Origin of the sequence: Amycolatopsis sp. NPDC051106, from assembly GCF_040682775.1 — a bacterium.
In the GTDB taxonomy this organism is placed as follows: domain Bacteria; phylum Actinomycetota; class Actinomycetes; order Mycobacteriales; family Pseudonocardiaceae; genus Amycolatopsis.
Genome location: NZ_JBFBBQ010000071.1, coordinates 1 through 44,388, shown reverse-complemented (window position 1 = coordinate 44,388; position 44,388 = coordinate 1). Strand labels below are relative to the sequence as shown.

The 44,388-nt window shown below is 72.1% G+C and carries 53 protein-coding genes; 19 read left to right on the top strand and 34 right to left on the bottom strand.

From position 1 onward, the window contains the following. Window positions 1–275: 275 nt before the first annotated feature. From AB0M83_RS36635 to AB0M83_RS36625, 3 genes are all read right to left on the bottom strand, one after another. Window positions 276–623: an RNA polymerase-binding protein RbpA gene (locus AB0M83_RS36635; RefSeq protein WP_003081521.1), complete on the bottom strand. Its 348-nt coding sequence runs from the start codon at window positions 621–623 to the stop codon at window positions 276–278. Window positions 624–847: 224 nt separating this feature from the next. Next, the gene (locus AB0M83_RS36630; protein WP_364524338.1) at window positions 848–1,612 is read right to left on the bottom strand and encodes a thymidine kinase; all 765 of its coding nucleotides are present in this window, start codon (window positions 1,610–1,612) and stop codon (window positions 848–850) included. A gap of 68 nt (window positions 1,613–1,680) precedes the next feature. Continuing rightward, on the bottom strand, window positions 1,681–3,081 hold the full coding sequence (locus AB0M83_RS36625; RefSeq protein ID WP_364524336.1) for an MFS transporter: 1,401 nt from the start codon (window positions 3,079–3,081) through the stop codon (window positions 1,681–1,683). Window positions 3,082–3,327: 246 nt separating this feature from the next. On the opposite strand from AB0M83_RS36625, the gene AB0M83_RS36620 reads away from it, so the two are divergent. Beyond that, window positions 3,328–3,999 (top strand): transglycosylase family protein, encoded by a 672-nt coding sequence (locus AB0M83_RS36620; protein WP_364524334.1) that lies wholly within the window; start codon window positions 3,328–3,330, stop codon window positions 3,997–3,999. A gap of 3 nt (window positions 4,000–4,002) precedes the next feature. Here AB0M83_RS36620 and AB0M83_RS36615 read toward each other — a convergent pair whose 3' ends face one another. Continuing rightward, on the bottom strand, window positions 4,003–4,794 hold the full coding sequence (locus AB0M83_RS36615; protein ID WP_364524332.1) for a glycerophosphodiester phosphodiesterase: 792 nt from the start codon (window positions 4,792–4,794) through the stop codon (window positions 4,003–4,005). A 66-nt stretch (window positions 4,795–4,860) separates the two neighbouring features. Between AB0M83_RS36615 and AB0M83_RS36610 the strand changes: the two genes are divergently transcribed. Further along, window positions 4,861–5,241, top strand: a complete 381-nt coding sequence (locus AB0M83_RS36610) for a hypothetical protein (protein WP_364524330.1) — start codon at window positions 4,861–4,863, stop codon at window positions 5,239–5,241. 59 nt (window positions 5,242–5,300) lie between these two features. On the opposite strand, the gene AB0M83_RS36605 is transcribed toward AB0M83_RS36610, so the two are convergent. The 5 genes from AB0M83_RS36605 to AB0M83_RS36585 all read right to left on the bottom strand — a co-directional run bounded on the left by AB0M83_RS36605 (window position 5,301) and on the right by AB0M83_RS36585 (window position 8,603). Next, window positions 5,301–6,284 carry a tyrosine-type recombinase/integrase gene (locus tag AB0M83_RS36605; protein ID WP_364524341.1) on the bottom strand — a complete coding sequence of 328 codons (984 nt, stop codon included), beginning with the start codon at window positions 6,282–6,284 and terminating at the stop codon, window positions 5,301–5,303. Between the two features lie 540 nt (window positions 6,285–6,824). Next, the gene (locus tag AB0M83_RS36600) at window positions 6,825–7,265 is read right to left on the bottom strand and encodes an SRPBCC domain-containing protein (RefSeq protein WP_364524328.1); all 441 of its coding nucleotides are present in this window, start codon (window positions 7,263–7,265) and stop codon (window positions 6,825–6,827) included. 12 nt (window positions 7,266–7,277) lie between these two features. Continuing rightward, a complete protein-coding gene (locus AB0M83_RS36595; RefSeq protein WP_364524326.1) occupies window positions 7,278–7,610 on the bottom strand; it encodes a helix-turn-helix domain-containing protein in 333 nt (110 codons plus the stop codon). Then, window positions 7,607–8,056, bottom strand: coding sequence for an SRPBCC domain-containing protein (locus tag AB0M83_RS36590; protein WP_364524324.1), 450 nt, complete (start codon window positions 8,054–8,056; stop codon window positions 7,607–7,609). Before AB0M83_RS36590 ends, AB0M83_RS36595 begins: the two co-directional genes overlap by 4 nt. 31 nt (window positions 8,057–8,087) lie before the next feature. Then, window positions 8,088–8,603 carry an N-acetyltransferase family protein gene (locus AB0M83_RS36585; RefSeq protein ID WP_364524339.1) on the bottom strand — a complete coding sequence of 172 codons (516 nt, stop codon included), beginning with the start codon at window positions 8,601–8,603 and terminating at the stop codon, window positions 8,088–8,090. Window positions 8,604–8,647: 44 nt separating this feature from the next. Here AB0M83_RS36585 and AB0M83_RS36580 point away from each other — a divergent pair, with 44 nt between their 5' ends. Beyond that, a complete protein-coding gene (locus tag AB0M83_RS36580; RefSeq protein WP_364524322.1) occupies window positions 8,648–9,208 on the top strand; it encodes a cupin domain-containing protein in 561 nt (186 codons plus the stop codon). Here the strand turns inward: AB0M83_RS36580 and AB0M83_RS36575 are convergent. After that, window positions 9,205–10,179: an SDR family NAD(P)-dependent oxidoreductase gene (locus tag AB0M83_RS36575; RefSeq protein ID WP_364524320.1), complete on the bottom strand. Its 975-nt coding sequence runs from the start codon at window positions 10,177–10,179 to the stop codon at window positions 9,205–9,207. The genes AB0M83_RS36580 and AB0M83_RS36575 overlap by 4 nt on opposite strands. Window positions 10,180–10,232: 53 nt before the next feature. Between AB0M83_RS36575 and AB0M83_RS36570 the strand changes: the two genes are divergently transcribed. From AB0M83_RS36570 to AB0M83_RS36560, 3 genes are read left to right on the top strand one after another with little or no spacing between them, the layout of a single operon-like run. Continuing rightward, window positions 10,233–11,192 (top strand): SRPBCC family protein, encoded by a 960-nt coding sequence (locus AB0M83_RS36570; RefSeq protein WP_364524318.1) that lies wholly within the window; start codon window positions 10,233–10,235, stop codon window positions 11,190–11,192. 33 nt (window positions 11,193–11,225) lie between these two features. After that, a complete protein-coding gene (locus tag AB0M83_RS36565; protein ID WP_364524316.1) occupies window positions 11,226–11,831 on the top strand; it encodes a TetR/AcrR family transcriptional regulator in 606 nt (201 codons plus the stop codon). After that, the gene (locus AB0M83_RS36560) at window positions 11,815–13,437 is read left to right on the top strand and encodes an acyl-CoA dehydrogenase family protein (protein ID WP_364524314.1); all 1,623 of its coding nucleotides are present in this window, start codon (window positions 11,815–11,817) and stop codon (window positions 13,435–13,437) included. Before AB0M83_RS36565 ends, AB0M83_RS36560 begins: the two co-directional genes overlap by 17 nt. 1 nt (window position 13,438) lies before the next feature. Here AB0M83_RS36560 and AB0M83_RS36555 read toward each other — a convergent pair whose 3' ends face one another. Continuing rightward, a complete protein-coding gene (locus tag AB0M83_RS36555) occupies window positions 13,439–13,969 on the bottom strand; it encodes a helix-turn-helix domain-containing protein (RefSeq protein ID WP_364524312.1) in 531 nt (176 codons plus the stop codon). A gap of 77 nt (window positions 13,970–14,046) precedes the next feature. Here AB0M83_RS36555 and AB0M83_RS36550 point away from each other — a divergent pair, with 77 nt between their 5' ends. Then, window positions 14,047–15,261 carry an FAD-dependent monooxygenase gene (locus tag AB0M83_RS36550; RefSeq protein WP_364524310.1) on the top strand — a complete coding sequence of 405 codons (1,215 nt, stop codon included), beginning with the start codon at window positions 14,047–14,049 and terminating at the stop codon, window positions 15,259–15,261. On the opposite strand, the gene AB0M83_RS36545 is transcribed toward AB0M83_RS36550, so the two are convergent. Continuing rightward, entirely contained in the window at window positions 15,245–15,817 is a 573-nt protein-coding gene (locus AB0M83_RS36545; RefSeq protein WP_364524308.1) for a helix-turn-helix domain-containing protein, read from the bottom strand. The two genes, AB0M83_RS36550 and AB0M83_RS36545, sit on opposite strands and share 17 nt — an antisense overlap. An 84-nt stretch (window positions 15,818–15,901) precedes the next feature. Here AB0M83_RS36545 and AB0M83_RS36540 point away from each other — a divergent pair, with 84 nt between their 5' ends. After that, on the top strand, window positions 15,902–16,912 hold the full coding sequence (locus AB0M83_RS36540; RefSeq protein ID WP_364524306.1) for an aldo/keto reductase: 1,011 nt from the start codon (window positions 15,902–15,904) through the stop codon (window positions 16,910–16,912). Here AB0M83_RS36540 and AB0M83_RS36535 read toward each other — a convergent pair. From AB0M83_RS36535 to AB0M83_RS36515, 5 genes are all read right to left on the bottom strand, one after another. After that, entirely contained in the window at window positions 16,909–17,484 is a 576-nt protein-coding gene (locus AB0M83_RS36535; RefSeq protein ID WP_364524304.1) for a DinB family protein, read from the bottom strand. The genes AB0M83_RS36540 and AB0M83_RS36535 overlap by 4 nt on opposite strands. Window positions 17,485–17,685: 201 nt before the next feature. Further along, a complete protein-coding gene (locus tag AB0M83_RS36530; protein WP_364524302.1) occupies window positions 17,686–18,783 on the bottom strand; it encodes an SWF/SNF family helicase in 1,098 nt (365 codons plus the stop codon). Continuing rightward, a complete protein-coding gene (locus tag AB0M83_RS36525) occupies window positions 18,780–21,296 on the bottom strand; it encodes a DEAD/DEAH box helicase (RefSeq protein WP_364524300.1) in 2,517 nt (838 codons plus the stop codon). Before AB0M83_RS36525 ends, AB0M83_RS36530 begins: the two co-directional genes overlap by 4 nt. A gap of 44 nt (window positions 21,297–21,340) precedes the next feature. After that, window positions 21,341–22,123 (bottom strand): ABC transporter permease, encoded by a 783-nt coding sequence (locus tag AB0M83_RS36520; RefSeq protein WP_364524298.1) that lies wholly within the window; start codon window positions 22,121–22,123, stop codon window positions 21,341–21,343. After that, on the bottom strand, window positions 22,120–23,049 hold the full coding sequence (locus AB0M83_RS36515) for an ATP-binding cassette domain-containing protein (RefSeq protein WP_364524296.1): 930 nt from the start codon (window positions 23,047–23,049) through the stop codon (window positions 22,120–22,122). Before AB0M83_RS36515 ends, AB0M83_RS36520 begins: the two co-directional genes overlap by 4 nt. A 79-nt stretch (window positions 23,050–23,128) precedes the next feature. Between AB0M83_RS36515 and AB0M83_RS36510 the strand changes: the two genes are divergently transcribed. Then, entirely contained in the window at window positions 23,129–23,905 is a 777-nt protein-coding gene (locus AB0M83_RS36510; RefSeq protein WP_364524294.1) for a TetR/AcrR family transcriptional regulator, read from the top strand. Here AB0M83_RS36510 and AB0M83_RS36505 read toward each other — a convergent pair. Further along, window positions 23,888–25,057, bottom strand: coding sequence for a cytochrome P450 (locus tag AB0M83_RS36505; protein WP_364524292.1), 1,170 nt, complete (start codon window positions 25,055–25,057; stop codon window positions 23,888–23,890). The two genes, AB0M83_RS36510 and AB0M83_RS36505, sit on opposite strands and share 18 nt — an antisense overlap. A gap of 86 nt (window positions 25,058–25,143) precedes the next feature. Here AB0M83_RS36505 and AB0M83_RS36500 point away from each other — a divergent pair, with 86 nt between their 5' ends. Genes AB0M83_RS36500 through AB0M83_RS36480 form a run of 5 tightly spaced genes read left to right on the top strand, consistent with a single transcriptional unit; the run spans window position 25,144 to window position 29,087 of the window. Then, window positions 25,144–26,214 (top strand): TetR/AcrR family transcriptional regulator, encoded by a 1,071-nt coding sequence (locus tag AB0M83_RS36500; RefSeq protein WP_364524290.1) that lies wholly within the window; start codon window positions 25,144–25,146, stop codon window positions 26,212–26,214. 19 nt (window positions 26,215–26,233) lie between these two features. Beyond that, window positions 26,234–27,508, top strand: coding sequence for a sigma-70 family RNA polymerase sigma factor (locus tag AB0M83_RS36495; RefSeq protein ID WP_364524288.1), 1,275 nt, complete (start codon window positions 26,234–26,236; stop codon window positions 27,506–27,508). Then, a complete protein-coding gene (locus AB0M83_RS36490; protein WP_364524286.1) occupies window positions 27,505–28,269 on the top strand; it encodes an alpha/beta hydrolase in 765 nt (254 codons plus the stop codon). The genes AB0M83_RS36495 and AB0M83_RS36490 overlap by 4 nt, the downstream gene beginning before the upstream one ends. Then, window positions 28,270–28,602, top strand: a complete 333-nt coding sequence (locus AB0M83_RS36485; RefSeq protein ID WP_364524284.1) for a YciI family protein — start codon at window positions 28,270–28,272, stop codon at window positions 28,600–28,602. It begins immediately after the preceding gene. After that, window positions 28,602–29,087, top strand: coding sequence for a GyrI-like domain-containing protein (locus AB0M83_RS36480; protein WP_364524282.1), 486 nt, complete (start codon window positions 28,602–28,604; stop codon window positions 29,085–29,087). The genes AB0M83_RS36485 and AB0M83_RS36480 overlap by 1 nt, the downstream gene beginning before the upstream one ends. 1 nt (window position 29,088) lies before the next feature. Here AB0M83_RS36480 and AB0M83_RS36475 read toward each other — a convergent pair whose 3' ends face one another. After that, the gene (locus tag AB0M83_RS36475; protein WP_364524280.1) at window positions 29,089–29,538 is read right to left on the bottom strand and encodes an anthrone oxygenase family protein; all 450 of its coding nucleotides are present in this window, start codon (window positions 29,536–29,538) and stop codon (window positions 29,089–29,091) included. Window positions 29,539–29,555: 17 nt separating this feature from the next. Further along, window positions 29,556–30,377, bottom strand: a complete 822-nt coding sequence (locus AB0M83_RS36470) for an NmrA family transcriptional regulator (RefSeq protein WP_364524278.1) — start codon at window positions 30,375–30,377, stop codon at window positions 29,556–29,558. 82 nt (window positions 30,378–30,459) lie between these two features. On the opposite strand from AB0M83_RS36470, the gene AB0M83_RS36465 reads away from it, so the two are divergent. Further along, a complete protein-coding gene (locus AB0M83_RS36465) occupies window positions 30,460–31,386 on the top strand; it encodes an AraC family transcriptional regulator (protein ID WP_364524277.1) in 927 nt (308 codons plus the stop codon). Here the strand turns inward: AB0M83_RS36465 and AB0M83_RS36460 are convergent. The 6 genes from AB0M83_RS36460 to AB0M83_RS36435 form a co-directional block, all read right to left on the bottom strand. Then, a complete protein-coding gene (locus tag AB0M83_RS36460; RefSeq protein WP_364524275.1) occupies window positions 31,358–31,756 on the bottom strand; it encodes a nuclear transport factor 2 family protein in 399 nt (132 codons plus the stop codon). The two genes, AB0M83_RS36465 and AB0M83_RS36460, sit on opposite strands and share 29 nt — an antisense overlap. Next, window positions 31,753–32,184: an SRPBCC family protein gene (locus AB0M83_RS36455; RefSeq protein WP_364524273.1), complete on the bottom strand. Its 432-nt coding sequence runs from the start codon at window positions 32,182–32,184 to the stop codon at window positions 31,753–31,755. Before AB0M83_RS36455 ends, AB0M83_RS36460 begins: the two co-directional genes overlap by 4 nt. Next, complete coding sequence (locus tag AB0M83_RS36450) at window positions 32,181–32,525, bottom strand: metalloregulator ArsR/SmtB family transcription factor (protein WP_364524271.1); 345 nt, start codon at window positions 32,523–32,525, stop codon at window positions 32,181–32,183. The genes AB0M83_RS36455 and AB0M83_RS36450 overlap by 4 nt, the downstream gene beginning before the upstream one ends. A gap of 39 nt (window positions 32,526–32,564) precedes the next feature. Next, window positions 32,565–33,674, bottom strand: coding sequence for a hypothetical protein (locus AB0M83_RS36445; RefSeq protein WP_364524269.1), 1,110 nt, complete (start codon window positions 33,672–33,674; stop codon window positions 32,565–32,567). 180 nt (window positions 33,675–33,854) lie between these two features. Next, a complete protein-coding gene (locus tag AB0M83_RS36440) occupies window positions 33,855–35,066 on the bottom strand; it encodes an RNA polymerase sigma factor (RefSeq protein WP_364524267.1) in 1,212 nt (403 codons plus the stop codon). Further along, on the bottom strand, window positions 35,063–35,407 hold the full coding sequence (locus AB0M83_RS36435) for a YciI family protein (protein ID WP_364524265.1): 345 nt from the start codon (window positions 35,405–35,407) through the stop codon (window positions 35,063–35,065). The genes AB0M83_RS36440 and AB0M83_RS36435 overlap by 4 nt, the downstream gene beginning before the upstream one ends. 98 nt (window positions 35,408–35,505) lie before the next feature. On the opposite strand from AB0M83_RS36435, the gene AB0M83_RS36430 reads away from it, so the two are divergent. Next, window positions 35,506–36,549, top strand: a complete 1,044-nt coding sequence (locus AB0M83_RS36430) for a site-specific integrase (protein WP_364524263.1) — start codon at window positions 35,506–35,508, stop codon at window positions 36,547–36,549. Window positions 36,550–36,564: 15 nt separating this feature from the next. Here the strand turns inward: AB0M83_RS36430 and AB0M83_RS36425 are convergent, their stop codons facing one another. Beyond that, the gene (locus AB0M83_RS36425; RefSeq protein WP_364524261.1) at window positions 36,565–36,726 is read right to left on the bottom strand and encodes a hypothetical protein; all 162 of its coding nucleotides are present in this window, start codon (window positions 36,724–36,726) and stop codon (window positions 36,565–36,567) included. A gap of 25 nt (window positions 36,727–36,751) precedes the next feature. On the opposite strand from AB0M83_RS36425, the gene AB0M83_RS36420 reads away from it, so the two are divergent. Next, window positions 36,752–37,261: a CGNR zinc finger domain-containing protein gene (locus tag AB0M83_RS36420; protein WP_364524259.1), complete on the top strand. Its 510-nt coding sequence runs from the start codon at window positions 36,752–36,754 to the stop codon at window positions 37,259–37,261. Here the strand turns inward: AB0M83_RS36420 and AB0M83_RS36415 are convergent. Continuing rightward, window positions 37,258–37,962: an SRPBCC domain-containing protein gene (locus AB0M83_RS36415; RefSeq protein ID WP_364524258.1), complete on the bottom strand. Its 705-nt coding sequence runs from the start codon at window positions 37,960–37,962 to the stop codon at window positions 37,258–37,260. The two genes, AB0M83_RS36420 and AB0M83_RS36415, sit on opposite strands and share 4 nt — an antisense overlap. A 120-nt stretch (window positions 37,963–38,082) precedes the next feature. Between AB0M83_RS36415 and AB0M83_RS36410 the strand changes: the two genes are divergently transcribed. Beyond that, window positions 38,083–38,859: an SGNH/GDSL hydrolase family protein gene (locus tag AB0M83_RS36410; RefSeq protein ID WP_364524256.1), complete on the top strand. Its 777-nt coding sequence runs from the start codon at window positions 38,083–38,085 to the stop codon at window positions 38,857–38,859. Here AB0M83_RS36410 and AB0M83_RS36405 read toward each other — a convergent pair. The 6 genes from AB0M83_RS36405 to AB0M83_RS36380 form a co-directional block, all read right to left on the bottom strand. Beyond that, entirely contained in the window at window positions 38,839–39,450 is a 612-nt protein-coding gene (locus tag AB0M83_RS36405; RefSeq protein ID WP_364524254.1) for a TetR/AcrR family transcriptional regulator, read from the bottom strand. The genes AB0M83_RS36410 and AB0M83_RS36405 overlap by 21 nt on opposite strands. Window positions 39,451–39,520: 70 nt before the next feature. After that, complete coding sequence (locus tag AB0M83_RS36400; RefSeq protein ID WP_364524252.1) at window positions 39,521–40,009, bottom strand: SRPBCC domain-containing protein; 489 nt, start codon at window positions 40,007–40,009, stop codon at window positions 39,521–39,523. Further along, window positions 40,006–40,326 (bottom strand): metalloregulator ArsR/SmtB family transcription factor, encoded by a 321-nt coding sequence (locus tag AB0M83_RS36395; protein ID WP_364524250.1) that lies wholly within the window; start codon window positions 40,324–40,326, stop codon window positions 40,006–40,008. Before AB0M83_RS36395 ends, AB0M83_RS36400 begins: the two co-directional genes overlap by 4 nt. Beyond that, window positions 40,326–40,712, bottom strand: a complete 387-nt coding sequence (locus AB0M83_RS36390) for a VOC family protein (protein WP_364524248.1) — start codon at window positions 40,710–40,712, stop codon at window positions 40,326–40,328. Before AB0M83_RS36390 ends, AB0M83_RS36395 begins: the two co-directional genes overlap by 1 nt. 26 nt (window positions 40,713–40,738) lie before the next feature. Then, the gene (locus AB0M83_RS36385) at window positions 40,739–42,268 is read right to left on the bottom strand and encodes an FAD-dependent monooxygenase (protein WP_364524246.1); all 1,530 of its coding nucleotides are present in this window, start codon (window positions 42,266–42,268) and stop codon (window positions 40,739–40,741) included. Between the two features lie 101 nt (window positions 42,269–42,369). Beyond that, the gene (locus tag AB0M83_RS36380) at window positions 42,370–42,987 is read right to left on the bottom strand and encodes a TetR family transcriptional regulator (RefSeq protein WP_364524244.1); all 618 of its coding nucleotides are present in this window, start codon (window positions 42,985–42,987) and stop codon (window positions 42,370–42,372) included. A gap of 152 nt (window positions 42,988–43,139) precedes the next feature. On the opposite strand from AB0M83_RS36380, the gene AB0M83_RS36375 reads away from it, so the two are divergent. Beyond that, a partial coding sequence (locus tag AB0M83_RS36375) for an MFS transporter (RefSeq protein ID WP_364524242.1) occupies window positions 43,140–44,388 on the top strand: 1,249 nt, incomplete at its 3' end.

The following is a 44,388-nucleotide window of genomic DNA, read 5'->3' as shown; positions in this document are numbered from 1 at the left end:
CCCGTTCCGCGGCACGCCGGCATAGCGCGTACCCAGAGGGTCGGTTCACGTACCTGGACGGTCGGTTCACGTACCTGGACGGTCGGTTCGCGTCCCTGGACGGTCGGCTCACGAACCGACCCTCTGGGTACGTGAGCCGACTCCCTGGGTACGTGAGCCGACCCTCCAGGTACGCCGGTCGGTGCCGTGGGCATGCGAAAGGCCCCCGCGGGGGGAGGTCGCGGGGGCCTTTCCGTTGTGGTGGGAGCGGTGGCTACGGGCCGACGCTCAGGGGCTTAGGCAGACCGGGAGGTCCGCCGGCCCTTCAGCTCGGCGAGACGTTCGTTCAACAGGTCCTCGAGCTCGGGGATCGTGCGCCGCTCGAGCAGCATGTCCCAGTGGGTGCGCGGCGGCTTGACCTTCTTCTGCTCGGGCTGCCCGCCGTCCACGATCTCCGATTCGCTGCCGTGCAGGCGGCATTCCCAGACCGTCGGGATCTCGGCGTCGTCGGAGAACGGCACCTCGAACTCGTGGTTCTTCGGGCAGGCGTAACGCACGGTGCGGCGTGGGGCGAGGTCGTGGTTGCGGTCGGTCTCGTAGCTGACCGCTCCCAGCCGGCTTCCACGAAGAACACGGTCGGCCATGATGGGTCCTTTCAGTCAGCTCCGGGTGGAGCCTGGGTGATGCTCACCCTATGCAACGACTTGGGGCCCCCGAGGATTCCCAGGCTGCCATGTCGTTGCTCACGATGAGCTGCGTCACCCAACGGCATCAGCTTCCTCTAGTAGGAGGCGTTTCGCGCTTCGGCGTGACGTCAATACGGCCTTCTTAGTGCTGATATCCCCCGGATGGGCTACTGGCACCCACGTCAGGTCAACCGTAACTGACCGTGATGACCAGTAACGGGCCCCAAGTCACCCGCTCGAAAGTGGCGGCGACACAATACCTGATAACGCACAGTAGCGTTTTCGGCCTCAAAACCGGCCAAAGCTGAAGATTCAACTACGGATTGTTCGGTATCTGCCACCACAACGGTGTCGCCCTCACGCACGACCTCGCCGTCGAGCACCCGCGCGTTGAACCGTCCCGGCAGCCCGCACCAGCACAGCACCTCCACCTGAACCGGCTGCAGTTCGTCCGCCAGTTCGAACAGGCGAGCGGCCCCCGGGAACAACCGGCTCCGGAAATCCGTCGCGATCCCGAAGCAGTACACGTCGATCTCGACCTCGTCGGCCAGCTCCGCCAGCTGGTCGACCTGCCCGGGGGAGAGGAACTGCGCCTCGTCCACCACGACGTAGTCCACGTGCTGCCCGCGCGACCACTCCTGCCGCACCAAGTCCCGCACGTCGGTGTCCTCGCCGACCTCCACCGCCTGCCGGCTCAGCCCGATCCGGCTCGAGATCTGCGGCGCGCCCGACCGGTCGTGGCGCACCAGCACCAGCCCGTGCCGGCCCTGACGCGCGTGGTTGTGGTCGATCTGCAGCGCCAGCGTCGACTTCCCGCAGTCCATCGGCCCGTAGCAGAACTTCAGCCTGCCCACCGGCGGCGTCCCGCGGCGCGAGCCGGCCGCGGGAACCGACGAGAGGGCGTCGGTCGGATCGGGGCCGCCGGCCCGGTCGTTCAACAAGGTCACGACACCCGACCCTATCGGTGTCTGGACAGTCGTTCAGGACCGCCCGGGTGACAACCGATCGTGCCTCGTCACAGCACCGCCGGCGGCGTGTTGCCCGCCGCCACGATCGCCCGCCGCACCGGCACCAGCCACACCAGCACCAACCCCGCCGCGAAGAAGACCACCAGCGCGATGATCGCCAGCCGGAACGACCCCGTCGCCTGCCCGACGCCGGCGAACAGCAGCGGACCCAGCCACGACGTCCCGCGCTCACCCACCACGTAGAGCGAGTAGTACTGGGCGTCCTTGCCCGCCGGGATCATCTGGCTGAACAACGACCGCGACAACGCATTCGTTCCACCCAGCACCAGCCCGATCCCCACAGCCACCGCCAGGAACTGCGCCAGCTGCTTCGGCTGCACGAAGTACGCCCCGGCCAGCACCACCACCCACAGCACCAGGCTGCCCAGGATCGTCTTCTTCGCCCCGACGCGCCGCGCCACCAGCCCGTGCAGCGTCCCGCCCAGGTACGCCACGAACTGGATCACCAGGATCGTCGCGATCAGGACCTCGTTGCCGAACCCCAGCTCGTCCTTGCCGTACTGCGCCGACACCGTCACCACGGTGTTGATCCCGTCGGTGAAGACCAGGTAGCTGCCCAGGAATGCCAGCGTCAACGGATACGCCTTCGCCGCCACGACCGTCTGCCGCAGCTCCGCGAACCCCGCCCGCAGCACCGACCGCCCCGGAGCGACGTCGACCGGCATGTGCCGGCGGGGGAGCGCCCGCACCGCGGGGATCGTGAACAGCGCCCACCACAGCCCCGAGGTCAGGAAGCAGATCTGCACCGCCGTGTCCTTGCTCACCCCGAACGTGTCATGGCCGAGGTAGAGCCCCAGCTGCAACACCAAAGCGAGCCCGCCGCCCAGGTACCCGAACGCCCAGCCCTTCGCCGAGATGTCGTCCCGCTCGTCCGGCCCGCCGATGTCGACCAGGAACGAGTAGTAGACGACCAGCGAACCGCCGTAGCCGATGTTCGCGATGATGAACAGCACCACGCCCAGCTGCCAGTCCGAACCGGCGAAGAAGAACATCGCCGCCGCGCCCGCCGCGCCCAGGAACGCGAACCCGCCCAGGATCCGGCGCTTGTTGTGGCTGCGGTCGGCCACCGCACCGGCGATCGGCAGCACCAGCACCTGCACCACCGTCGCCACCGACAGCAGGTAGCCCCACACCGAACCGGCGGGGAAGTGCAGCCCGAACAACGTCACATCGCAGTTGTGGAGCGTGTCCGCCTTGCCGGCCGCGTCGAGGCAAGCGCGGTCCCCGTTAAGGGTGAAGTTCGACTTCGCGTCCTCGGCCGCGATCGTGCTCATCGAGAGGGCCCCGAACACCGTCGTCGTCGACGAATAGAACGGCGAATTAGCCCAGTCGTAGAAATACCAGCCCCAGCGCTCGCGCTTGGTCGAGCGCGTCCCGGCCAGCGTCATCCACGGCTCCTTCACCTCGAAAACCAGCAGGTCAGCGCGGAGACTACTGGGGCGCCGCGAACCAGGGGACCGGACCACCCGAAACCGTGTCCGCTTTGTCGTTTCGTGCTCATCCGCCACTTACGGGGAAGTCGCGGTCCGCGCGTGACCGCGTGTCGCTGGCGCCCGTGAAGAGTGTTTCGTGTGAGACTCAGGCGAGCAGTGTGTCTCTTGTGGTCACTGGGACACGCTCCTACTGTGCTTCCCATGATCCAGAACCGGAGACGCACCGCCGCGAGAATCTTCCTTCTCGCGATCGCCGCCCTGGGTCTGCAGCTCACCGTCCCCGCCGTCGCCTCCGCGGACCCCGCACCGACGGCCTGGGCCAAACTCCGCATGTGCGAGTCGAGCGGCCGCTACGCCACCAACACCGGCAACGGCTACTACGGCGCCTACCAGTTCGACCTGCCCACCTGGCGCAGCGTCGGCGGCACCGGCCGCCCCGACCAGGCCGCCCCGTCCGAACAGGACTACCGGGCCCTCTACCTCTACCGCATGCGCGGCTGGCAACCCTGGCAGTGCGCCGGCATGCTCAAGCTCGCCGGCGACGCCGACGCCCGCAGCAAACGCGTCCCCACCTACGCCGAAGCCGCCTACATCGGCGGCGGCGGACCCGCCCCCGCACCCACCCCGCCGCCCCCGGGCGGCAAACCGCCGTGGCCCGGCGTCGTCTACGCCTACGGCGACTGCGCCGCCCCGCTCAAAGCCTTCCAGCTCCGCATGAACGCCTTCGGCTACGGCTTCACCGGCACCGGCTGCTACTACGCCAAGACCCGCACCGCGGTCCTGGACCTCCAGCGCGCCAACGGCATCAAGGACAGCGGCCTGCTCGGCCCCAAGACCTGGGACGCCGCCTGGAACGGCAAACCACCCCGCTGACGCTCACGGCTCCTGCGACCGCTGCCACGTCCCCCGCTCGATCAGCACCTCACGCAGCAGATCCGGCCGGTCCGTCACGATCCCGTGCACACCCAGGTCCAGCAACATCCGCATCTCCGCCGGATCGTCGATCGTCCACGTGTGCACCTCGATCCCGCACCGCCCGGCCACCTTCAGGAACGCCTTGTCCACCACCTTCAACGCTCCCTGCCGCACCGGCACCTGCGCCATCGCACCCAGCACCAGCCGCCGCAGCGGCAACAACGGGAACCGCCCACAGCTCCACAGCACGAACGCCGACCGGGGCCCCACCGCCGTCGCCAGCTTCGGCCCCGCCAGCTTCCGCAACCGCACCAGCCGCGCGTCCGAAAACGCCGCCGCGGCCACCCGGTCGTACGCCCCCGTCCGCTCCAGCACCCGCACGAACGGCTCCACCGCCTGATTCGCCTTCACATCGATGTTGAACCGCGCGCCCGGCAGCTCCTCCAGCACGTCCTCCAGCCGCGACAACGGAACCTTCCCCCCGACCTTGACGTGCTTCAGCTGCTCCCACGTCTGCGTCGCGATCGGCCCCGACCCGTCGGTCGTCCGGTCCAGGTTCGCGTCGTGGTGCACGACCACCACACCGTCCGCCGTCGCGTGCACGTCCGTCTCGAGGTACCGGTACCCCTCGGCACACGCCCGCCGGAACGCCGGCAGCGAGTTCTCCAGCCCCTCGAGCTCATCGAGGTGCCACCCCCGGTGAGCGAACGCACGGGGGAGCGGATCAGCCAGGTACGGAAACGACGCCTGCATCCCCCAAGTGTGCCCTTCCGCCATGACCCCGGCATGAGCAACCGGTGGCCAGCTAGGGTCTCCCTGGTGAGGGAAGCCGCCGAACTAGCCCAGCCCGTCCCCGCCGAAGTCGTGCCCGCCCGCCGCGGCGCGCCCCGGCACTGCGGCTGGTGCGGACGACGCCTCCCCGAAGGCGGCAACGTCGGCCGCCGCCGCCGCTACTGCGGCCAGTCCTGCCGCCAGCGCGCCTACGAACGCCGCACCGCACTGCAGCGCAGCGGACTGCCCGAAGACGCCGTCGTCCTGTCCGACACCGAAGTCGCCGCCCTCCAGGACCGGCTGTTCCAGCTCCGCTGCGCCGCGGAAGACATCGTCACCGCGGCCGACGACGGCGCCGACGCGGGGGAGCTGCGCAGCCTCGCCCACGAAATCGCCCGCGCCGCCAAGGACCTCGAACAACTCCGCTGACCACCCGCGCGGGGGAGACCTCGTGAGTGCTCAGGAGGGTTAGAACCGCACCTCAACACTCACGACCCCAGACCGTCCAACGCCCGGTACGTCCGGTTGCTCGCCGCCGCCGCACGCTGCTCCCGGCCCGTCGCCTCGATGTAGTTCTGACTCGTCGCCAAACTCGCGTGCCCCAGCAACGCCATGATCTCCGACGCCGTCGCCCCGTCCTCCGCCAACCGCGTCGCGAACGTGTGCCGCAACGCGTGCAGGTTCGCGCCCACTGGCACCCGGTCGTGCAACCCCGCCCCCCGATAACACGACTTCACCAGGTACTCCAGCGCACCCCGCCCGATCGGCTCACCCGACCGGTCCAGCAGCAACGGCGAACCAGGGGAGAACCGCACACTCGGGAACCGCACCCGGCACGACTCCCGGTACCGCTCGATCAGCTCCGCCAGCACCGGCTGCACCGGGATCGACCGATCCCGGCTGCCCTTCCCCGTCACGTGCAACCGCAGCTCACCCGCACGCCCCACCAGCGACCGCGCCGTCAGCGCCCGCATCTCCGCCGCCCGCAACCCCGCCACCAGCCCCAGCGCGATCACCAGCACGTCCCGCTCCGGCCACGGATCCCGCGCGCGCCGCGAACCCGCGGCCGCCGCCGACAGCAACTGCTCCGGGGTTTCCTCACCCCGCAACGGTTTCGGCGTCAACGCCGGCGTCCGCGGCCGCGCCACCGCACCCATCGGGTTGCCCTCCAGCAGCCCGTCCGCCACGCAGAACGTCAGGAACTGGTTCCACGTCGACCAGGCACGCAGCACCGAGCTCTTCGCGTGCCCGTCGGCGAACACGCCGAACACCGCCCGCAGCGCCGGCCCGGTCAGATCGGCGACCTCCAGGTCCTCGGCCGGGCGGCCGAGCTCCGAAACCAGGAGAGTGGTGATCCCGGCGAGGTCACGGCGGTAGGCGTCGGTGGTGTGCGGGGAGTCCTTGCGGGGCCGGCGGGCCGCGAAGAAGGCTTGCTGGGCCTCGGAAACCTTCATGTGGATCTTGTACAGCACACCACCGACAATTCCGGTCGCCGGGTCACCGCCCGTTTCATGCATAATCACTATTATGCATGAAATGTCGATTTAGCCCGGAATGACCTCCCGGGGGATCCAGGCTCTCTCGATGACGTCTTCGAGGCCCGGATCCGCCCCTTCGGCACGCGCGGCGGGAATGCGCACATATGTTCGACCGCTGCGGGGACCGCCTGAGATTCCTTCGGGGCCGGCGGGCGAAGCCTCCAAAGACGTCAACTTCGCCAACTGCCGGCTTGCGACGCCGTCTACGACCTTCTTGGTTTCGTCACCGTGACGTTTTGAGGTCGGGTGGCAGCGCATCGGATCCACGGTCTCAGGGGATCCGACTGCGGCCTCCGGAGACGCCCTCAGGGGTCATCTGGGCCCGGTGACAGGAGACGCCGCTGGAGAAACCTCAACAGGAGCCGTCCTGGCGAACCGGACGCACCTCCGGCCAACCCGGCCGTCGGCGCCCCTCCCGGCTCTCCGCCATGGCGTGTCCTCAAGTGCCGATAATGTACATTATGTCAAGTAAGGTCAGTGCCAGTCGCTGATCATCACGTCCCGTGGGCTCGGGGCGCCCTCCCCGGTCTCGGCGAGCTGCTTGAGGCTCAGGAGGTAGACGGCCCACTTCGTGCTGCAGTGGTGCATGAACTCGACCGGCTCGCGCCAGCCTTCGTGCTTGAAGAGGACGATCGTGTAGTCGCCGCGCTGTTCGAGCTCCCAGCGGATGGTCGTGCCGATCCACTCCGGCGGCCCGTCGACGACTTCCCAGCGGACGAGCCGGCCCGGGTCGAGTTCGACGACCTTCATGTCGAACCCGCCCGGGATGAACCGGAACGCGATGACGCCGCCGAGGTCGGTGTCCCCCACGGCCTTCTCGGTCCACCAGGCCGACAGGCCGTCGAGGGTGGTGAGTGCCTCGTAGACCTTCTCGGGTGAGGACTTCTCGATGCCGATGCGGTGCAGGATGTCCATGGTCGTGCCTCTCTAGAGGTTCTTCTGGATGGTCTCGGCGATGCGCTTGATGCGGCGGAGCCGGGCGTCCCAGGCGGCGCCGACGTCGGCGAGCTGCGCGACGGCGCGGGCCAGCTGGGCTTCGTCGACGCGGTAGTGCTTTTCGCGGCCGGCGGGTGTCGCGTGCACGAGGCCGGCGCGGTCGAGGACGGCGAGGTGTTTGGCGACGGCCTGGCGGGTCACCGGGAGGTGTTCGCTCAGGCTGGTCGCGGTGGCGCTGCCGTCGTCGAGGAGCAGGTCGAGCAGGCGGCGGCGGGTCGGGTCGCCGATGGCCGACCAGAGGTCGTCGTCCACGGCGGTGCTCACGGGGCCGTCGTTCCGACCTTGGCGGCGTAGCCGGGCAGGCGGGGCAGGAAGTGGTCCCAGCCGCTGACGTGGTCGGCGTACTCGGCGGCGATCTTGGCTTCGTCCCAGCCGCGTTCGCGGAAGCCGGTTTCGGTCATCCGGAGGCGGGTGCCGGTGCCCGAGGGCTCGAGTTCGAAGACGACGAGGAACGAGTTGCCGGGTTCGGCGGTCTCGCCGTCGGCGTGGGTCCAGCGGAAGGAGAAGAGTTTCGGGGGTACGGCGTCGACGACGGTGAAGCGGACCCAGGTGCCGCCGAAGCCGATGCGGCCTTCTCCCCCGGCTTCGACGGGGTATTCGGCCTCGTCGGGCCACCATTCGCGGAGGTGTTCGGGGCTGCTGACGACGTCGAAGACGACTTCGGGGGTGGCGTCGATGTGGATTTCGCGGTCGAGGGTTCCGTGTTCCATGCCGGCTCCTTGTGCAACGTTTGGTTGCGTGTCACGTTAGCGGTGCCGGCGGCGATACGCAACCATCGGTTGCATGAAGGTCCTTCTGGACCCAGGCGACGTCGCGCCACGCGCCGTGCTTCCAGCCGACCCGGCGGTAGACGCCCGCGGGTTCGAACCCGAGTGCGCGATGCAGGCCCGCGCTGGCGTCGTTCGGGAGAGTCATCCCGGCGAAGGCGCGGTAGAAACCGTTGTCCCGCAGGCGTTCGAAGAGTGTCTCGTACAACGCGCGGCCGGCGCCGGTGCGGCGGCGGCCGCGTTCGAGGTAGATGCTCGTCTCGCACGACCACCGGTAGGCGGCGCGTTCGGCGAAGCGGTGGGCGTAGGCGAAGCCGGCGACGCGGCCTTCGTCTTCGAGGACGAACCAGGCGTGGGCCTCGTCGATCCTCCGGGCCATTTCGGCGGCGGAGGGCGGCTCGGTCTCGAAGGAGATGACGGTGTCGGTGACGTAGGGCGCGTAGAGGGCGGCGCAGGCGGCGGCGTCGGCCGGGAGGGCGTCTCGGATCAGCATGGCTCACATGGTAGCCAGATATGGTCGTATAGTATCAACCCATGACCGATCCCCTGACCGCTCGCCTGGCCACCACCGTGCACGCGGCGCGGACGTCCCTGGGGCTCTCCGCGGCCGCCCTGGCCGAGGCGTCCGGGGTTTCGCGGGCGATGATCGGCAAGATCGAGCGAGGCGACGTGCAGCCGACGGCGGCGTTGCTGGCGAAGCTGTCGGCTGCGCTCGGGATGACGCTCTCGGAGCTGATCGCGCGAGCCGAGGGCGACGAACGACGGCTGGTGCGCGCGGCCGAGCAGCCGGTGTGGGTGGATCCGGACACCGGGTACCGGCGGCGCGCGGTCTCCCCCGCCGCCGGCCGCCCGCTGGAGCTGGTCGAGATCGAGCTGCCCGCGGGTGCCGAGGTGCCGCTGCTCGCGAGCGCGTTCCTGCACCAGCAGATCTGGGTGCTGGACGGGCACCTGCGCCTGCGGGAAGGCGCCGAGGTGCACGAGCTGGACGCCGGGGACTGCCTGCAGCTGGGGACCGCGCCGGAGCGGGTGTTCGCGAACCCGGGGTCGCTCCCCTGCCGGTACCTGGTGGCGCTGGTGCCGCGGGCCGGCCGTTAGCTCGGCGTGATGGCGTCGACGCCGGTCAGTTCGGCCGACAGCGCCCAGAGTCGCGCGGCCTGCTCGGGGTCGATGGCGTAGCCGCGGACGCCGACGCGGTGGCGGACGGGGGTGACGCCGTCTTCTTCGAGGGCGGGCTCGGCGACGTCGCAGTCTTCGAGGTAGACCCCGCCGAGGCCGTCGAGCCGGGGCGAGGTGGCGGCCCAGACCTGGGTGGCGGCACCGGCTTCGGGTGTTTTGAAGTAGCTGGTGGGATTGCCGTGTTCGTCGACCCAGCCGTTCGCTCGCCACTCGTCCCGCGGGACGTGGCGCAGGAGGTTGGTCATGATCGAGCCGGGGTGCAGGGCGAAGGCTCGCACCCCGCGGTCGCGGCCGAGCCGGTCGAGGTGGACGGCGAACAGGACGTTGGCGGTCTTGGCCTGTCCGTAGGCGAGCCACCGGTCGTAGCCGTGTCCGAAGTGGACGTCGTCCCAGCGGATCGGCGAGAAGTGGTGGCCGCGTGAGGACACGGCCACGACGCGGGCGCCGTCGGCGATGGCCGGCCAGAGGTGGTTGACCAGGGCGAAGTGGCCGAGGTGGTTGGTGGCGAACTGGGCTTCCCAGCCGGGGCCGACGCGCGTTTCGGGGCAGGCCATGACGCCGGCGCTGCCGACGACGAGGTCGAGGCGGCGGCCGGTGGCGAGGAAGCGGCCGGCGAAGGCGTGGACACTGGCGAGGTCGGCGAGGTCGAGTTCGCCGACCTCGGTGTTCCCGATCCCGGCAAGGGCTTCCTCGGCCCTGGCGGGCCGGCGAGCGGGAACGATGACGTGGGCGCCGGCGCCTGCCAGGGCGCGGGTGGTCTCCAGTCCGATGCCGGAGTAGCCGCCGGTGACGAGAGCGAGCTTTCCGGTCAGGTCGAGGCCGGCGAGGACTTCGGCCGCGGTGCTGGTGGCGCCGAAACCGGAGCCGATCTTGTGCTGCGGAGTGGTCATGGTCCGACCGTAGGAGCTGGAGCGCGCTCCAGGGCAAGGGCGAGAATGGCGGTGTGGAGCGGGTTCTGGTGCTGGGCTGCGGCGGGTCCGGGAAGTCGGCGTTCGCCCGGCGGCTCGGGGCGCGGACCGGGTTGCCGGTGGTGGAGCTGGACAGCGTGTTCTGGCCGGCGGGGTTGTCGCGGGCGGACTGGGTGGCGCGGCAGCGGGAGCTGGTCGCGGGTCCGCGGTGGATCCTCGACGGTGACCTCGGTCCGTACGACGCGCTGGAGGTCCGGGCCGCGGCGGCGGACACGGCGGTGCTGCTGAACCTGTCGCCGCCGCGGTGTGCGTGGCGGGCGTTGCGGCGGGGGCGCGAGCGGTGGGACTTCTGGTCGTGGCTGCTGACCTGCCGTTCGCGGCACCTGCCGAAGGTGCGGCGAGCGCTGGCGGTGTCCGGTGTGGATGTCGTGGAGCTGCGGTCGCCGCGGGCTGTGCGGGCGTTCCTCGGGCGCGCGCATGTGGGGCGCCTTGACCGAAGGCCGCCTGTTCGAGCCATAGTCAGGAACTACTCTTTTGCCATGGTGGAAGTGACCGTGGAAGAGACCGTGTCGTGCACTGCGGATGCCTTTCTCGAGCTGGTCATGGACCCGCGGCGGTACGCGGAGGTCGACCGCAAGCTGGGCCGGATCGACTGGGTGCAGCGGGACGGGGACGTCACCGAGTTCCGGTTCCGTTCGGCGTTGCCCGGGCTGGGGCCGGGCCCGAAGATCGTGTCGCGGATGACCTTGACGCCGGGTGAGCGCGTGGACGTGCGCCTCCCCGACCGGCCGGAGAACCGGCTGGCCCGGCGGTTCTCGACGTTCGAAGCGTCCTTCGCGTGCGTGCCGGCCGACGGCGGGATCCGGGTGACCCGGCGGATCGCGTTCGGGTTCGCCGCTCCCCTGCGCTGGCTGGCAGAGCCCGTGCTGCGGCGGAAGCTGCGAGCCGACGTCGAGGCTGAGGTCCGGGGTGCGAAGCGGCTCTTGGAGCGTTGACTGAAGCAATGAATCAGTGCTTCACTTCTTGCCGTGCCCTACCGCCGCACCCCGAAGGTCCAGGAACGCCTCGACGCCCAGCGCGAGACGATCGTCGCCGCGGCGACCGAACAGCTCGCCGAGCACGGCTACAGCGGCTGCTCCGTCTCCGCCGTCGCCGAGCGGGCCGGGGTGGCCGTCGGGAGCGTCTACCGGCACTTCCCCACCAAGGCCGACCTGGTCGTGCACGTGTTCCGGCAGGTCGTGACGCGGGAGGTCGAGGCCGTCCGGGCCGCGTCCGCCCGGCCCGGCGAGCCCGCCGAGCGCGTCCTGGCGGTGTTCGAGACCTTCGCCCAGCGCGCCCTGAAAGCCCCGAGGCAGGCCTACGCCCTGCTGGCCGAACCGGTCGACGCGCGGATCGATGCCGAACGGCTCGAGTTCCGGCGGGCGTTCACCGAGGTCGTCGCCGAGCACGTCGCGGCCGGGGTCAAAGCGGGTGCGCTGCCGCCGCAGGACGGCCGGCTCACCGCCGCCGCGCTGGTGGGTGCCGCCGCCGAAGTCCTGATCGGCCCGTTGACCAGCGGTAACGCCGGTGACGTCGCCGAGCTCCGCACGTTCGTCGTTCGCGCTCTAGGAGGTTCCGATGCCCGCCACGCATGAGGTCACCAACCAGGTCCCGCCGCTGCAGGGCCACGACGTCGCCGACGACCCGACGCTGCTGGCCGGGCTCGAGCGGGCCGGTGCGGGCTGGGCGTCGGACGAGCTGCACGAGCTGGGCCGGCTGGCCGGGAGCGAGCAGGCCCAGGAGTGGGGCCGGGTGGTCAACGAGAACGAGCCGGTGCTGCGCACCCACGACCGGTACGGGCACCGGATCGACGAGGTCGAGTTCCACCCCTACTGGCACGACCTGATGACCGTCGCGGTCTCGCACGGCCTGCACGGCACGCCGTGGCAGGACCCTCGCGCAGGCGTGCACGCGGCCCGGGCGGCGAAGTTCTACGTCTGGGGGCAGGTCGAGGCCGGGCACAGCTGCCCGATCTCGATGACGTACGCGGCGATTCCGGCGCTGCGGGCCAACCCGGAGCTGGCCGCGCGGTACGAGCCGCTGCTGGCGGCGACCGAGTACGACTTCGGGCTGCGCGAGCCGAGCACCAAACGCGGCCTGATCGCGGGCATGTCGATGACCGAGAAGCAGGGCGGCTCCGACGTCCGCGCCAACACGACCACGGCCACCCCGAGTGCCGACGGTAGCTACACCCTCGTCGGGCACAAGTGGTTCACCTCCGCGCCGATGTCGGACATGTTCCTGACGCTCGCCCAGGCGCCCGGCGGGCTCTCGTGCTTCCTGCTCCCCCGCGTCCTGCCCGACGGCTCGCGCAACCCGATCCGGCTGCAGCGGCTGAAGGACAAGCTGGGCAACCGGTCCAACGCGTCCTCGGAGATCGAGTACGACCACGCCGTCGGCTGGCTCGTCGGCGAAGAGGGCCGTGGGGTCCGGACCATCATCGAGATGGTCAACAACACCCGCCTGGACTGCACGCTCGGCAGCGCGTCCGGGATGCGGCTCGGTGCGGTGCGGGCGATCCACCACGCGACGCACCGGCACGCGTTCGGCAAGGCGCTGGTCGACCAGCCGCTGATGGCGAACGTGCTCGCGGATCTCGTGGTCGAGTCCGAGGCGGCGACGACGGTGGCGATGCGGCTGGCCGCGGCGGGCGACCGGCGTGACGACGAGCAGGAGCAGGCGTTCCGGCGACTCGGCCTGGCGGTGTCAAAGTACTGGGTGTGCAAGCGGGCGCCGATGCACGCGGCCGAAGCGCTCGAGTGCTTCGGCGGCAACGGCTACGTCGAGGAGTCGGGCATGCCGCGGCTCTACCGCGAGGCGCCGCTGTCGTCGATCTGGGAGGGCTCGGGCAACGTCGCCGCGCTGGACGCGTTGCGCGCCATGGGAAAGCAGCCGGAGTCGGTCGCGGCGTTCTTCGCCGAGGTCGAGCAGGCGGCCGGCGGCGACGCACGCCTGGACGACGCCGTCGACCGCGTCCGCAAGGAGCTGACCGACCTCGACGCGATCGAGTACCGGGCGCGGCGGGTGGTCGAGGCGATGGCGCTGGTGCTGCAGGGATCGCTGCTGGTGCGCCACGGGCACCCGGCGGTCGCGGACGCGTTCTGCGCGTCCCGCTTCGGCGGCGACTGGGGCATCGCGTTCGGCACGCTGCCGGCCGGGGTGGACACGGGCGCGATCATCGACCGCGCGGCGGTGCGCTGAGTCAGCCCAGCGCGTCCAGGGCGCCGGCGACCGCCGCGGCCTTGAGCTCTTCCACCGGGACGTCGGGGAACTGCATGCAGACGTCCTGCAGGCCGCCCAGTGCCAGGATCGCCCGTGCCTGCTGCTCGAGCGTCGGATCGGGGCCGCAGATGAGGCGGGTGAGGCGGGTGCGCCAGCCCAGGGCCTTGTCGATGAGCCCGAGGTCGGCCAGCGTCGGCATCTCGGCCAGCAGCATGATGACGTCCGCGCGGTGGCGGTAGTTGAAGTCGAAGAACCCTTCGATCAGCTCCCGTACCGGCGCGTCCCCGCGGGCTTCCTGGCCGAGGAGGAAGTTCTCGCCGTCGTCGAGCATGGGCTGGACGATGCTGCGGACCAGCTCGTCGCGCGAGGGGAAGTGGTAGTAGAGCGCGGGCTTGGTGATGCCCAGCCGGTCGGCGATGTCCTGCAGGCTGGTGCGCTGCACGCCTTGGGTGGTGAATAGCTCGCGCGCGACGTCGAGGATGCGCTGCTTGGTGTCGGAGGGTTTCGGCACGACCCCAGCATAACTGACTTAACGATAGGTAAGGACCTGTGGTACAACTTACCTACCGTTAAGTCAGGGAGGTACTCATGCGGATTCTGATCTCGGGCGCCAGCATCGCGGGTCCGGTGCTCGCCTATTGGCTCACCCGCCACGGCTTCGACGTCACGGTCGTCGAACGCGCCCCGGCGCTGCGCAAGACCGGCGGCCACGCCGTCGACCTGTTCCGGCCCGCCATGGACATCACCGAACGGATGGGCGTGCTGCCGCGCGTCGAAGCCCGCAAGACCGGCACCACCCGGATGACACTGCACCGCGAAGGCGCGCGCCGCCCGGTGCGGGTGGACCTGACGAAGATCTACCGCGCCACCTCCGACCGGCACGCCGAGATCATGCGCGACGACCTCAGCGAGATCTACTACGACGCCGGCCGCGACGACGCCGAGTACCTCTTCGGCGACTCGATCACCAGCATCTCCCCCGACGGCGACGTCACCTTCGAGCACGCCGCGCCGCGGCGCTTCGACGTCGTCGTCGGCGCCGACGGGCTCCACTCGAACGTGCGCCGCCTGGTCTTCGGCGAGGAAGCCGGCCTGACGAAGTTCATCGGCGCCTACCTGGCCGTGCTCTCCATGCCGGACACCACCGGTCTCGGCGACGGCGAAACGGTCCTGCACCTCGGCCCGGGCCGGACCGCCGGCGTGTACAGCGCCCGCCACCTCGACGAAGCCCGCGCGGTGTTCCTGTTCCGCCGCGACGAGCCGCTCGACTACCACCACCGCGACGTCGCGCGGCAGCAAGAGCTGCTGCGCGAGGCCTACGCGGGGATGCACCCGCAGGTCGACGGCTGGCTGGCCGCGCTGACCGGCCCGGGCCCGTTCTACTTCGACTCGATCACCCAGCTCGGGCTCGACTCGTGGTCACGCGGGCGCGTCACGCTCGTCGGCGACGCCGGCTACTGCCCCGGCCCGGCGGTCGGCGGCAGCACCAGCCTCGCGGTGCTGGGCGCCTACGTCCTGGCCGGCGAGCTGGCCGCGGCGGGCGGCGACCACGAACGCGCTTTCGCCGCCTACGAAAGGGAAATGGGCGAGCTGGTGCGCAAGAGCCGGGCGTTCGCCGTCGGTGCCGCCCGGAGCCTGATCCCCGGTTCCCGCGCCGGGGTGTGGGCGCTGGCGCGCGGCGGCCAGCTCGTCTCGGCCCTGCCGGCCCGTGTCACGACGGCGCTGGCGAAGCTCAACACCGGCGGCGTGCGGATGCACGACTCGATGCGGGTCAAGGACTACGCGGTCACGTCCGTGCGCTGAGCCCGTCGGTCAGGATCGCGACCATCCGCTGGTTGTACTCCAGGTCTTCGCCGCGCACCGGCTGGCACAGCAGAGCCACGGCGTGCAGGAGGTCCTTCGCGCTGACGTCGGCGCGGACCTCCCCCGCCGCGGCCGCCGCGCCCAGCAGGGCACCCAGGACCGGTTCCATCCGCTCCATGAAGTAGCCGGGCAGCGCGTCGAACGCCGGGTCGCCCGAATGCAGGGCCGCGGCGAACCCCCGCTTCGTGCCGACGAAATCGGTGTAGCGGCGCAGCCACTTCCGCAGCGCTTCGCCCGGCTCGTGGCGGGCGCTCAGCGCCGGTCCGGCCTGCGCCACGACGTCGATTTCGCGGTGCAGCACCGCCGCGATCAGGTCGGCACGCTGCGGGAAGTGCCGGTACAGCGTGCCGACGCCGACCCCGGCGAGGTCGGTGATCTCCTTCGCGGGCGCGTCCACTCCTGAGGTCGCGAAGACCCTCTTCGCCGCTTCGAGCAGTGCGTCGACGTTGCGCTGGGCGTCGGCACGCCGCCGGCGCGGTGCGGCGCTCTCGGTCATGACCCTCCTCGGGGTAGCTAAGCGGAAAGGCTTTCCGTATAGTTGCGGAAAAGCTTTCCGCTTAAGGCTACCCGAGGAGTCCCCATGCAGTACCGCACCCTGGGCCGGACCGGCATCAAGGTCAGTCCCTACGCCCTGGGCACGCTGATGTTCGCGACCTCGGTCGGCAACGCCGACCCCCAAGACTCAGCTCGCGTCCTCCACAAAGCACTCGACGCCGGCATCAACTTCATCGACACCGCCGACGCCTACGGCGACTCCGAAGAGGTCGTCGGCAAGGCACTGGAGGGCCGGCGCGACGACGTCGTGCTCGCCACCAAGTTCGGCCGCCCGACCGGCCAGGACCCCAACCACCAGGGCGCGTCACGGCGCTGGATCGTCACCGCGGTCGAGCACTCGCTCAGGCGCCTGCGGACCGACCACATCGACCTCTACCAGCTGCACCGGCCCGACCCCGGCACCGACATCGAGGAGACCCTCGCCGCGCTCACCGACCTCCTGCGCAGCGGCAAGGTCCGCGCGATCGGCGCGTCCGGCACCCCCGCGTCCGGCATCGTCGAAGCCCACTGGGCCGCCGAACGCCACGGCCTCACCGGGTTCCACACCGAGCAGCCGGTCTACTCCCTGCTCAACCGCGGCATCGAACGCGAGATCCTGCCCGTCAGCCGCCGCTTCGGCATGGGCACCCTGGTCTGGGGCCCGCTCGGCCAAGGACTGCTCACCGGCCGCCCGCACGACGAACTGCGCCGCGCCGCCCTGGTCCGCCACCTCAACGACGAAACCCGGCTCGACGTCGTCGCGAAGTTCACCGCCCTCGCCGCGGAAGCCGGCCTGCCCATGACCCACCTCGCGATGGCGTTCGCCATCACCCACCCCGACGTGACGAGCGCGCTGCTGGGCGCCCGCACGATGGCCCACCTCGACGATCTGCTGACCGGCCTCGACGTCACCCTCTCCGACGACATCCTCGACCGCATCGACGAGATCGTCCCGCCGGGCACCGACGTCGGCACGCTCGACCAGGCCTACCAGCCTCCGGCACTGGAGCGGCCGGGGTTGCGGCGCCGGCCGCTCGCCGAACGCGCCGCGGCCTAGACCGAGCGGAACTTGTCCGCCGCGCCCTGGACCCGCTCCCGGTACTGAGCCCACCAGGCGGCGTCCCCGATGTCGTCGTGGTCGCCGCCCGCGCGGCCGTCGATCAGCTCACGGACGATGTCGGCGTGGCCCGCGTGGTGCCCCGCCTCCGCCGTCACCCGCACCAGCAGCGAGCCGAACGTCGTCTTCCGCCGCTCCTCCGGCCACCACGGCACCGATGCCGGCGCGTCCAGCGGCAGCTGCTCGATCGACTCGTCGGTGTGCCGCCACGCGGTCCGGTACAGCTCGACCAGCTCCTCGCGGGTCTCCTCCGCGGTGGCCCACATGTCCGCGCTGTCCCAGATCGACCCGTCCTCGACCCACGGCAGCCGGACCGGGGCCGAGCGGCCGACGCAGTCGCCCAGGTAGCCGAGCTCCCCGCCGGCCAGGTGCTTGACCAGGCCCAGCAGGTTGGTGGCCGTCGGGGTCATCGGGCGACGGATGTCGTACTCGCTCAACCCGGACAACGACGCGAGCACGCTCTCGCGCTTCTCCTGGAGGTACCGGTGCAGATCGGCGGCAATGGCGTCCATGGCGCGCACGCTAGCGGCGGGCACCGACAAAAAAGGGCGGGCGCGCGAGGTGTCAGCACCCGCGCGCCCGCACCCCCAGTGGGCCCGGCGGGAACCCCGCCGTTGGGGAGAGGAGACACCGGGGACGACGCTGGATACCGCGCGATCCTACGAAAATCCCTGTCCAGGCAGGGGTTCACCCCGTGAAGAAGCGTCCGGGAATCAGCCGAGCAGCAGCCCCGGATCGGACTCCGGCGGACCCGCGGGCCACCACTCGCCGCCCTCGCGCCGGTACGGGTGCCACCGGCCCCGCCGGTCCAGCCGGACCTGCACCTCCCCGGCCGTGCACCGGTTGCGGTCGAACACCGGCTCCTCGTCGGTGACGTCGGCGAGCGCGGCCCGCGCGGCCGCCAGCGCCGCCTTCGGGGGCGTCCACGGCGCATCCAGCACCTCGAGACCCGCCGGGCCGCCGTGGGTCCACGCCGCGACCGCCCGCTCGAACTCCGGCCCCTCGCCCAGCCGCGAAGCCGCCGCGGGGAACTCCGCGGCCAGCCGGACCGTGTCGTGGCGCCGTCCCGGCCACGGCTCGCCCGCCAGCACGGCCGCGGCCTGAGCCGAAGCGTTCGCCGCCAGCAGGGCGAAGGCGTCGGCGGGCACTCCCGGCGCGGCCGGGATCGACGGCGCCCCCGACGGCTGGAACCCCGCGAGATCCGGGAGCTCTCCCGGCGTCCGGTCCTCGACGACCAGGTCCACCCGCGGCGCCGTGCGGCTCTCCAGCTCCTCGCGGATCTCCCGCTCACCCTTGCCGCGCATCAGCAACAGCAGGAACGGGTCCGCGTCCAGCAGCCACGACGCCTGGAACGACAACGCCGCCGCGTGCCGGCACGGCAGCTCCCAGCCCGCGCAGTCGCACTCCGGGTCCAGGTCGCCGATCCCGGGCAGCAGGTGGACGCCGGCGTCGTCGGCCGCCGCCACCAGGTCGTGCGGCATGTCCCGGTCCAACAGCGCCGCCAGGTGCCCCGCCCGCGAGGCGACCCGGTCGAGGAACCGCGTCCAGTCCACTTCGGACAACTCCGCCAGCCGCAGCTCGGTGTGGAACGGGCCGCCGTCGACGTCGTCGACCGCCGCCGCGATCCGGCCCGGGCTCACCGTGATCGGCCCGACCAGCCCGGCCGCGGCGTACTTGCGGCCTTTCTTCAGCTGCCCCAGGTCGAGCGCGGTGTCCTCCATCGCGCTCACCCAGGCCCGGCCCCACCAGGAGCGGGCCGAGCGCCCGGCCGCTCCGAACGCGGGGAACCCGCGTACCGCCTCGTCGCTCATCCGCGGCTCCTCAGCTCGACGAGCTCCGCGAGCTCGGTGTCGGTCAGTTCCGTCAGCGCCGCCTCGCCACCGGCCAGCACGGCGTCGGCCAGCGCCCGCTTCTCCCGCAGCATCGCCGCGATCCGGTCCTCGACCGTGCCCTCGGCGACGAGCCGGTGCACCTGCACCGGCCGGGTCTGCCCGATCCGGTACGCCCGGTCGGTCGCCTGGTCCTCCACCGCCGGGTTCCACCAGCGGTCGAAGTGCACGACGTGGTCGGCGCGCGTGAGGTTCAGCCCGGTGCCGGCCGCCTTGAGCGACAACAGGAACACCGGTACCTCGCCGGCCTGGAACCGCTCGACGAGCTCTTCGCGCCGCGCGACCGGGGTGCCGCCGTGCAGCAGCTGCGTGCCGATCCCCCGCGCGGCCAGGTGCTGTTCCAGCAGCCGCGCCATGGCGACGTACTGGGTGAACACCAGCACCGCGCCGCCCTCGGCGAGGATCGTGTCGAGCAGTTCGTCGAGCAGCTCCAGCTTCCCGGAGCGGCCGCCGGGCTCTTTGAGGTACTGCGCCGGATGGTTGCAGATCTGCTTGAGCGCGGTCAGCAGCTTGACGATCCGGCCGCGCCGGGCCATCCCGTCGCTCGCGGCGATGTCGGCCATCATTTCCCGCACGACCGCCTCGTACAGCGCCGCCTGCTCCGGGCTCAACGCCACCGGCCGGTCGGTCTCGGTCTTCGCCGGCAGCTCGGGCGCGATCCCCGGATCGGATTTGCGGCGCCGCAACAGGAACGGCCGCAGCAACCGCGAAAGCCGCTCGGCCGCGGCGGGATCCCCGGCCTCGATCGGTTTCGCCCACCGCGCCCGGAACTCGCTCAGCGACCCCAGCAGCCCCGGTGCCGACCAGTCGAGGATCGCCCACAGCTCCGAGAGCGTGTTCTCCACCGGCGTGCCGGTCAGCGCCACCCGCGCGGCCGCGGGCACCAGCCGCAGCGCCTTCGCCGTGCCCGACCGGTGGTTCTTGACGTGCTGGGCTTCGTCGGCGACCAGCAGCCCCCACCGGACCGCGGCCAAGGGCGCGGGATCGGTGCGCAGCGTGCCGTAGGTGGTGAGCACGAACCCGTCGAGTTCCTCGAGCGACCGCGCGCTGCCGTGGAAGCGCCGCACCGGCACGCCCGGGGCGAACCGGCGGATCTCGCGTTCCCAGTTGCCCAGCAGCGACGCCGGGCAGACCACCAGCGTCGGCCCGGACGCGCGGTGCAGGTGCAGCGCGATCAGCGTGACCGTCTTGCCCAGGCCCATGTCGTCGGCGAGGCAGCCGCCGAGGCCGAGCCCGGTCACCGTGGCCAGCCACTGCAGCCCGCGCAGCTGGTAGTCCCGCAGCGTCGCGGCCAGCCCGGCCGGCGGCACCTCGGGCTCCGGGGCCGCCGACAGCCGTTCCCGCAACCGCGCGAGCCAGCCCTCGGTGACGACCTCGACCGGCTCGCCGTCCACCTCGGTGGTCCCGGTCAGCACCGCGCCCAGCGCGTCGACCGGCGTCAGCGGCTTGAGCGTCCGCTCGCGGGCCTTCGGCGCCAGCGCCGGGTCGACCAGCACCCAGCGGTCGCGCAGCCGCACCACCGGCCGGCGGGCCTCGGCGAGCGCGTCCAGCTCCGCCGCGGTCAGCACCTCACCGCCCAGGGCGAGCTGCCAGTCGAACTCCAGCGCCCGGCCACCGCCGAAGAACGACGGCAGGTCACCCGGTGCGTCCCCGGCGTTCACCACGGCCCGCGCGGTCAGCGACCCCGCGAGTTCCGCCGGCCAGTGCACGTCGATGCCCACCGCCGCGAGCTGCGGGGCCGCGGCCGCGACCAGCTCGGTGACGTCGTCCTCGCCCAGGGTCAGCTCGTCCGGCACCGCCGAAGTGAGCAGCGGGCTCAGCGCCGGCCACACCTGCGCGCCCCGGCGCAGCGCGAGCACGACGTCGATGCGCGCCCGCGGCCCGAACCGCCCCGTCTCCCACAGCTGCGCCGCGTCGGCGACCTGGCCCGGCTCGGCGAGGCTGTGCACCTGCACGACGGCGTGGAAGCGGCCGGCCTCGAAGCCGCCGGGCGCCTCGACCCGCAGCGACACCCGGATGCCCGAGTCGAGCCCGGCGGCCAGCTCGTCGGCCCAGTCCCGCACCGGCTCCGCCCGCTGGGGCGCGACGGCGGCGAACAGCCGCGTCCCGGCCGCCTTCGCCGCGGCGGGCGTGCGGGGCAGGGTGTCGGCGACGGCGTCGAGGAACGCCCGCAGCAGCGGCCCCGGCGCCCGTTCGTCCGCCGGCATCGCGGCCGCGAGATCCCGCAGCCACGCGGCTTCCGCCGGTTCGAGCGGTCCGGCACGCCAGGCGTCGTAGCCGGCCGCGGTGACGCCCGGCAGCAGCCGGCCCGCCGCGACGAGCCGCAGCGCGGCCCTCGCCGCGGTCGCCCAGAACGCCGTGGCGGGATCGGGGTCGTCGGCCCTCAGCAGTTCCGGTAGTCCGTCCACCAGGGACAGCCGGCGCCCGCCGAGCACCAGCCGTCCCGCGCGTGGGGGTTCTCCGGGTTCGAAGTCGGCGTTCAGTTCCCCAGCCTTTCGTATCGGCGCACGGACAACGGCACGAACACCGCGAGCAGCACCAGCGGCCACACCACCGCCATGAGCACGGAGTGCGCGCTCACCCAGGACGTCCCGGCCGCGCCCGGGTTGCCGAACAGCACCCGCGCCGCCGTCACCGTGGAGGACAACGGGTTCCACTCCGCCACGGTTCCCAGCCACGCCGGCATCGTCGCGGTCGCCACGAACGCGCTCGAAAGGAACCCGAAGGGGAATTCCAGGGTCTGCGCGAGCGTCACCATCGACGGATCGGTGGTCAGCAGGCCGAGGTAGATCCCGGCCCACACCAACGCCGTCCGCAGCAGGAGCAGCAACCCGAACGCGGCGAACGTCTCGGCCGGGCTGCCGTGCGGCTGCCAGCCGACGGCGAACCCGCACCCGAGCAGCACCACCAGCGCGAGGACCGCGTTCACCAGGTCCGCCGCGACCCGGCCGGTGAGCACTGCCGAGGGCGCCATCGGCAGCGACCGGAACCGGTCGGTGACGCCCTTGGCGGCGTCGTCCAGCACCGCGATCATGGTGCCCGACAGCCCGAAGGCCATCGTCATCGCGAACATCCCCGGCATCAGGAACTCGCGGTAGGACCCGCCGCCGGGCACGGTCATCCCGCCGCCGAGCAGGTAGGCGAAGATCAGCACCATCAGGATCGGGAACGCCACCACGGTGGCCAGCCGGGCGGGCCGCCGCGCCAAGTGGGCGAGGTACCGCTGGGTGAGCGTCCAGCCGTCTTCGAGCGCCCATCTCATCGCGGCACCTTCCCCGTCAGCTCCAGGAACACTTCGTCGAGCGTCGGGTGCCGCAGCGCCACGTCGGCGACCGCCAGCTCCGCCGCCCCCAGCTCGCGCACCACGCCGGTCAGCATCGCCGCTTCGGCCGGTGCGCTGACCCGCAGCTCGTCGGTGACCGGCTCGGCCCCGGTGACCCGGGCCAGCAACGCCGCGGCCGCGCCGACGACGTCGGGATCGGTCAGCACCAGTTCGATCCGGGTCGCACCGAGCGAACCCTTCAGCTCGGCCGGGGTGCCTTCGGCGATCACCCGGCCGTGCTCCACCAGCGAGATGCGGTCGGCCAGCCGGTCGGCTTCCTCCAGGTATTGCGTGGTGAGCAGCACGGTCGTGCCGTCGGCGACGAGGGACCGCACCGCCCGCCAGACCTCGATGCGGCTGCGCGGGTCCAGCCCGGTCGTCGGCTCGTCGAGGAACAGCACCCGCGGGGCGGCCAGCAGCGACGCCGCCAGGTCCAGCCGCCGGCGCATCCCGCCGGAGTACGCCGAGACCGGTTTCGAGCCCGTGTCCGCGAGCTCGAACCGCTCCAGCAGGTCGTCGGCGCGTCGGGTGGCTTCGCGCCGGCCCAGGTGGTGCAGCCGGCCGAACAGCACCAGGTTCTGCCGCCCGGACAGCAGTTCGTCGACCGCTGCCTGCTGCCCGACCAGCCCGATCGAGGAGCGCACTTTCGCTGCTTCGGTGGCGACGTCGAAGCCGGCGACCCGGGCGGTGCCGCCGTCGTGGCGCAGCAGCGTGGAGAGCACGCGGACGGCTGTGGTCTTGCCCGCGCCGTTGGGGCCCAGCAGGCCGTGCAGCGACCCGGCCGGGACCGAGAGATCGAACCCATCGAGGGCGTACGCGTCGCCGTAGCGCTTGCGAAGTCCCTCGGCGTGGATCTGCGGAGTCATCCTCCCCCTTAACTCTGTACTATGTACGAAGTACAGGTTAGCACAACTCTGTACGTCGTACGAGGATCAGGTGAGCAGAATGAGCGGCGTGAGCACGGAGGACAACGGCGGCGGCGACCCGCGACGGGCGATCGAGCTGCTCTGGGGCGTCCCCGGACCCCCGCGGCGCGGCCCGAAACCCAAGCTGACCACGGCCGACGTCGTGCGCACGGCCATCGCGCTGGCCGACGCCGACACGATCGACGCCGTCACCATCCGCCGCGTCGCCGAGCAGCTCGGCGTCTCCCCCATGTCGCTCTACACCTACGTGCCGGGCCGCGCCGAGCTGCTCGACCTGATGATCGACCACGCCCACGGCGAGCTGCCGGTCTCCGACCCCGACCTCGGCTGGCGCGAAGCGCTGACCGCCATCGCCGAGGCCCAGTGGGCGCTGTTCCACCGCCACCCCTGGCTGCTGCAGGTCACCACCAGCCGCTCGGCGCTCGGCCCGCACAGCTTCGCCAAGTACGAACACGAGCTGCGCGCGGTCGAGGGCATCGGGCTCGACGACGTCGAGATGGACGCCGCCGTCGCCCTCGTCACCGGCCTGGTCCGGACCACCGCGCGCAGCTCGCTCGACGCCGCCCGCCTGGTCCGCACCAGCGGACTGACCGACGCCCAGTGGTGGGAGCGCGCCGCGCCGGTGCTGGCCGGGATCCCGGCGGCCGCCACGGAGCACTACCCCCTGGCCTCCCGGGTCGGCCAGGCCGCGGGCGAGGCCCACAACGCCGCGGAAGACCCGGCCTACACCTTCCGCTTCGGCCTCGCCCGCGTCCTCGACGGCATCGAGGCGCTGGTGTCAGAGCGTCAGCAGTAGTTCCGCGGGACGCCACGTCCCGCCGTCGGGCGCGCGCGGCACGTCGCCGGCGAGCGCCAGGTCCGGGAAGCGGGCGAAGAGCGCCGAAAGCGCCACCTCCGTCTCCACCCGCGCGATCGACGCCCCCAGGCAGAAGTGCGGGCCGTGCGAGAACCCCAGCTGCGCGGACCCTTCGCGGGTGACGTCGAGCCGGTCCGCGTCGGCGAACACCCGGGGGTCGCGGTCGGCGGCCACCATCGCGGCCGTCACCCGCTCGCCCGCGCGGATCACCTGCCCGTCGATCTCGACGTCTTCCCGGGCGAAGCGGGGCGTGGTCAGCAGCTGCGGGCTGCAGAAGCGCATCAGCTCCTCGACCGCGCCCGGCCACAACGCCGGATCCGCACGCAGCGCCGCGAGCTGTTCCGGGTGCCGCAGCAGGGCTTCCACGGCGTTCGCGATCAGGTTCACCGGGGTCTGCCCGGCCAGCACGAGGTGCCAGACCAGCGTGACCAGCTCGGTGTCGGTGAGCCGGTCGTCGTCCTCGGCTCGCACGAGGTCACCGATGAGGTCGTCGCCCGGTTCGGCCCGGCTGCGCGCCACCGCCTCCTTCGCGCCCTCGATGATCTCCGGGATCGCGGCGGCGAAGTCCGGGCCCACCCCGCCGGCGACCGCGGCGCCGTACTCCCGCCAGCGCGGCCGGTCGGCTTCGGGAATGCCGGTCATCTCGCAGATGACGTCCATCGGCAGCGGCCGCGCGAAGTGCGGCACCAGATCGACGACACCGTCCTCGGCGTGGGCGGGCAGCTCGTCGAGCAGCCGCTCGGTGAGCGTCACCAGCCGTGGCCGCAGCCGCGCGGCACGTCTCGGGGTGAACGCCGGCGCCACGAGCCGGCGCAGCCGCAGGTGCTCGGGCCCGTCCTGTTCGGCCATCGTCCGCATGTACTCGAGGCAGTGCGCAGGGATGCCGGGAGGGCGCATGAAGCTCTCCGCCCGCACCTCGAACCGCGGGTCGGCGAGCATCGCGCGGGCCTGGGTGTAGCGGGTCAGGGCCCAGAACGGGCCGAAGCCGGGGATGACGAGTTTCGCCACCGCACTCACTTCCCGGGCCTGGTCGTAGGCGGTGAACGGGTCGGTGAGGACCTTCAGGTCGGTCAGGTCGATTTCGGGGGTCATCCGCAACTCCACATGTTCACATCAGATGTTCTGATCATCTCAGTGGTCACGGTATCTTGACTGGCGACGCCGCGGCAAGGAGGACGATGGTCAGGCTCAGCAGGACGGAGACCCAGGAGCGCAACCGCGCGAAGGTCCTCTCCGCCGCCCGCGACGAGTTCGCCCGGCGCGGCTTCCGCGACGCGAAGATCGACGTCATCGCCGAACGCGCCGAGCTCACCCGCGGCGCGGTCTACTCCAACTTCCCCGGCAAACGAGCCCTGTACTTCGCGGTCCTGGCCGATCTCGCCGAACGGGCACCCCGGCCCGCCACACCACCGCCGCACCCCACCGCGGCCGACGTCCTGGCCGCGTTCGCGCGCGCGTGGGTCGCACGCCTGCCCCTGGCCACCGACGACGACAGCGGCGACGCCCGCCTCGGCCGCGACCTGCTGCCCGAGATCCTCGCCGACGAGCACACACGACGGCCGTTCGCGCAGCTCATGCGCGTCGAGGCGATCCTGCTCGGGCTCGCCCTGGAACGGCTGCGCCCGGGACGGCGCCTGGTCCGCGTCGCCGAAGCCGCCCTCACCACGCTGCACGGCGCGAGCCAGCTCGCCGCCGCCGCGCCCGGCTTCGGCGAGCCGTTCCACATCGTCTCCGCCTGCACCGCGCTGCTCGACCTCGACCTCAGCGACGACTGGCCGGCCGTTCCGCCGATCACGAGCCAGATCCGGCCCGCCGACCAGCCGTGGACCCCGCCCGCGGCCACCGACCTGCTGACCGGCGCACCGTTCCGGCCCGGTGACGGCGTCGTCACCATCCTCGGCCTGCACCGCGCCGCCGCCTTCGAAGAAGCCGTGCGCGCCGGCGCCGACGTCACCGCCGTCCTCGTCACCAGCGACCCCGGCGAACTCGCCCCGCTGGCCCGGCTCGCCGTCGCCGACCTGCGCGGCTGCCTCGACCAGGCCATCGCGCCCCCGGAACGGCCCCGCCTGCGGCTCGTCTGCGACGCGACCGGCGAGCTCGCCGCGGCCGCCGGCGTCACCGCGGTCAGCGACGCCACCGAGACGGCCATCCGCGTCGAAGGCGGCCGGATCGTCGTGCGCGCCGAGGGGTACGGCGCCTGCCACGCGGCAGCTGTCGGTCCCGGGCCCGGCCGTTCGTCGGGTGGGTGAACCGGCGGAAGGAGCAGCGGTGGACGTCGAGAGCGCGGTCGCGGAGGCGTTCCGCGAGGAGTGGGGCCAGGTCGTGGCCACGCTCATCCGGATCACCGGCGACTGGGACCTCGCCGAGGAGTGCGCCCAGGAAGCGTTCGCCCTCGCCCTGCGCACCTGGCCGCGCGACGGCGTCCCGAAGCGGCCCGGCGCCTGGCTGACCACCGCCGCCCGCAACCGCGCCACCGACCGGCTCCGCCGCGAGACCGCCGGCGCCGCCAAGCTCCGGGAGGCCGCCCTGATGCACGTCCCCGAAGAACCCGAGAGCGACGACAGCGGCGTGACCGACGACCGGCTGCGGCTCATCTTCACCTGCTGCCACCCGGCCCTGGCCACCGAAGCCCAGGTCGCGCTCGCGCTGCGCACCCTGGCCGGGCTGTCCACCGCCGAGATCGCCCGCGCCTTCCTCGTCCCGGAAGCCACCATGTCCCAGCGCCTCGTGCGGGTGAAGCGCAAGATCCGCCACGCGGGCATCCCCTACCGCGTCCCACCCGCGCACCTGCTGCCCGAACGCACCGCCGCCGTCCTCGGCGTGCTGTACCTGACGTTCAACGAGGGCTACTCCGCCAGCGCCGGGCCCGACCTGCTGCGCCCCGACCTCGCCGCCGAAGCCGTCCGGCTCGCCCGCGTCCTGGCACGCCTCATGCCGGACGAACCCGAGGCCCTCGGCCTGCTCGCCCTGATGCTGCTGCAGCACGCCCGCCGCGCCACCCGGGCCGGCCCCGACGGCGAACTCGTCCCGCTCGAGGAACAGGACCGCACCCGGTGGGACGCGGGCGAAATCGCCGAGGGCACCCAGGTCCTGGAGACGGCGCTGCGCCGGCGGCGGCCGGGGCCGTACCAGATCCAGGCCGCCATCGCGGCCTGCCACGCCACCGCCGCGACGCCCGCCGACACCGACTGGGCCCAGATCGCCGGGCTCTACGGCGAACTGCGCAAGCACGTCCCCAGCGCCGTCGTCGAGCTCAACCGGGCCGTCGCGGTCGGCATGGCCGACGGCCCGCTCGCCGGGCTCGCCCTGCTCGACGACCTGACGATGGACGGCTACCACCTGCTGCCGGCCACCCGCGCCGACTTCCTCCGCCGCTTGGGCCGCCACGCCGAAGCCGCCGACTGGTACGCGACAGCGCGCGACCTCGCGCCCACCGAGGCCGAACGCGCGTACCTCACGCGAAGAATTTCGGAGACGGTGTCGGTCCCGGGCGCGCCCGTTCGTCGGCCGGGTGAACCCCGACCACCGGAGGAAAGCCCATGACCACCCTCGCCGTCCCCGGCGCCACCCTCACCTACGACGTCACCGGCCGCGGTCCGGTGCTGCTGCTGGTTCCCGGCGGCCCCGCCGACGCCGCGGTGTTCACCCACATCCGGCCGGTGCTGGCCGAGGACCACACCGTCATCACCTACGACCCGCGCGGCCTCGGCCGCAGCCCCCTCGACGGCGAACCCGGGGACGACGTCCTCCGCGAGCACGCCGACGACGTGCACCGGCTGCTCGCCGAAGCCGGCCCCGCGGACGTGTTCGCCAGCAGCGGCGGCGCCATCACGATGCTCGACCACGTCGTGCGGCACCCCGGTGACGTCCGCACGGTCGTGCTGCACGAACCGCCGGTCAGCCGTTACCTGCCCGCGGGAGCCCTCGACGGGCCCGACATCCCGGCGCTGTTCCGCGACCAAGGCCTCGGCCCGGCCTTCGCCGCCTTCATGGCGCTCGTGGGGGTCGACCCCGTGCCCCCGCTCGACCCGCGTGGCGAAGGCAACTTCACCTACTTCTTCCGCCACCTGATGGCGGCCACCGGCGGCTACGAACCCGATCTCGGCGCGCTGCGGGCGACGTCCGCGCGGCTGGTCGTGGCCGTCGGCGAGAAGTCCGCCGGGTCGACGGCCCACGAAACCGCCGTCGGGCTCGCCACCGACCTCGGCCTGACCGCCGTGGAGTTCCCGGGCGACCACGGCGGGTTCGCCCTCGAACCGGAAGCCTTCGCCGCGCGCCTGCGCGAAGTACTGGAAGGACGCTGAATGCGGTACCTGCTGATGATCGCCGGCGACGAGACCGCCGAGGAACACCAGTACGACGGCTGCGACGGCTGGGGCGAAGACCTGGCCCGCCGCGGCAAGATCCACGGCGGAGGCGGCCTGCGCCCGCCGTCGGAAGCCACCACGATCCGCGTCCGGGACGGGGAAGTGCTGCTCACCGACGGACCGTTCACCGAGGCCAAGGAACAGATCGGCGGCTACGTCGTCCTCGACTGCGACGACCTCGACGAAGCCCTCGAGATCGCGGCCAAGCACCCCGCCGCGACCTACGGCAGCATCGAAGTCCGCCCGATCTTCGTCCCGGAAGGACTCTGATGCCGTCCATCGTGGACCGCCCGGCCCAGCGGTACGTCGCCGAGCGCGCCACCCTCGGGCTCGAGGAGTTCCCGCGCATCGCCGACCGGCTGCCACCGCTCATCGGCGCCCTGGCCGGTCACGGGATCGTCCCGGCCGGCGCGCCGTTCTTCCGCTACCGCGTGCTGCACCCGGGGATGCGGTTCACCGTCGAGGCCGGGATCCCGATCGAAGGCGGGTTCAGTCCGGACGAACCGACGTTCATCGGCGAGGTCCCGGCCGGGAAATACGTGTTCGAAACCTACGTCGGCGCCCCCGACGGCCTGGCCGCCGCGACCGCGGAAGTCCTGGCGTGGGGCGCCGCCGAGGGCGTCACGTGGGACGTCACCGAAGGCCCCGACGGCGAGGAGTGGGGTGGCCGCCTGGAAGTCCTGCGCACCAACCCCCTCGAGGTGCCCGACCCGGGCCAGTGGGTCACCGACCTGCTCTTCCGCCTCGCGGACTGAGTCACTTCGTGGTGAGCACGGCGGCGACCAGGCAGCCGAAGCCCGCTGTGCTCACCACGGCACGCAACACGTTCCAGCGCACCCAGATCGTCTCGAACGCCGCCCGCACCGCCGCGTAGTCGTCCCCGCCGCTCGCCAGCGCGTTGTTCAACGGGATGTTCACCACCGCGGTGATCACGACCATCGCCACCAGGCACGCGAACCCGGCGATCACCCACGGCCGCGGCCCCGGGTCGAGGAAGATCGCCACGCCCGCCAGCAGCGGCGCGCCCAGGAACGTCAGCAGGAAGACGGGGTTGACGATCGCGATGTTGATCCCGCGCATCGCCTCCACAAACGTCTTGTCGTCGCCGCGCGCGAGCCCCGGCAGCACCGAACACGCATAGGCGTAGAACAGCCCGGCGATCAACCCGGCCGCGACCAGCGCGGCCACCAGCACCACAGTCGACATCGGTCTCTCCTTCCCCTTCACCGAGCCCAGACCCCGGTCGCCGCCGCGTCCCGCGCGAAGCCGGCGAAGTCCGTCGCCGGCCGCCCCAGCACCCGCTCGACGTCGTGGGTCACCGACTCGTTGCGGCCGTCGAGCACCCGCGCGAACAGCTCGGTCAGCGCCCCGGCCTCTTCCTTCGGCACTCCGTACTCGACGGCCGCGGCGGCGTACTCCTCCGCGGAAACCGGAACATAGCGGACATCTCGTCCCGACGCGGCCGCGATATCCGCGGCGGCGTCGGCGAAGCTCAGCAGCCGCGGCCCGGTCAGCTCGTACAGCTGCCCGGTGTGGCCGGGCTCGGTCAGCACCTTCACCGCGACGTCGGCGATGTCGCGGACGTCGACGAACGGCTCGGTCACCGTGCCCGCCGGCAGCGCGATCTCCCCGCCGCGCACGGCGTCGAGGAGGAAGTGCTCGCTGAAGTTCTGCGCGAACCAGCTGCAGCGCAGGACCGTCCAGCCGGTCCCGGCGCCGGCCACGATCCGTTCGCACGCCTCGGCTTCCTCCTCACCGCGGCCGGACAGCAGCACCAGGTGCCGGATCCCTTGAGCCACGGCCAGTTCCGCGAACGCGCGGACGTCGTCGGCCGCCTGGGGCACCACCAGATCGGGGTAGTAGGTCAGGTAGACGGCGTCGATGTTCTTCAGTGCCGGTGCCCAGGTCCCGCGGTCACCCCAGTCGAACGGCGGCGCTCCGCGCCGCGACGTGATCCGCACCGGCAGGCCGCGCTCCCGCAGCCGATCCGCCACGCGGCGCCCGGTCTTGCCGGTGCCGCCCACCACCAGGAAGTTCGTTGTCATGGCCGTGAGTCAACCGCCTGCCGGTAAGACTCTCCATAGTTCAAAGGCTTGATCGCATGTTTCAGCGTCTACACTCGGCCGCATGGACCCGCTCGCCGCGCTCCTCGACGGCCCTCGCGCCCACGGCGCGTTCCTGCTCCGCTCGGTGCTGACCCCGCCGTGGTGCCTGCGCATCGAGGACGAGGCACCGCTGACCGTCGTGTCGGTCGTACGCGGCGAGGCGTGGATCGTCCCGGACGCCGGCGAGAGCGTCCTGCTCGACGAGGGCGACGTCGCGATCGCCCGCGGCCCGGACCCGTACCTGGTCGCCGACCAGCCGTCGACACCCCCGCAGGCGCTGATCCTGCCCGGACAGGTATGCCGCACCCCCGACGGCGGGCACCTCACCGACTACGCCGGCCTCGGCGTCCGCACCTGGGGCACCGGCGGTCCGGTCGTCCTGCTCACCGGCACCTACGGCATGGAAGGCGAGATCAGCAAGAAGCTCCTGGCCGCGCTGCCGGCGCTGATCGTCCTGCGGGCGGCCGACTGGCCGACGCCCCTCGTCGGGCTGCTCGCCGCCGAGATCGGCCGGGACGTGCCCGGGCAGGAAGCCGTCCTCGACCGGCTGCTCGACCTGCTGCTGATCGCCGCGCTGCGTACGTGGTTCGACCGCCCTGACACCAGCGCGCCGGCCTGGTACCGCGCGCACGACGACCCGGTCGTCGGGCAGGCCCTGCGGTTGCTGCAGCACCAGCCCGCCGAGCCGTGGACAGTCGCCAAGCTCGCCGCCGACACCGGCGTTTCCCGGGCCGCGCTGGCCCGGCGCTTCGCGACGACGGTCGGCGAGACACCGATGGCCTACCTCGCCGGCTGGCGGCTCGCGCTCGCCGCGGATCTGCTGCGCCAGCACCCGGAAGCGACGATCGGTGCGGTCGCCCACCAGGTCGGCTACGGCAGCGCGTTCGCCCTCAGCGCGGCCTTCAAACGCGAGTTCGGGGTCAGTCCCCAGCGGTACCGGTCGGCGTGAACGGCACCGAGCTGTGCTCGTGGACGATCTTCCAGCCGTCCTCGCCCCGGTGGAACCCGACGGTCGAGCGCACCGCCATGTCCACCTCGGTGCCGTCGGTCATGGTGCCCTTGACTTGGAACAGGTAGTGCGCGAACGCGACATCGCCGTCGGCGACCACTTCGAGGTCCCGGATCCGCAGGTCGATCGCGGAGCGGTAGCCGCCGAACCATTCCCGCAGCCGCCGGCGTTCGACGTCCCGGCCGGTGTCGCGCAGCGGGCCGAGCGCGTCGAACAGCGTGACGTCCTCGGCGTACTGCGCGACCAGCGTCTCCACGTCCTTCGCCGCCACGGTCGCGACCCGGGCTTCGATGAGCTGTTCGGGGGTCATTTCAGCGCCTCGCCCAGCCGGTCGAGCCAGTCGCCGGTGCCCTGCTCACGCCACTCGGGTTTCTCGGCGTCGTCGAGGAGCGTGTCCTGCTCGGTCAGGACCAGGCGGGTGCCGCCGTCTTCGCCGATCAGCTCCACCGTCGTGATCGAGACCGTGGCGAGTGACTCGCCGCCGCTCAACGTCGTGGAGTAGACGATCCGCCGCCCGGGCACGATGTCGTGGTAGGTCGAGACGACCGACAGGGGCGTGCCGTCCGGGCCCGCGGCCTCGACGGTTTCGCGGCCGCCGACGCGGAAGTCCAGCTCGTGGGTTCCGTCGGGGACGAACCAGCGGGTCTTGGCGGCGGGGTCCGCCCACGCGGCGAACACCCGTGCCGGCGGGGCGGGGTAGGTGCGTTCGAGCGTGAACGTGGCGTGCTTGACGGTCATGTCGTGCTCCCTTCCGACGTTCCGGGCGGCTCGGCGAGGAAGTCGCCGAGCCGGTCGAGCCTGCTTTCCCACGTGGTGCGCTGCCGGCCGAGCCAGTGCTCGCCGGCGCGCAGCATCTCCGGTTCGATCCGGCAGGTACGGACACGGCCGGTCTTCTCCGACCGCACGATCCCGGCGGATTCGAGCACCTGCAGGTGCTGCACCACGGCGGCGAGCGACATGGTCAGCGGCTCGGCGAGCTCGCTGACCGAGGCCGGCCCGCGCACGAGCCGCTCCACCAGCGCCCGCCGCGTCCGGTCGCCCAGGGCACGGAACACCAGGTCCAGCTCATGGTCAAGCATGTACTTAAGTTATGCCCGGGCCGCCGAATAGTCAAGCAGTTACTTAAGCATTGCCGCGACGTCCTCGGGCAGGCTCACCTGCGTCTCCCGCAGGACGGCCAGCGTCCTGGCCAGCGCACGCTCGGCGTTGTCGGCGCGGCCGGTGCAGACCCGAAGTTCGGCCCCGAGGTTCGTGGTGGTCTCGTGCATGGACCGGACGGTCTGCTCGTGCGCGGCCTGCAGCTCGGCCAGCCGCCGGTCGCCGTCCGCCCGGGCCTGGTCGAGCGCGACCCGATGGGCAGTAGCTGCCTTGGTCAGCTCTTCGCGGGCGGCATCGAGGCGTCCGGCGGCCGCTTCGGCGCGAGTCTCGGCCGCCGCCAGCCGTTCGGCCGCGGCCTCAGCGCGGGTCTCGGCCGCGTCGAGACGCTGAGTCGTCGTCTCCGCGCGGGCTTCGGCTGCTTCCGCGCGCGCCGACGCGGCTTGACTGCGCTCGCGCTCTTCGTTGAGGGCCCCGCGGGCGGCCGCGAGTTCGGCGGTCAGCGTGGCGATCACCGCGGCCCGCTCGCCGGCCAAGGCGGCGGTGGCGTCGGCTCGCTCGGCGACCCTCCCGAGTTCGTCCCGCACCGCGGCCAGCTGCCCTTCGGCCCGCTGCTGCTCCTGCAGCGCGGCCCGCCGGGCGGCCCGGTCCTCGTCCCGCTCCCGCAGAGCCGTCGCTTTCTCCCGCTCGGCCTCCGCCGCGGTCCGGGCCGCCTCATCGGCGACGTCTCGCGCCCGGGCGGCTTCGGCTTCGGCAAGCCCGCGTTGCCGGCGGTGGCCGTCGGCCTCGGCCAGGGAGGCGTCCCGTTCGGCGAGCGCGGCCGCCGTGGTGGCTTCCAGCTGGTGACGCAAGGTCGTGAGCGTCTCGACGAGGCCTCGCGCGGGTTCGAGCACGCGGTCGACCTGCCCGGCGAGCGCCGTGACAGCGGTGTCATCCAGCTCGGTGTCGCTCTCCCGCAGCGACTCCGCGTCCGACAGGACAGCTTCGGCGTCGCGGCAGGTCAGGTTCCGGCGCCCCCAGGTCTTGCCGTCCTGACAGAACCGGGCCCGGCTCCCCCGGCCCACTGCCGGCGGCAGCGGCGCTCCACAGCGCCGGTACTCACAGATTCGGGCCTGACCTGCGTCTTCCGTCATGCACGAGAGCCTATCAAAGCTTCTAATCAGAACTAGTAGCAACTGTTCAAAATTAGAAGATACCTGTCGAGGTGTCTGGGTTTGGATAAGGTCACATATCCAAACCCAGAACGGGCCAGAAGATCCCGGGGTCACAAAGGGCGGATTGAGGGCCTCGAAAAACTAGGAGCCCCCTTGATGTCAACCCAGAGTTGACGCTGCGGCCCGCTTCCGCTCCAGCAGGGACCTCTCGGCCGCGTTGTGAGTCAGCTCGATCGCCGCCGTGTAAGCAGCCACCGCTTCCCCACTCCGCCCTGCCCGGTCCAGGAGGTCCGCGCGGATCGCGTGGTACAGCGGGAACCGCGCCAGATCCAGGTCCTCGACCAGGGCCAACGCCGGACCGGGACCGTCGACCTCGGCGACCGCCACCGCCCGGTTCAGCGCCACCACCGGCGTCGGCGTGATCGCCAGCAGCTGGTCGTACAACGCCTTGACCTGGGCCCAGTCCGTGGGCGCGTCGCTGTGGACGGCCTGGATCGCCGCCTGGATCTGGTACGGGCCCGGCTGGTTGCGGCGCAGGCACCGGCGGACGATCTGCTGCCCCTCGGCGACCAGATCCGCGTCCCACCGGGCGGGGTCCTGGTCGGCCAGCAGCACCAGGTCGCCGGACGCCGTCGTGCGGGCCGCGCGGCGCGCGTCGATCAGCAGCATCAGCGCCAGCAGGCCCCAGACCTCCGGCTCGTCGGGCATCAGCCCGGCCAGGACGCGGGCGAGGCGGATCGCCTCGCGGCACAGGTCGTCGCGGACCAGGTCCGTCCCCGCGCTCGCCGTGTAGCCCTCGTTGAAGATGAGGTACAGCACGCCGAGCACCGCGGACAGCCGCGCCGGCAGGTCGGCGTCCCGCGGGACGCGGTACGGGATGCCCGCGTCCCGGATCTTGTTCTTCGCCCGGACGATCCGCTGGGCCATCGTCGGCTCGGCCACCAGGAACGCGCCGGCGATCTCGGCGGTGGTGAGGCCGCCGAGCAGCCGCAAGGTCAGCGCGACCTGCGTCGGCCGGGCCAGCGCGGGGTGGCAGCAGGTGAAGATCAGCCGGAGCCGTTCGTCGGGCACGGCGTCCTCCTCGACAGGCTCGGCTGTGTCATTCGGATGAGTGGCATGCAGCAGGGCGGCCTGGGCGTGCTTGTCCGCCCGGGCGGCTTCCCGGCGCAGGCGGTCGATGGCGCGGTTGCGGGCGGTGGTGATGATCCAGCCGGCCGGGCTCGGCGGCACCCCGTCCGTCGGCCACCGCCGGACGGCCTCGGCGAACGCGTCCTGCACGGCTTCTTCGGCGACATCGATGCTTCCGAACACCCGCACCAGCACCGACACGGCGCGGCCGTACTCCGCGGCGAAGACGTCCTCGACGCTCATCCGGCGAACGGCCGCACCTCGACCGGCAGCGGCGCGACGGCGTCGGCGAGCCGGCTGCCCCAGACGAGCGCCGCGTCGAGGTCGGGCGCGGTGATGATCGTGAACCCGCCGAGGTGTTCCTTGCCTTCGGTGAACGGGCCGTCGGTGACGAGCGTGCCGCCGTCGCCGGCCCGCAGCACGGTGGCGGTGGACGGCGGGTGCAGCCCACCGGCGAACACCCAGGCCCCGGCCGCCTTGAGGTCGGCGTTGAGGGCGTCGAGCTTCTTCATGACGCCGTCGAGCACCTCCGGCCCCGGGGTCGGTCCGTCGGGCTGGTAGATGCTGAGCAGGTACTGCTTCACGTCGGTTCCTTTCGCCGTCTCGCCCCTCATACGAACGGCACCCGGCCGGATCGACACGCCTCACCGGAGAAAGTACCTACTTCCCGTAACCTCGGCGCGTGCCCGAGCTCGAACCGGTGACCGACGCCGCCCTCGCCGCCGCGAGCCCGCAGGACCGGCTCGCCCTGCTCGACGAAGCCGCCGCCCGGCACGTCGACGGGCAGCGGCCGCCGAACACGCTCAAGGCCTACGCCCAGGACTGGCAGGTGTGGCAGGACTACACCGCCGAAGCCGGGATCCCGCCGCTGTCGGCGTCGATCGGTGCCCTGACCGGGTTCGTCGTCTGGCTCGAGCGCGGCCGCACGCTGCGGCCGGACGAGCGCGCCGTGCCGGAGGTGCCCGAACGGGCCGCCCCGGCGGCGCCGTCGACGATCGAACGGCGGCTCACCGGCGCGCTCGCCGGGCTGCGGCACCACAAGGTCGTCGTCGACCCCGAAGCGAGCCGCGCCGCGTGGCGCGCGCTGAAGGGCTACCGGCAGCGGCTGGCCCGCGAGGGGATCCAGCGCGGCCGCGGCAAGGCCACCATGGTCACCCTGACCGACCTGCGGGCGATGTCCCGGGCGTGCCCGGACACCCTCGCCGGCGCCCGCGACCGTGCGATGCTGCTGATCGGGTTCCCCATCGCCGCCCGGTGTTCCGACCTGGCGAACCTGCTGGTCACCGACGTCGAGCCGGTCGACGATCGGGGCTTGGCGGTGACCGTGCGGCACGGCAAGAGCACCGGCGACATGGTCGTCCCGCGGCGCGAGAACCCCGACACCGACCCGGTGCGGGCGTGGCACGCGTGGCGCTCCGGCGCCGGGATCACCGAGGGGCCCGCGTTCCGCCGGGTCGACCGGCACGGCAACGTCGGCGAACCCGCGCTGAGCACGACCGGGGTCAACCAGATCCTCACCCGGGCCGGCGTCCGCGCGGGCCTGCCGTACCCGGTGACCGGGCACTCCCTGCGGTCCGGGTTCGCCACCGAGGCCCGCCGCGCCGGCGCGGACGACCTCGCGATCGCCGACCAGGGGCGCTGGGTGCGCGGCAGCCGCGCGCTGTACGAGTACATCCGCCGGGTCGACCAGTGGAACGACAACGCGGCGGGCGTGCTCGACCTCTGAGTCGCGGCGGCTGGGTCACGGTGGCTGGGTGGCGCCGACGACCTCGCCGTCGAGGCGGGCGAGCCAGCTGCCGCAGACGCAGCGCACGTAGTCGAGCCGGTGGGTGGCGGGCCGGGCCGCGGTCGCCGGCAGTTCGGCGAGCGGCCAGCCGCAGCGGGGGCAACGGGTTCCGTCCATGTCCCGATCGTGGTGTAATGACTTTGTGCACTTCAACCCTTACGGCGGCCCGGCCGCGCTCGTGGCCGCCGACCTGGTGAACGCGGGGTCGGCGAGTGAGCTGCTGGCCGGGATGGTCCGCAACGGCATGTCCATCCCGGCGCTGACCGACGAGGAGGCCACGCGGATCGCCGCCTGGGCCCACCGGCTGCGGCCGGTGTTCGCCGCGGCCCCCGAAGCGCGTCCGGAGCTGGTCAACGACCTGCTGGCCGAGGCGGCGTGCCGGCCGTACATCGCCACCCACGACGGCAAACCGCCCCACCTGCACTACTCGGCCGAGGACGCGGGCCCGGTGGGGCGCGTCCGCGCGTACACCGCGGGCGGGCTGGCCCACCTCGTGTGCGAAGCGCCGGACCGCCTCGGGATCTGCGGCCGCGAAGGCTGCGAAACGGCGTACGTCGACACGTCCCGCAATGGCCGTCGCCGCTTCTGCTCGACCCGCTGCGCGACCCGCGTCCACGTCGCCGACCACCGGGCCCGGCAGCTGACGGCCTAACCGAAGACCTCAGCCAGCCACGCCTCCCAGCCTTCGGCCTCCGCGTCGGTGTCGATCTCGGTGAAGTGGTGCCGGCCGACGCCGATCCGCCAGCCGAACGCGTTGCGGCCGTAGAACCGGTACAGCGCGTCCGCGGTCCGGACCCCGAGGAAGTGCGGCGTGACGTAGTCGGCGACGCCGTGGATACCGCGCACGCTCACCGGGTCACCGACCCGGAGGCCGGCCGCAACGTCGAGTGCCTTCGTCAGCTTGGCGAAGCCGTCCGGCCGGGCGGACGGCTCGGGCGCCTCGGTCATCGCGTAGGTGGCGCTGCGGCCGGGGAAGTGGGTCAGGTACTCCCCGAGCGAGTGGTAGTAGAACGCGGTGTGCTGCCGGCACGCGTCGTAGTTCGTGTCCCAGTCCTCCAGGAAGACGCCGCGGTGCACGAACTTCAAGTGAGTGGCCTCGCCGCGGGATTCGAAGGTGTAGTCGAGCTCGTTGAACCAGCCGTCCTTCTCGCACCGGGTCGCGAAGTGCTCGCCGGGCTGCCAGACGGTGACCTCCCCGCCGTAGAAGGTCAGCCCGGACTCGCGGCCGCCGGCCCACGGCTCGTAGGAGATGGGCCACGACCAGCTGCCCGTCTCGACGGTGATCGCGCGCCAGCACTGCTCCGGTGTGGCGGTCAGGGTGCCCTCGAACCCGACCTCGAACTCTTTCGTCATGGCTGCCTCCTCGACGTCCTCTTGCCAGGACGTCATGCGGGGAGGGCCGGATTCGACAGATCCCGCGAGTGAATCCCATGGGCGTGCTCCGCCCGGCGGGCGCCTGCTTAGACTGCTGACATGAGCAAGCGCTTAGTGGTCATGGGGGATTCGTTCACCGAAGGCGTCGGGGACGACGACCCGGCCGCCGCGAACGGCGTGCGCGGCTGGGCCGACCGCGTCGCCGAGCAGCTCGCCGCGCGCGAGCCGGATTTCCGCTACGCCAACCTCGCCGTCCGCGGCAAGCTGCTGCCGCAGGTGCTGGGCGAACAGCTCGAGCCGGGGCTCGCCCTGGAGCCCGACCTCGTCTCCCTCTACGCCGGCGGCAACGACCTCATGCGGCCCAAGGTCGACATCGACGCGCTGCTCGTCGACTACGAAACCGCCGTCGCCCGGATCCGGGCCACCGGCGCCCGCCTGATCCTGTTCACCGGGGTCGACGGCGTCGAGGACCCGCTGTTCCGCGCCATCCGGGGCCGGGTGGCGATCTACAACGAGCTCGTGCGCGGTATCGCCGCCCGCCACGACGCCCTGCTGGTCGATCTGTGGTCGATGCGGCAGCTGTGCGACCGCCGGTTCTGGGCGCCGGACCGCCTGCACCTCAACGCACTCGGGCACACCGAGGTCGCCATCGAGGTGCTGCGGGTCCTCGGCGTCGAGCACCCGCTGATCAGCCCGGAACTGGCGCCGCGCGCGGTGCTGAGTCCCGCCGCGCGCCGCAGCGAAAACCTGCAGTGGGCGCGGGAGCACGCGCTGCCGTGGGTGCGGCGGCGGGTGAAGGGCGAGTCGTCCGGGGACACCATCGCCCCGAAGCGGCCGACGCTCGAGCCGGTCGGCTCAGCGCCGCTCCCCCGCTGACACCTGCGGGCGGAGGCCGTCGAAGAGGATCGTCACGGCCCGCTCGCGCAGCCGCGCGTCCGGGCCCGCGTATTCGGCGGCCTTCGCCACGCCGATGATGATCGTGATCAGCTCACCGGTGACGAGGTCTTCGCGGACCGCGCCCGCGGCCTGGGCGCGGGACAGGAGCACCCCGAGCGCGCCGAGCAGCCGGGCGCCGATGTCGGACTTGGCGTGCGGCACGCTCACCCCGGCGGCGGTGAGCGCTTCGAAGTAGGCGTTCTTCGCGCTGGACATCTCGATCCAGCCGGCGAGGAAGGTGAAGAACGCGTCGCCCGGGTCGGCGGAGTCGGCCGCCACGACGGCTTCGGCCTCGTCGGCGAACCGGTGCAGCCGGGCGACGAGCACAGCCTCCAGCAGGGCTTCCTTCGTCGGGAAGTGCCGGAAGACGGTGCCGATGCCGACACCGGCGACGCGGGCGACCTCTTCGGTCGGCGCCCCGGTGCCCTTGGCGGCGAACACGCTCTCGGCCGCTTCCAGCACGCGCGCCCGGTTGCGCCGGGCGTCGGCGCGCAGGGGTTTCGTCTCGGCGGCATCAGCGGCGGGGGTCACCTCCCGATGGTACTGCGCCGTTCGTTCCCGATCCGACCACAGCCACGGCCGAATCCGCCCGTGGCAACGGTTACGTGCCGCTCGGGGGGCGGCCTGCCTTTGGCCGGATCGGGAACGGGGGCGGGTCCGGCAGCGTCTCCAGCAGCCGGGCCAGTGCGCGCGGCACGTGGGAGCGCCAGCCGCCGCCCATGATGCGCCGGGAGACGCGCTCGAACTCGTCGTCCGGGTCGAAGCCGGTGTGGCTGAGGAACAGCCGGGGGCCGGTGCCCTCCGGTTCGAGCCGCCACGTGACCGTCCACCGAGGACCCCAGCGGATGCTGAGCTTGCGCTCGAGCTCGACTTCGAGGACCTCGCAGGCCACCGGCCCGCCGGCGAACCCGGCCGCGGGCACCGGCTGCGCCAGCAGCTGGAACCGGTGTCCCACCACGGGTTTGATGTCGTTCGGCATGTTGATCCAGCGCTCGAACAGGTCCGGCTCGGTCAGCGCGCGCCACACCTTGCGGGCCGGGTGGGCGAGGAACTGGTCGACGTGGATCGCGGCCGGGTCGTCGTCGGTCACAGGTCGTCCTCTTCGTCGAGCAGGTCACGCAGGTTGGCGAGCTTGCTCCGCCAGAACCGCTCGTACGGCGTGAGCCAGTCGGCGACCTCTTCGAGCGGGGCCGCGTCGAGCCGGTAGACGCGGTTGCGGCCTTGGCGCTGCTCGCTGACCAGGCCCGCCTCCCGAAGCACCCGAAGGTGTTCCGAGAGGCTGGGCCGGGCCATCTCGAACCGTTCGGCGATCGCACCGGCGGCCATCGGGCCGTCCAGCAGCAGCCGCAGGACTTCCCGCCGCGCCGGGCTGGCGAGGGCGGCGAAGACGTCGTCGTTGACCGGCATCAGTTCGGGACGTTGCCGAAGTCCGACGGCTGCAGCAGGCCGAGCGTGTGGCCGTCGAGGTCCTTGAAGGACGTCGCGCGCCCCCACGGCCGCTCCTCCGGGTCGGCGACCTCGACACCGGCCGCCCGCAGCGTGGCGACGTCGGCGTCGAGATCGGTCGTCTGCAGCTGGAAGTGCCGCGGACCCGGCTCGATCCCGGTGACCTGCTGGTCGGTCAGCACCACGCCCGTCTTCGCGCCCTTCGGCGCGACCATCACGAACCGGCCGCCTTCGGGCGTGCGGCGGTCGACGAGTGCTTCGAAGCCGAGCTTGCCGACGTAGAAGTCCCGCGCGCGGGCGTGGTCGGCGACGGGCAGGGTCAGGAACTGCACGTGGGTGATCGTCATGCCCGCGGCATTACGTAGGAGATCTCCTACATGTCAACCGGGCTGCCGAACCACCGCTCCAGTGCCGCTCGCAGCGCCTTCCGCTCGGTGTCGTCGGGCTCGGCCGAGCTGGTCGCCCAGGCGACGTAGCAGTCCGGCCGCAGCAGCATCGCCGTCGCCGGCGCCTCCCCCGCGGGCCGGGCGGCGACGAGGTCGACGCGGTCGGTCCAGCCGCGCAGCTCGGCACCGAGCGAGCCGCCGGTGAGGTCCAGCAGCAGCGGCCGGGCCGTCCTGGTCAGCTCGGCCAGCCGGATCCCGTTGTCCAGCACCACGTCCGGGGCCCACCGGCCGTCGAGCGGGTGGTCGGTGGCCGCGTCGTAGCGGATGTCGGCGCCGGACATCAGGTCCGCGATGTGCCGCACGGTGCCCGGCAGCCGGAGCAGTTCGCCGAACAGCTCCCGCAGTGCGGTGACCTCACTGCCCGGCGCGATGAGCGCGGACTGGGCCTGGGTGTGCATGACGACGCGTTCGGCGGCCGGGCGGCGTTCGGCCTCGTAGGTGTCGAGCAGTCCCGGCGGCGCCCAGCCGCGGATTTCGGCCGCGAGCTTCCAGCCGAGCCCGATCGCGTCCTGCATGCCCAGGTTGAGCCCGGGACCGCCGATCGCAGAGTGGACGTGCGCGGCGTCGCCGACCAGCAGCACGCGGCCGTCGCGGAAGCGTTCGGCAAGCCGGGTGTTGCGCCCGTGCAGCCGCCGCGTGAGGTGCGGGCCGTCGCCCGTGGGCGGGTTCAGCGGGACGTCGGCGCCGAGGACGCGGCGGATGCTCGCGTGCAGCTCGTCCAGGGTCATGGCGATGTCGTCGCCGGTGTCGTCCTCGACCCACTCGATGGTCGTCACCGACGTGCCGGTCTCGAGCGGCGCGTAGATGAACAGCCCGGTTTCGGTGCGGTAGTGGAACAACGGCGGGACGACGCCGTGGCCTGGCACCCGCAACCCGCCGGTGCCAGGATCGAGGATCTCCGGCGGGATGGTGACGTGCGCCGACCGGGAGACGCTGCGGTCCTCGGTGACCCCCGGGAAACCGATGCCGGACAGCTTCCGGGTGACGCTGCGGCCGCCGTCCGCGCCGGCGAGGTACCGGGTTTCGAGGGTGTAGGGGCCGTCCGGGCCGGCGACCTGGAGGGTGACGCTTTCGGCGTGCTGCTCGAGGCCGGTGAGCTCGTGCCCACGGCGGATCTCGGCCCCGAGCTCGGTGGCGCGCTCGGTGAGCATCGCCGCGATCCGCCGTTGCGGCACGGGCAGGAGGTGGAACTGGGTCTCCGGCGCGAGCGTGAGGTCGAGCGGCAACGCGCCGAAGACGAACCGGGGCCGCGGCGGGCCGAGCGGCCCCGCGAGCCGGTCGTGCAGGCCGCGGCGGTCGATCATCCGGACGACCTGGCCGACCATGCCGTTGGCGCGGTGTTCCGTGGTCGGTTCGGGCAGCTTTTCGAGGACGAGGGGCCGGACGCCGGCGAGGCTGAGCTCGCAGGCGAGCATCAGGCCGTTCGGGCCGGCTCCGGCGATGACGACGTCGTGCATGACGAAACTCCTCGGGTGTGGGGAAGAACGGAAGAGGGCAGGACGAATCAGCCCGGCGGGTACCGGGCGCCCTCAGTGGTGCGAGAGGTCAGTGCGAAGGGTCAGTGCGGTGCGGGCAGTCCCGCGGCGAGCTGCCCGAACACGTCGCGCAGGAGCGCGGCCATCGAGGCCGGTGGTTCGGTGCCGAGCCACTGCTGGATGGTCACGGTGAGCGCGGCACTCACCGTGGCCGCCACCAGCCGCGGGTAGAGGTCGTTCGTGGCGTTGGTGCCGGTGCGCTCGGCGATGGCCGCGGCGAGCTCGGCTTCGGCCGCGGCGCCGGCTTTCGCGAACTCGCTCTGCAGCGCGGGTTCGGAAACCATCAGCCGGACTCCGCTGAGCCACTGCTCGTCCGGGACGACGTTGTCGGCATCGCCTTCGCCGAGGGCGAATCCGGCCAGCGCCGCCTCGGTGACGGCCGTCCAGATCGGTTCGTCCGCCGGCCGGTGCCGCAGCTGCTCGGCGATCGCGTGGGCCCGTTCGAAGTGCCGGGCGACGATGGCCTCGCCCTTGGTGGCGAAGTAGTTGCTGAAGGTGCGGGTCGACACCCCGGCCTCGGCGGCGATGTCCTCGATCCGGACGTTGTCCAGTCCCCGCTCCACCACCAGCCGGATGGTGGCCCAGCTCAACGCGATCCGCGTCTCCCGCTTCTTGCGCTCCCGCAGCCCCTGGGCGTCCATGGGTTCACCATAGCGGAACTTGCAGAATCTGCAAAGTTGCAGACTCTGCACTTTGGTCCTCACTGACCGGACGAGATAGTGGTCATCGATCGCCGAAACCGTCGACGGGCGTCACACTGTTGTGTGACATCAGTCACCGGAGGTGTTGCGAGATGGTCTTGGGCGACAACGGAGTCACTCACAAGGTGGAGCCGGACAGCAAGTACGGAAGAGTGCAGGTACGGCGTGCGGCGCTGGCGAGCGCGATCGGCACGACCATCGAGTGGTACGACTTCTTCCTCTACAACACCGCGGCGGCTCTCGTCTTCCCGCACCTGTTCTTCCCGGCGTCGAGCGCCTACGCGGGGGCCATGCAGTCGTTCGCGACCTACGCGGTCGGGTTCGCCGCACGCCCGGTCGGGGCGGCGATCTTCGGGCACTGGGGTGACCGGATCGGCCGCAAGACGACGTTGATCGTCACGCTGCTGCTGATGGGTATCTCCTCCGGCATCGTCGGGATGCTGCCCGGCACGGCGGCGATCGGGTTCGCCGCGCCGCTGATCCTGGTGCTGCTGCGGCTGGTCCAGGGCATCGCGATCGGTGGTGAGTGGAGCGGTTCGGTGCTGCTCGCGATGGAGTGGGGCGATCAGAAGAAACGCGGCCTGCTCGGCAGCTTCGCACAGATCGGTGTCCCGGTCGGGCTGGTGCTCGGCACCGGCGGCATGACGCTGCTGTCGGCGACCCTCTCCCCCGAGGACTTCGACTCCTGGGGCTGGCGGCTGCCGTTCCTGGCGAGCCTGGTCCTCGTCGCGGTCGGCCTGGTGATCCGGCTCAAGATCCTCGAGACGCCCATGTTCGCCAAGCTCGTCGAAAGCGGCCGGACCGCGCGGACGCCCGTACTCGACGCGATCCGCCACCACTGGCGCGAAATCCTGCTCTCGGCCGGCGTGCGGTTCAGCGAGCAGATGCCGTTCTACCTGTTCACCAGCTACGTGCTGGTCTACGTCGTGTCGCGGCACGAGTTCAGCAAGACGTTCGTGCTCAACGCGGTCCTCGTCGGCGCCGCCTGCGAGCTGGCAATGATTCCGTTCTTCTCGACGCTGTCGGACCGCATCGGCCGCAAGCGGGTCTACCTGGCCGGGGCGGTGTTCACCGGCGTGATCGCGTTCCCGTACTTCACGATCCTGGCGCACGGCAACCACGCGCTGGTGTTCGTGGCGGTCGTGGTGTCGTTCATCCCGCACGCGCTGCAGTACGGCCCGCAGGCGGCGCTGATCGGCGAGAGCTTCCCGACGCACCTGCGTTACGGCGGCGCGGGGCTGGGCTACCAGCTGGCGTCGGTGTTCGCGGGCGGGCCGGCGCCGCTGCTGGCGACGTGGCTGCTGCACCAGACCGGGACGCCGTATTCGATTTCGGGGTACA

Excerpts from the sequence above, each read along its gene's own strand:
- AB0M83_RS36635 (WP_003081521.1), bottom strand. The coding sequence starts at position 623 with ATGGCCGACCGTGTTCTTCGTGGAAGCCGGCTGGGAGCGGTCAGCTAC.
- AB0M83_RS36625 (WP_364524336.1), bottom strand. The coding sequence starts at position 3,081 with ATGACGCTGGCCGGGACGCGCTCGACCAAGCGCGAGCGCTGGGGCTGG.
- AB0M83_RS36620 (WP_364524334.1), top strand. The coding sequence starts at position 3,328 with ATGATCCAGAACCGGAGACGCACCGCCGCGAGAATCTTCCTTCTCGCG.
- AB0M83_RS36615 (WP_364524332.1), bottom strand. The coding sequence starts at position 4,794 with ATGCAGGCGTCGTTTCCGTACCTGGCTGATCCGCTCCCCCGTGCGTTC.
- AB0M83_RS36600 (WP_364524328.1), bottom strand. The coding sequence starts at position 7,265 with ATGGACATCCTGCACCGCATCGGCATCGAGAAGTCCTCACCCGAGAAG.
- AB0M83_RS36590 (WP_364524324.1), bottom strand. The coding sequence starts at position 8,056 with ATGGAACACGGAACCCTCGACCGCGAAATCCACATCGACGCCACCCCC.
- AB0M83_RS36580 (WP_364524322.1), top strand. The coding sequence starts at position 8,648 with ATGACCGATCCCCTGACCGCTCGCCTGGCCACCACCGTGCACGCGGCG.
- AB0M83_RS36575 (WP_364524320.1), bottom strand. The coding sequence starts at position 10,179 with ATGACCACTCCGCAGCACAAGATCGGCTCCGGTTTCGGCGCCACCAGC.
- AB0M83_RS36560 (WP_364524314.1), top strand. The coding sequence starts at position 11,815 with ATGCCCGCCACGCATGAGGTCACCAACCAGGTCCCGCCGCTGCAGGGC.
- AB0M83_RS36550 (WP_364524310.1), top strand. The coding sequence starts at position 14,047 with ATGCGGATTCTGATCTCGGGCGCCAGCATCGCGGGTCCGGTGCTCGCC.
- AB0M83_RS36545 (WP_364524308.1), bottom strand. The coding sequence starts at position 15,817 with ATGACCGAGAGCGCCGCACCGCGCCGGCGGCGTGCCGACGCCCAGCGC.
- AB0M83_RS36540 (WP_364524306.1), top strand. The coding sequence starts at position 15,902 with ATGCAGTACCGCACCCTGGGCCGGACCGGCATCAAGGTCAGTCCCTAC.
- AB0M83_RS36535 (WP_364524304.1), bottom strand. The coding sequence starts at position 17,484 with ATGGACGCCATTGCCGCCGATCTGCACCGGTACCTCCAGGAGAAGCGC.
- AB0M83_RS36530 (WP_364524302.1), bottom strand. The coding sequence starts at position 18,783 with ATGAGCGACGAGGCGGTACGCGGGTTCCCCGCGTTCGGAGCGGCCGGG.
- AB0M83_RS36520 (WP_364524298.1), bottom strand. The coding sequence starts at position 22,123 with ATGAGATGGGCGCTCGAAGACGGCTGGACGCTCACCCAGCGGTACCTC.
- AB0M83_RS36515 (WP_364524296.1), bottom strand. The coding sequence starts at position 23,049 with ATGACTCCGCAGATCCACGCCGAGGGACTTCGCAAGCGCTACGGCGAC.
- AB0M83_RS36510 (WP_364524294.1), top strand. The coding sequence starts at position 23,129 with ATGAGCGGCGTGAGCACGGAGGACAACGGCGGCGGCGACCCGCGACGG.
- AB0M83_RS36505 (WP_364524292.1), bottom strand. The coding sequence starts at position 25,057 with ATGACCCCCGAAATCGACCTGACCGACCTGAAGGTCCTCACCGACCCG.
- AB0M83_RS36500 (WP_364524290.1), top strand. The coding sequence starts at position 25,144 with ATGGTCAGGCTCAGCAGGACGGAGACCCAGGAGCGCAACCGCGCGAAG.
- AB0M83_RS36490 (WP_364524286.1), top strand. The coding sequence starts at position 27,505 with ATGACCACCCTCGCCGTCCCCGGCGCCACCCTCACCTACGACGTCACC.
- AB0M83_RS36485 (WP_364524284.1), top strand. The coding sequence starts at position 28,270 with ATGCGGTACCTGCTGATGATCGCCGGCGACGAGACCGCCGAGGAACAC.
- AB0M83_RS36480 (WP_364524282.1), top strand. The coding sequence starts at position 28,602 with ATGCCGTCCATCGTGGACCGCCCGGCCCAGCGGTACGTCGCCGAGCGC.
- AB0M83_RS36475 (WP_364524280.1), bottom strand. The coding sequence starts at position 29,538 with ATGTCGACTGTGGTGCTGGTGGCCGCGCTGGTCGCGGCCGGGTTGATC.
- AB0M83_RS36470 (WP_364524278.1), bottom strand. The coding sequence starts at position 30,377 with ATGACAACGAACTTCCTGGTGGTGGGCGGCACCGGCAAGACCGGGCGC.
- AB0M83_RS36465 (WP_364524277.1), top strand. The coding sequence starts at position 30,460 with ATGGACCCGCTCGCCGCGCTCCTCGACGGCCCTCGCGCCCACGGCGCG.
- AB0M83_RS36460 (WP_364524275.1), bottom strand. The coding sequence starts at position 31,756 with ATGACCCCCGAACAGCTCATCGAAGCCCGGGTCGCGACCGTGGCGGCG.
- AB0M83_RS36455 (WP_364524273.1), bottom strand. The coding sequence starts at position 32,184 with ATGACCGTCAAGCACGCCACGTTCACGCTCGAACGCACCTACCCCGCC.
- AB0M83_RS36450 (WP_364524271.1), bottom strand. The coding sequence starts at position 32,525 with ATGCTTGACCATGAGCTGGACCTGGTGTTCCGTGCCCTGGGCGACCGG.
- AB0M83_RS36445 (WP_364524269.1), bottom strand. The coding sequence starts at position 33,674 with ATGACGGAAGACGCAGGTCAGGCCCGAATCTGTGAGTACCGGCGCTGT.
- AB0M83_RS36440 (WP_364524267.1), bottom strand. The coding sequence starts at position 35,066 with ATGAGCGTCGAGGACGTCTTCGCCGCGGAGTACGGCCGCGCCGTGTCG.
- AB0M83_RS36425 (WP_364524261.1), bottom strand. The coding sequence starts at position 36,726 with ATGGACGGAACCCGTTGCCCCCGCTGCGGCTGGCCGCTCGCCGAACTG.
- AB0M83_RS36415 (WP_364524258.1), bottom strand. The coding sequence starts at position 37,962 with ATGACGAAAGAGTTCGAGGTCGGGTTCGAGGGCACCCTGACCGCCACA.
- AB0M83_RS36410 (WP_364524256.1), top strand. The coding sequence starts at position 38,083 with ATGAGCAAGCGCTTAGTGGTCATGGGGGATTCGTTCACCGAAGGCGTC.
- AB0M83_RS36395 (WP_364524250.1), bottom strand. The coding sequence starts at position 40,326 with ATGCCGGTCAACGACGACGTCTTCGCCGCCCTCGCCAGCCCGGCGCGG.
- AB0M83_RS36390 (WP_364524248.1), bottom strand. The coding sequence starts at position 40,712 with ATGACGATCACCCACGTGCAGTTCCTGACCCTGCCCGTCGCCGACCAC.
- AB0M83_RS36385 (WP_364524246.1), bottom strand. The coding sequence starts at position 42,268 with ATGCACGACGTCGTCATCGCCGGAGCCGGCCCGAACGGCCTGATGCTC.
- AB0M83_RS36380 (WP_364524244.1), bottom strand. The coding sequence starts at position 42,987 with ATGGACGCCCAGGGGCTGCGGGAGCGCAAGAAGCGGGAGACGCGGATC.